The following is a 48,206-nucleotide window of genomic DNA, read 5'->3' on the forward strand; positions in this document are numbered from 1 at the left end:
GGGACTGGGGACTGGGGACTGGGGACTGGGGACTGGGGACTGGGGACTAGGAATTCATAATTATTTATTCTTCCCCTGCTCCCCCTGCTTTCTTACTCCTTCATCTCCCTCATCTCCCTCATCTCCCTCATCTCCCCCTGCTCCCCGCCTCCTACTGTCCTACATAACGACTAGCCATCTGCATAGCATCAGCAATATCAACATCGCCATCACCGTCAGCATCCAAGAAGGAACTGAGTACCGGATTCCCCCCTGCTTGGAGATTTTCAGCACTTGCGCCTGATTGTAAGAAATTTAGCACTATAGGCACAGCTAGAGGTAATATTTGCTGAATCACCCCGGCATCTAACCCAGTGCGTTGAGCTGCTGTCTGGGCTACTTGCTGTTGTATATCAGGAGAAAACAAGGAATTAACGGCTTCTGGATTAGGAGAAGTGCCAGCAAATTGATTTACTACTGCTTGCGCTTCTTCATTACCATTTGTAGCTTGTTTATCTCGTAAAGAAGCACGTACATAGTTACCCACAACGCCTAAAACAGATTGTATCGTTGAAGGGTCTGTACCAGTACTGTTACTCAATTGGTTGACAGTGTTGACGATGCTTCCTAGTTGACCTAAACTGCCTTGCTGATTGGGGTTGGCTACAGCACCTAAAATTTGGTCAAAAATTCCCATAAGTTTGTTCTCTGTTGGTTCTACTTCAATGACTTTTTGATAACTCAGTTTCTACTTTAAAGTTTTATGGTGAATAATTATCAATGCGATCGCATGTCTTACAAGAATTAGCGGTGTTAGGGGTAGGATGTCGGGTGTGGGTGAAAGAAAAATTCCTTAATTGGGTGGGTTTGAAATGCACCAACAAAAAAGGATTAGGCCATGTTTTAAAACTGAAAAACTCGGTTGGGTTAAGAGTAGCGCAACCCAACCTACTAGTACGGCGAGGCAACTTTATGGGGTTAAAATTCTCCGCGTCCCCCCATCCCCACGTCTTTGTGTCAGCCTCAACCCAATATTTTAAAGCTTAATTTAGAGAATTGATATTGATTAGGCCGATCCCCGTATAATACTATCCAGTATGGGATCACCTGACTGTCTGTGTTTTAAGGATCTCAACCGTACACCCTCAATATCTTTGCTGATCTTGAGTCTAAAGATTGTCAAGTAAGTAAAACTGCCAAATTCACACAGATTAATTATTACTTTTACTACTAAGTTTCTGCAAAATACTAGTATATGAATATTTAAAAGCTGAAATATTTTATTTTTATAGTTATTTGTTATTAATATTTAATTTATTTATCTAAGCCATTTAGTAGCAATATGATAAACATCTATCGACTGTATTTTAGAAAAATCTTTAGCACTTAAATACCAATTGATTGCCCAAAAAAACTGCTCCACACTTAGGCATATATAAAATACATCTATCTAAAGTATGGTTACACCTCTATCTAAAGATGGATAGACTTAACTGTTATTAATTTGTAACCTTTCATTAGCAAAGTTTAGCGCGTTAAAGAGAAATTAAGAGGAAGTAAAAGTTTATTTAAAAGCATTGAATCTCTTAACCTTTAAAGAAAGCTTTACTTAAAGCAATCAGGTAGAACCTTACCCATTATCTGATGTCCATTTACTAATATTTACAGTGTCTTTACGTCCGAACCTCGTTCATTAAGGCGAAGGAGCTATATTACTATGCCTTAGAGTTAAGCCATACGGCCTAGTGAAAGGCAGTGAGTATATTGCTGTAAACAATGTATAGTAAGGATTCATACCATGAGTGAGCGGTCTAGGCATTTAGCAGATAGTAATTACTATTGCTCAGATTTTGTTGAACTACTAAGTTATAGAGCGCAAAACCAACCTGAGCAGAAAGCATTTACTTTCTTGAAAAATGGAGACACACAAGCAGAAGAATTAACATACAAGGAGCTACATTTACGGGCACAAGCGATCGCCACCTCTTTACAATCTCTAAATGCTTGCGGTGAACGTGCCCTACTACTGTATCAACCAGGTTTAGATTTTATTGCAGCCTTTTTTGGATGTTTATATGCTGGGGTTATTGCCGTTCCTGCATATCCACCTAGAAAAAATCAAAATCTAATCAGATTGCAAGCGATCGCAGCCGACGCTCAAGCCAAAATAGTACTCACTTCAACATCATTACAAAACCTCCAAGCTAGCTTCAATCAAGAAAGTTTAGACGTTTCCAAACTGCAATGGTTAGCTACCGATAATGTAGATAGTAATTTGTCATCAGACTGGCAAAAACAAATCATCAAAGGCGATTCCCTAGCTTTTATCCAGTACACCTCTGGTTCTACGGGAACGCCCAAAGGAGTGATGGTCAGCCACGACAACTTGATGTACAACGAGAAAATGATTAAAGCGGCTTTCGGCCATACAGAAAAAACTGTTGTAGTCGGTTGGTTGCCTGTGTTTCATGATATGGGACTGATCGGAAACGTCCTACAGCCTCCATATTTGGGAGTACCATGCTTTCTGATGTCTCCTGTAGATTTTCTTCAAAAACCTCTGCGCTGGTTGCAGGCTGTTTCTCACTACAAAGCAACAACAAGTGGAGGCCCAAATTTTGCCTATGATCTTTGCATTCGTAAGGCAACTCCCGAACAATTGGCTGAACTAGATCTCAGCAATTGGGAGGTTGCGTTTACAGGTGCTGAACCTGTCCGTGCCGAGACATTAGAACAGTTTGCCTCTACCTTTGCCCCTTGTGGCTTCCGCAAAGAAGCATTTTACCCTTGCTATGGTATGGCAGAAACTACTCTCATCGTGTCTGGGGGTGAGAAAACTGCATTGCCAATCACATGTAATGTCGAAGGAGTAGCACTAGAACAAAATCGAATTGTCAAAGTTAACGATACACAACAAACTGCTTGGACATTTATCGGTTGCGGGCAAAGTCTTCTAGAACAGAAAGTCGTTATTGTTAACCCCGAAACCTTAACTTTGTGTACCTCAGAGCAAGTCGGAGAAATCTGGGTAGCAGGCCCGAATGTTGCACAAGGATATTGGAATCAAGATGAAGAGACAGAAAAAACTTTCCATGCATATATTGCAGATACAGAACTTAGCACAACGGTAGCGACGTCAGGAGCGTCAGGCCCATTTCTTCGCACCGGAGACTTGGGATTTTTGCAAGATGGCGAGTTATTCATCACTGGGCGACTCAAAGATGTAATTATCATTCGCGGGCAAAATCACTATCCCCAAGACATTGAACTGACTGTTGAGAAAAGCCATCCGGCCCTCAGACCTGCTTGCGGAGCAGCATTTACTATCGATTTCAAAGGTTCTGAGCGACTAGTTATTGTTCAGGAGGTAGAGCGGAGTTACTTACGAAAGTTAAACGTTCAAGAAATTGTCAAAGATGTTAGACAAGCAGTAATTGCAGAGCATGGTCTGGATATATTCGCCACCGTACTCATCAAGACTGGAAGTATTCCCAAAACCTCCAGTGGCAAAATTCGCCGTCAAGCTTGTCGAACTGCATTTTTTGCTGGCACCTTAGATGTTCTCGAAGATTGGAGTGAGAATCCTGAGAACAAAGCTAAGTTTAAGCATCTAGAAGCAGAGGTTGATTCTGTTCTTAAACAGTTAACCCCTACCAAGCAGCTATGAACAGGAATGTGATCATCTATAAAAAGAATCATACCAATCCAAACTAGATATAGGACTCATATTTGATTGGTGAATCTTGTGGGGTGGGCCGAACAGCCCTCCAGAAAATACCAAGGACGGGCAAAACGCCCATCCCTCAACAATGCCACACCCAACTCTCGAGTGAAACGGTATGAGTTGGAGTGTTAGCAAATAGCTCCAGAGAATGGGAGCATCTATGCTTAGGAATACGAATACTCCTAAGACAGGCATGATTGCAGCTAAAAAATTGGACAGTACTAAAAATCAACACATTTGATTGTTGAAACATAGACTAGGTAAGGACTTTAACCATGACAGTACAAAATATTGAAGAAGTGAATACCACACCTACAGTTGCACCCAAGCAGATCCCAACAGCGGCAGAAATTCAAGCATGGATAGTTTCTTATGTAGCTGACTTGCTGGAAGTAGATTCAGAGGAAATCGAAATCACAATACCTTTTGACCGCTATGGTCTAGACTCTTCAGTAGCAGTTGGTTTAACAGGTGACTTAGAAGATTGGCTAGGATGTGAACTCGATCCAACTCTACTGTATGATTACCCAACTGTTGAAACTTTAGTTAAGCATTTAGTTTCAGAGTTAAAAGCTGAAAATTAATCTCAACTCTCTTCATATTTAGCCTTAACAATAGTGGAAATTATCAGTGCCCGATCGCAACCTTTTAGGAGAAAATTATGGTGACTCTAAATAAAACTCTCGATCCGTTAGAAGCTCAGGAGCCAAAGCACTTCCAACGCATTGAAAAAACTTACCAAAATAATCAAGACTCAGACTATACAGAGAAACTAAAAGACTTAGGTAACGAATTTAATTATGCCAAAAACAGCAATTATTATTGGAGCCATCCCGATCTTTCGCTGTTGTATGGGACTCCTCTTTATAATGCTGCTTCTGATACCCAAAAACTAGCCTTAAATCATCTTTATTGGGTTGGAAACTATAACCATACTGCTGTTAGCGAAGCCAGTACAAGTATTTACAACATGGTCACGGCTGGTGTTTTTCGTGCAGTTGGCGGTTATGAAACCCTTTGTGATGAACTAGAGTTTGAAACCGATCAGGAAAGCTACCACATTCGTACCTTTCAAAAGATTGGTTACAAAACGAAAATGGCTATTGTCGGTAAAACCATATTGGGTAACTCCCTCTATGGCAAATCAGAAAAAGACAACAATAGCTGGCTGAGTCTTTTAATCCCTCAGCCTGTACGGGAGTATTTCACCTCTAATCAAGGAACTTCTCGCTTTTCGGTACACCGAGACAATACCTTAAGCGCGATCGCCAAAACAATGTTGAGCGATAAAAAGCAATACTATTCACAGTATTTGAGAAACTTAGAGCAAAAAGGTGAGCCGCTTCCCGCACCAGCAGATGGATTAGCAGGGCGCATCGCATCCCGCTACTGGTTACGATTTTTTACTGTTCATTGGGGTATGTCGCCATTTATGGCATGTCAGTACTATTCGTTGCGCTACACGGCTAATGCGATCCTCAAGAACCAAGAATATCCTTACGTCAGGTATTACCGAGAGTTAGAGCAAAAAGGCGAATATATTCCGGCTCCAACAGCTGTCTCTTACTATCACTTATTAGACGAAGCTTTCCATACAACGATTTCTCAAACCATTGCCAGAGATATGTATAAGGATTTCCCAAAGCCAACCGCTTATGAGAAATTTATCTCTGGTTTGATAGTCTATCAAATCCAACGCAACCTATTGAGCGGGCTTTCAGGAGTATTACCCGGTCGTTGTGTTTACGATGACCCCATGTTAATGCTCTTTTACTACAAGCTCTTAAAGTCTCCTCTATTTAACATGGAAACCAAAGAAGCACTCGATTGGATGGAAAAGTGCTTCTGTCAGGAACACGAAGGTTATCAAGTAGGGGTCAAATATCATCACAGCCTATTGGAGTTAATGCGGAGATTGTTTAATCGCTTAGACTACCAATGGTCAGTTAACCGCGACATGAAGATTATGGCAGCTGGAGGCTCAATCAACAAAGCAATTCAAAACAATATTCCCATCTTTAAAGAGTTCTCCAAATCGGTTCTGGCTCAAGACAGCTAACAGAAGTACGTATTGACTAATCAATCTGCAATCTCAAGGAGTAACAACCGAGCAAAACTAGCCAGGCATTACTGGCGCTCTTGTCTTGCACCCCTTTCTACTCACAAATCAATTTGGTAAATAAGATGGAACCCGTAGCGATTATTGGCATTGGTTGCCGTTTTCCCAAAGCTAAAAATCCTGAGTCCTTCTGGCATCTATTGCGTAATGGAGTAGATGCGATCGCGGAAGTACCAAAAGATCGATGGGATGTAGATGCTTTTTACGAGTCCAAGCCAGGTACACCAGGAAAAATGAACTCCCGCTGGGGTGGTTTTTTAGAGCAGGTAGATCTATTTGATCCCAGCTTTTTTGAAATTTCTGCCCGCGAGGCAGAACATATGGATCCCCAGCAAAGATTGGTGTTGGAAGTAGCTTGGGAGGCTTTAGAAAATACTGGAATCGTGCCCCAAACTTTACTAGGCAGCCAAACTGGGGTGTTCATCGGTCTTACCAATGCTGATTACCACAAAATTATCTACAAAGACTCTTCCCAAATCGGTGCATACAGTGCCACAGGTACTACCCCTTGCATTGCCGCCAATCGTCTATCATACTTGCTGAATCTGCGCGGCCCCAGTATTGCCATAGATACCGCTTGTTCTTCGTCATTAGTGGCAGTTCATTTAGCTTGCCAGAGTTTGCAAAATGGTGAGTCTCATCTCTGCATAGCTGGTGGAGTTAACCTGATGTTGGCTCCAGAGCCTGCAATCTCTTGCTCCCAGGCTCAGATGATGGCGGCTGACGGTCGCTGTAAGACCTTTGATGCTAGTGCTGATGGCTACACCAGAGGAGAAGGCTGTGGCGTAATTATACTGAAGCGCCTAGAAGATGCCCTCCACGATGGAGACAACATTTTGGCGATTATCAGAGGTTCGGCAGTCAACCAAGATGGTACAAGCAATGGACTGACAGCCCCGAATGGGCCTTCTCAGCAAGCAGTCATTCGCCAAGCTCTAGAACAGGCTGGCGTGGCTCCAGCGCAAATTAGCTATGTAGAAGCTCACGGCACTGGCACTTCTTTAGGAGACCCCATTGAGGTTAAATCCCTCAAAGCTGTACTGATGGCAGGTCGTTCCCCAGACCAACCTTGTTGGATTGGGTCAGTCAAAACCAACATTGGTCATTTAGAAGGCGCTGCCGGCATGGCTGGCCTGATCAAGGTGGTCTTACAGATGCAACAGCGGGAGATTGCGCCTCATCTGCATCTGGTGCAGCTCAATCCTTATATTTCTCTGGAAGGGACACCCCTTAGCATTCCTATTGAGCGCCAGCCTTGGTCTTACCCTGGAACTCGCTTGGCAGGGGTCAGCGCTTTTAGCTTTGGTGGCACTAATTGTCACATAATTTTGTCAGAAGCCCCTGAAGAGGACGCGGGGACGCGGGGAGGGAAAGACGCGGGGAAATCATTTGCTGAGCGTCCTTTACATCTGCTGACTCTATCAGCGAAAACTGCTCCGGCTCTGGTGGAACTAACACAGCAGTATGCAGATTTCTTAGCATCTCACGAAGAATTATCGTTAGCGGATATATGCTTCAGTGCGAATACGGGGCGATCGCATTTTGAGCATCGTCTTGCTGTTGTTAGTGAGTCTGTGGTGCAGTTGCGCGAGCAATTAAGGGCTTTTGCCGCTGGTGAAGACACTTCCGGTCTCAGGAGTCAGCAAGTAACTAAAAAGAAGCCGCCGAAGCTAGCATTTTTATTCACCGGTCAGGGTTCGCAATATGTCGGTATGGGTCGCCAACTCTACGAAACCCAACCAATTTTTCGCCAAGCTATTGACCAGTGCGCGGCTATTCTGCACCCCGATATCAACCAGCCTTTACTTGAAATTCTCTATCCCGAAGCGGGCAAATCTTCACCTTTAGATGAAACTGCCTACACTCAACCAGCTTTGTTTGCTCTGGAATATGCTCTGTTTCGCTTATGGGAATCCTGGGGAATTAAGCCAGATGCAGTCATGGGGCACAGCGTTGGCGAATACGCAGCTGCTTGTGTGGCGGGGATATTTAGTTTAGAAGATGGTTTGAAACTGATTGCCGCACGCGCTCGGTTAATGCAGGCATTGACCCAAGATGGTGAGATGGTGGCGGTGTTGGCGTCGGAAGCTTTAGTCAGCTCAATTATTAAACCTGATACTCAGGTGGCAATCGCTGCCATTAATGGCCCTAAAAGTGTGGTGATTTCTGGCGATCGCCAAGCTATAGAGATAGTATGCAACACCCTGCGCGCAGAGGGAATCACAACGAAAAAGTTGCAAGTTTCTCATGCCTTCCACTCTCCGTTAATGGAACCAATGCTAGGGGAGTTTGAGCAATTAGCTAAAAATATTACCTATTCATCACCTAAAATTAGCCTAATTTCTAATCTTACCGGTCAACCAATTACAGATGAAATCGCTACCCCTAAATATTGGTGCAATCATGTGCGGCAGCCAGTACGATTCGCAGCCGGTATGGAAGCGCTATATCAGAGGGGCTACAAGGTGTTTATCGAAATCGGCCCCAAACCGATACTAATCGGAATGGGTCGTTACTGCCTACCGGAAGGAGAAGGAGTTTGGCTGTCTAGCCTGCGTTCTGGGCGTGAAGATTGGCAACAAATCCTTGACAGTTTGGGAGCCTTGTACGTCAGTGGGGCAGCAATAGACTGGACTAACTTTGACCAAAATTATACCCGTCATCGAATAGTATTACCGAACTATCCATTTCAACGCCAGCGCTATTGGTTTGAACCAGTTAATAATGGGCATTTAAAAGCAGAGCCTGTATTCCAAGAGCGTATCCAAACTAAAATCTTCAATCTCTTGCATCAAGGGGACACTCAACAACTAGCCAAATACTTAGAAACTACAACAGAACTCTCACCAGAAGAAGTCAAAGTACTGCCTAAACTCCTAGAAATATTAGTCAAGCAACATCAACAACAATTAACAATAGCATCCTACAAAGATTGGCTCTACGAAGTCAGTTGGCAGCCTCGGCCGCGTCAGTTGACACAAATCACCGCTCACGAACCTGGTAGCTGGCTGATTTTGGCTGACAGCTGGGGTGTTGGACAAGCCTTAGCCCATCTTTTACAACAGCGGGGTCAGAGTTGTTCTCTAGTCTACGCTGGGAACAGCTATCAAGTTAAAGAGCCTGGAACTTGGAGTATTAACCCATCGAACCCAGCGGATTTCGAGCGGTTGTTGCAAGAGGTAGTAGGAACTAGCAAGCTACCGTTAAAGGGAGTTGTTCACCTGTGGAGTTTAGAAGTAAGATTAAATTCAGAATTGACCATCCCTTTGCTAGAAAAGATTCAGGTTCTTGGTTGTGGCAGTACGCTGCATCTAGTGCAAGCCCTTGCCAATAGCCAAGCCTCGCCTCGTTTATGGTTAGTAACCAGAAAAGCAGTACCAGCAGTTTCCCCATTACTAGCGCCAGCTCAAGCTTGTTTATGGGGATTGGGTAAAGTCATTGCTTTGGAGCATCCTAAGTTGTGGGGAGGACTAATAGATTTGGCTGCCGATGCTCCCACAGATGAAGCAGTAAATCTGTTGGCAGAGATTTGGGATTCTCAAGGAGAAGACCAAATCGCTTTCCGAGAAGGACAGCGTTATGTAGCTCGCCTCATCCGCAGCGAAGTACCAGAGGTTCGCTCAGTATCCCTACAATCAGACAGCACATATCTAGTTACTGGAGGGTTGGGAGCGTTAGGTATAAAATTAGCCCAATGGATGGTAGAGCAGGGAGCGCGGCACTTGGTACTGACTGGACGTAAGCAGGCATCTGCTGAAGTACTCCAAGCGATCGCTCAGATGGAAAATCTGGGAGCTAAGATAGCGATCGCCACCGCTGATGTCGCCCAATGGAGCGATATGGTCAGAGTATTCGAGGATATTAAAACTTCAATGCCGCCTCTAGGAGGAATTTTGCACGCTGCTGGGATGCTTGAAGATGGCATCCTCCTACAACAGGACTGGAAATCTTTTGAGCAAGTTATGGCAGCCAAGGTCAAAGGGACTTGGATTCTGCACACTTTGAGCGAGCAGTTACCATTAGATTTCTTTGTCACATTTTCCTCCGCCGCCGCCTTACTAGGTTCGCCAGGTCAAGGAAATTATGCAGCAGCTAATGCTTTCATGGATGCCTTAGCCTACTATCGCCGAGGGTTGGGGCTAAGACTGCCAGGATTGAGCATCAACTGGGGACTTTGGAAAGATGCTGGCATGGCTACAAGTCTGGGAAACCGCGACCAAGCGAGATTAACTGCCCAAGGTATGGAGTCTATACCACTAGAGCAGGGATTGCAGATATTAGGAAATTTGCTAGGACAAGATACAAGCCAGGTAGGAGTATTGCCGGTTAACTGGTCTCAATTTCCTCAAGGTGTGGCTTCACCATTTCTGGAATCTTTCATTGCCGATCAAGAACCATCATCACAGCGAACAAAATTTTTACAACAGTTAGACGCGGCCCCTGTAAAGGAGCGACAAACTCTTTTAATTGCTCATATCCGAACTGAAGTTGCTCAACTTTTGGGAATTGACTTCTCACAGATAGAACAGCAACAAGGTTTTCTCGATCTCGGCATGGATTCTCTGATGACCGTCGAGTTGAAGAATCGTTTAGAAAGCACTCTCAGTTGTTCTCTACCCACAACTTTAGTTTTTGACTATCCCACAATAGAGGCGCTTGTTGATTATCTACTTCAATCTGATGAATCTGCTATGGAATCACCAACAACCAACCATGAGGAGCAAGCTGAAACTGAGTCATATTTAGACGATTTATCAGACAGCGAAGCCGAAGCACTGCTGCTTGGTAAATTAGACAGCATGAGGTACTGAAGAGATGTCAGAACAAGAAAAGTCTGTATCACCCATCAAGCGGGCACTTCGGGCTATTGAAAACCTGCAAGCCAAGGTTACCGAACTGGAGTCCGCCAAACGAGAACCAATTGCCATCATTGGCATGGGTTGCCGATTTCCAGGTGCTGATCATCCAGAAGCATTCTGGCAACTGTTACGCAACGGAGTTGATGCTATTACCGATGTCCCTGCCGACCGTTGGGATATCGCAAAATTCTATGACCCAGATCCGGATGCTCCTGGTAAGGTATGCACTCCCAAAGGGGGTTTCTTAGCTCAGGTAGATGCTTTTAACCCAGAATTTTTTGGAATTTCTGCACGGGAAGCAGCAAGTATAGATCCCCAACAACGGCTGTTGTTAGAAGTTGGCTGGGAGGCTCTCGAAAATGCCACTCTAGCACCAGAGTATTTGTATAACACTGCTTGTGGAGTGTTTATTGGTATTTACCTCAACGACTACAGTAAGGTCATGTCGGCAGTAGGAGACCCAGCTCAAATTGACGCTTTTAGCGCCATTGGCAACTCCTTGAGCGTAGCAGCTGGGCGCTTGTCGTATATTCTAGGGCTAAAAGGCCCCAGCATGGCGATCGATACTTCCTGTTCTTCTTCATTGGTATCAGTACATTTGGCTTGTCAAAGTTTACGCCTGGGAGAGTGCAATCTCGCCCTAGCTGGTGGAGTTGGTTTAAATCTCGTGCCAGACACCAGCATTGCGCTTTCCAAATCGCGAATGCTAAATCCTAATGGTCGCTGCCAAACCTTCGATGCTGCTGCTAATGGCTTTGTCAAAGGAGAAGGGTGTGGTGTCGTCGTCCTCAAGCGCCTCAAAGATGCTTTAGCTGATGGGGACAACATCTTAGCCTTGATTCGGGGTTCGGCGGTAAACCACAATGGTCGCAGTAGTAGCTTGATTGCTCCTAATGGATTATCTCAGCAAGCTACGATTCACCAAGCCTTGGAAAATAGTGGCGTAGACTCAGCCCAAATTGATTATGTAGAGGTTCAGGGTACGGGGACAGCTGTAGGAGAACCCATTGAGGTAGCAGCTTTGGGGGCAGTATTTGGTAAGAATCGTCCTCAAGACAAACCTTTGGTTATTGGTTCGGTAAAAACTAACATTGGTCATTTAGAACCAGCTTCTGGTATCGCCAGTCTCATTAAGGTGGTGCTGGCTCTGCAACATGGAGAGATCCCACCCCACCTGCACTTTCAGCAGCCTAATCCTCACATCAAGTGGGATGAATACAGTCTGAAAGTTCCGACTGAGCGGATACCTTGGCCTGTAGGAGCAAAGCGGCGACTGGCGGGAGTCAATACCTTTGGCTTTAGCGGCACTAACGCCCATGTGATCCTAGAACAGGCTCCGATTTCAGAACCAGTACAAAGGCCAATCGATCGCCCCCTGCATCTACTAGCATTATCAGCTAAGACAGACGAAGCACTTGTGCAGTTAGCCGAACGGTATGAGAAGCATTTAGCTGCTAACCCAGACTTAGCTTTAGGAGATATTTGCTTTAGTGCCAATAGCGGGCGATCGCACTTTCAGCATCGTTTGAGTGTGGTAGCGTCTTCATCTACCGAACTTGATGAAAAGCTAGCTGCCTTCAGCGCTGGGCAAGATGTAGCAGGGTTATTTAAAGGCAAGGTGGCAGGTTCTCCTAAAATAGCCTTCATTTTCCAAGGCTTGAGCTTTGAGCATCTAGGAATGGGTCGTCAACTCTACGAAACTCAACCTACATTCCGTGCTGTCTTCGACCGTTGCGAGGAAATCCTGCGTCCTTACTTAGAGCAACCACTGCTAGAAACGCTTTTTTCTCCTGCCTCACCCGCTCCCCCTGCCCTCTTCGCCCTAGAGTACGCTCTTTGCCAGTTATGGAAATCCTGGGGTATAGAACCCACCGCAGTTATCGGTTACGATGTCGGGGAATATGTTGCTGCCTGTGTAGCTGGAGTTTTCAGCTTAGAAGATGGCTTGAAGTTGGTTGCCAAATCCTCAGTCAATGAAGTCAGCTACTCCCAACCACGAATCCCTGTAGTGTCTCATCTGGCGGGTGAAATAGCTACCCCCCAATATTGGAGTCAGCAACGACAATCTGTGAATGCTGCCAGCGTGAATACTCTAGCTCAACAGGGATACGAAATATTTGTGGAAATAGGAGTAGGAAGCGATCGCTTCTCTAAGACTCTACATCCAGAAAAAGCAGATTGGCAAAAAATCCTAGAAACTTTGGGGGTTTTATATGTACATGGAGCAAAAGTCAACTGGTTAGCTTTTGACCGGGACTACTCGCGTCAACGCTTGCAACTACCAACTTACCCTTGGCAGCGCAAGCGCCACTGGTTTGAGGCTCATAATGGGCAAGCGAAAAATAAATCTCTCAATCAAGCTGATTTCAAACAACTACTCAAGCAGTTAGAAATGACCACAGAACTCTCACAAGCAGAGCTGAATTTATTACCTAGACTGTTTGAGCTATTAGAGAAGCAATATCACAAGACAGAAACTGAGGAGGAAACTAACACAACATTGCAGCAGCTAAATCTCAAGTCTTTAACAGCAGAAGATATCCAAGCTTGGCTAGTTAATCAAATTGCTCAAGAACTGGGAGTCAAACCCGATGAAATAGATATCCGGCTACCTTTTGACAGCTATGGTTTAGATTCCGTGCTGGCGATCGGCATTGCTAGTGCTGGCAAACAATTTCTCGGACTTGATGTGTCTCCACTTCTATTAGTTCACTATCCCACTATTGAGTTGCTTTCACAGCACTTAGCCAAAGAATTAGAAACTTCTGAATCAGAAATCTTTGAAATTTAAAAAATTACATAATAACAAAGATGGTGAATCTATGAATGTATCAGATCTGGTGGAAAACCTAAATCATCAAGGCGTTCATTTGTGGGCTGATAATGATAAACTCAAGATTAATTCTCCCAAAGGATTATTGACACCAGAAATCCGCACAGAACTAGCTGAACGCAAAACAGAAATTCTGGCGTTTCTGCAAAAAAATAACGATCCCGTTATTGATAGTTCTACAGCTAAAAATCAAGACCTGAGTTTACAGACAATTGGACGACTGATTGGAGGATACTGCCGTAAAATTACAGGTTTTATCCCTCCTGTCATCGATCCAAAAATGATGGCAAATAAGCTAAAGGTTACTTTTAGACCTTTGCCTAATAGCTACAAAGAAGAAACAGTTTTAACGTTTAGAGAAGAGTTAGAACATAAACTAAAAGAAAACGAAGTTCAGATTTTATCTTGGGAAGAGGCAACTAAAGAGTTTAACTACGAAATTACTATTCCTTTTATTAATTGGAAAAAAAATATCACAACCAGGGTGATTAAATCGGGTGTTAATGCTGTTGTAGATGTTGAAAAACGTCCGTCTTTATTTGGAAAAGCCAAGATATTTATAGCAGAATTGCTATATCGATTATATTCTCATTTTGTTTTCAACAATAGTCCGATATCTGCTGCTAAAATTATGCAATTTATCAGTTGGGCTGAAGAGAGCGTCCAACCACTTGAAGACCCGACAAATACTCAAGCGATCGTTTTAACAAAACTAAATCAAAAGCTGGTCGATCCCAAAATACCTTATCAACAAAAAATTCCTATTGGTGTTAATACTCTCATTAAGAACTTTTCTGAAATTGTGATTGGGGTTGATAAAACTAATATTTCTATCTTAAATATGAACCTCTCAGACTCGGTATTTGCTAAAGAGTCATTAGATGAGTTCATTTCTAAGTCTTTAATCCCTAAAATTTTTGTACCAATTCAACCATTACCTTTAAGTCGATTTGAGATTGGTGAATATGACTCTAAAACATCTGCCTATGCTACTCAATTAGTCGAATTAGGTCAAGAATTAGCATCAACAGAGTTACTACCTTCTGGGTTTAAAATTAACGATGTCATGAAAAGAAAGTCCCACCGAGATATTGTGGACTGGATGATAAATGGCAGAACAGGTGTTTCTTATGGTTTTGTTGCCTATGCCGAACCGCCACAATATGTAGGTGCTGTAGAAATATCCGAGAGTGAGTGGGAAAGCTTATCAACAATCGCAGGATTTAGCCGTGATGAACTGCGTCAAAACGAAATTGGCAGAAGGTATATCAAAACCAAGATTGGAGAAAAACACATATTTAAACAGATACCAGATATCTGGCTTGCTAGTTCCCGTTCAGGCTCAAATAAAACAAACCTGAATTTAGAAACAGACGTGTTTAGGATTGGATTACAAGACAGGTTGTTACTTCAATTACCAACAGGTCTTGATTCTGTAGCGGGAGATATCAAACCCTCTTATGATATCTATGTCATGGTGGCGATCGCACTGGCTACTGCTTTATACGCACCAAAGTTAATTGAAAATGGGATGCCAATGGTTCATTTCCACGGATATCCCTCAAAAGATTGGTTACAACGCCATGAATACTGCACTGGAGTTCAAAATCCCTCAGTTCCTTGTGGAACCTATGAATCAGGAGTTTTCAATTTCTTAGGTATATACAATCTAGTAAATAAGTATGGCGACAATATTGCCCTAGCCAGTCTGATCGAGCCAGATCATGGCACAAATATCATCGCCTCCGACAGTGAATATTTACTCGCCAGAATCAAAACTGGAGTTGAACGCGAACAAATTGAACTGGGAGGTAAGCATTTCCCTTCCCTCAAACAAAGCATTGCTACTTGCTGAAGGATGTTAAGCAATCATGACAATCATTGCAGATCAAACAGTACTTTTGACAGGAGCCTCACGCGGCATAGGAGTTTATATTGCTCGTGCTTTGGCAAAAGAAAAAGCAACTATAGTAGGTGTTTCGCGATCGCAAGATGGACTAGATCAAGTATCTGCCGAAGTTAAAGCTTTAGGAGGTCATTGGTTAGGCATTAAATACGACCTCAGCCAGCTAGAAGAACTGCCAGACCTCGTTGAGAAAATTAATCAGCTTGCAGGCCCAATTGGCATTTTAATCAACAACGCAGGTATAGAGATATACAAGAAATTTCAAGATTATTCCACTGCGGAGTTGCATTCAATATTAACAATTAACTTACTGTCAGCGATGGAATTAAGTCGTTTGGTACTGCCAACGATGTTAAATCAAAGAAAAGGTCATATTGTGAATATTGCTTCCCTAGCGGGTAAAAAAGGAAATCCTTACAACAGTGTTTATTCTGCCAGCAAAGCTGGTTTGCTGATGTGGACTGATGCACTCAGACAAGAGTTAGCTGATACTAACGTGGAAATTTCTGCAATCTGTCCAGGGTATGTTTCTGGTCAGGGAATGATTGCCGATACTGGCGTACCCATACCCAAGTTAGCAGGCACATCTAAACCAGATGATGTAGCAAAAGCAGTAATCCAGGCTATTGAGAAAAATCAAGCAGAAGTGATTGTCAATCAAGATCCGATCACAGCAAATATATCAAAGCTGCTAATAGCGCTATGGCAAATTTCTCCACAATTTGGAGACACAGTTTACCACTGGATGGGGGTAAGTAAGCTCAACAAACTCCGTATCAAGAATCAAAAGCGCGTGGCGTTGAAACTTAGCATGTAAAAGTTTTGGAGTGTGAATATGAAAACCATAGGAGTTAAAACAGTTGTTTTGAATGGTGCGCCCGGTGGCATTGAAAAAATGAATGCATATAACCAACTTTTTTGTCTAGTTATTTACAACAAATATTTCCAACTAGTCTGACTACGAGATTGGCGATCGCACCCCATAAGCTAGTCATAGAGATATTTGTACAGTTTTCGGATATGTTTAAAGGATTTGAACCACAATGAATGAAAAATTTGCAATCTCATTATTGACACCTACCAGTGATCTAGTTACAGGAGGGGGTACAAATGCTTCTGAACTGCTTTTTGCTCGCTCAGGAAACGATACCATTTATCCTGATAATCCGATTGCAAGCGCCACTCAAGCAACAAATGTAGATTATTTATTCGGCGATATATTTGACAACTCTGCTGAAGAGTATGAGATTATTTTGAATATTCAGAATAATCAGCAAGGTGGTAATCCATTACTCATCCTAGACAGAAATATCCCATCTGTAGGGTCAGACAGATTTGTTCTTGGTGATACAACTCAGCCCTACTACACTACCTCTAAACCAGATACCCTACTAACTACAAACTTCCTTGGTTTGAACGAGTTTGCTGTCATTTATGATTTCGGCATAGATAATGATGTCATCCAACTAAATGGAAAACCGCAAGACTATCGAATCGTAAAAGTTAATGGATTACAGGTTGAAGGAGTTGCACAACCTTTTTCTGGAGCAGCTATATTTTCACTGCAACAGGGAGCGCCTGACCTCGTCACTTTTGTGCTTGCAAAGCCTGAAGTCAATTTAGATTTGAAATCGAAGAATTTCCGGTTTGTCGGTAACAAACCACCAAAAAAACCAGTACAAAACCAGAAGATTCAGCAATTGGGGACTACTGGTAACGACCTCAGTTTTGGTGCAGGTAAAGATGCTGCTGGTAATGTCTATCTAACAGGAACTACCACCGGGCCATTGTTTGGAACCAATCAAGGTTTTTCAGATGTGTGGATAGCCAAATATGACAAAAATGGCAACCAGGTCTGGGGTAAACAGTTTGGTTCTTCTGGTGATGAAGGTAGCTTAGCGATCGCCACAGATAGTAGTGGTAACTCCTACATAGCGGGTAACACGTCGGGTAGCTTGTTTTCATCCAAGCAATCAGAAGGGGATGTTTGGGTAGCTAAGTATGACACCAATGGCAATCAGGTATGGGGTAAGCAGTTTAGTGCTGGTGGTTTTTCTAATTCAGCCTTTGGGCTTGACCTAGATGCAGCAGGCAATGTCTATGTATCAGGATTAGCAATTAAGGAAAATCAAAGAACAGACATTTTCAATTTTAGTATTCAAGATGATTCTTGGGTAACTAAGTTAGACAGCAATGGCAACCAACAATGGATTACTCCGATTAAGAATCCTTCAGCGACTTTCCCGTTTGACATCACTCCCTTTTTTGACGAATGTTACGACATTGCCGTTGATAATCTTGGTAACAGCTACGCAGTAGGCTGGACTCAGGGCTTAGTCCAAGAGTCAGACCCATCACGACAACTTTTGAAGTACGATGCTTGGGTGACGAAGACGGACACCTCAGGAAAGATAGAGTGGATTCAACAGCTGGGAAGTACAAATCAGGGTCTTGATTTTGCCTGGGGTGTTGACACTGACAGCAAGGGCAATATTTACGTTACAGGATGGACTACAGGGAATATTGGAACGGGGGATGATGTACAAATCAGCGATCGCGATATTTGGCTTACCAAACTAGCCCCAGATGGATCTCAAGTGTGGGCTAAACAGTTTGGTTCTCCAGATGATGATGGGATGCTCTTCTCCGACATGGAGATCGATGAACAAGACAATGTCTTTATGATCGGACATTCTAACGGTAAGTTAGGCAAAGGTCAAAAAGACAAATCTTATAATGCCTGGGTGGCGAGGTTCGACACTGATGGCAATAACAAGTGGATTCAACAATTTGGCAGCAGAAATAATCTTGACTACCCTACAGGTATTACTACTGACGGCACTGGTAAGCTTTACGTGACTGGATTTACTGATGGCTTGTTAGGAAACACTAATGGCGTTAATACCTCTGCTGTAGATAGTTGGGTGGCTCAGCTTGATGTCAACAAAGGAAAACTGCAAAAATTTATCGGCAATTCAAATGATGTCATCAGCATCACCGATCCTGGTTCAATTCCCACCATTGATATCACTAATGATCTTGTGACTAAGGAAAAGTTACCTAAAGGCGATAACCGGATTAACCCTACTGAGGGGATTAACCCTACTCTAGGGATAAGTACTAGCAACAGAAGTATTAGAAGTACTACTAGCAGTGGATTCAACTATGGAGAGATCGTTTCTAGTCTTGGCAGCTTATTCGACCCTCAGTCTCAAGGTTCTTTTCCTTCAGCTTTGGCTGGGGCAGTTAATAATGGTTCTGTAGTGATATGAACTTTTTCTAACTGAAAATCGGGCAAAAAAATAAATGACCAAAAACTAGGGTATGGGGTGTAGGGGGAAAACGAAGAACATTTTTTGTGGAACACCCTACCCCAAAAACCAAATACTAAGCTGTTACGCAAATAAACATTGCACATCAACTGGTGAGGTTGTCTTTTGTCATTTGTCCTCTGTCCTTGGTAAATACAAATAACTTTAGCGTAGCGGTAGCGAGTCCGCGAGCGTCATGACTAATGACCAATGACGGTCTACACGGAAAAAAGATTTTTCTTAACCCAAATACCAACCGAATCGCCAAAGCCATGAAAAAAGTATATTTGATGATTTATGATTTAGGCGCAGGTCATCGCAGCACAGCCAATGCTTTGCAAAAAGTGATCGAGAAGCGGCAATTACCTTGGGAAATTCATATAGTCGATGCTTTCAAAGAAATCATTGGTACGACTGCTCCACACTACGTTTACAATCATCTGATACTCAAAAAAAACTGGGCAAAAATTATTAATGACCCTTTCTTAGTTCCTTCATTCAAATTACAAATACGCCTTTCTCATTTTGCTTGGTTAGGACGTTTTAAAAAATATTGGCAGCAGCATCAACCTGATATGGTGGTTTCATTACTGCCCTATATCAATGGGCTGATTAATCAAAGCTTGCAGGCAGTATCATCCCATGTGCCTTTTGCAACCGTAATGACCGATCATGCCGATTGCCCACCCCACTTCTGGATTGATCCACAAGCACAATTCTTAATTTGTCCGACTCAAAGAGCAGTTGAACAAGCTAAAAGCTTAGGTTATACGCAAGAGCGAATCTTCAGCACATCAGGAGTGGTAATTCATCCTCGATTCTCTGAATCCATAAATAGCGATCGCCAAATTGAAAAAGAACGCTTAGGTTTAAATCCAGATTTACCTACAGGTTTAATCACTTTTGGTAGTCAGGGATCAAAAGCAATGCTAGAAATTGCCGATTGTCTAGAGAAATCGTCACTGAATCTACAACTCATTTTTATCTGCGGACGCAATGAAGAAATAGCAAACACTTTGCGCCGTCAACAGAGTCGTTTACCAAGGTACATTGAAACCTTTACTAGTGAAATTCCTTACTATATGCATCTATCGGATTTCTTTATTGGTAAATCCGGCTCTGTGGGTGTTAGCGAGGCTGTGGCAATGAACTTGCCAGTAATTACAGATTGTAATGCCTTAAGCATGTTTCAAGAACGACCCTCGGCTGAGTGGATTGCAGAAAATGAGATTGGTATTGTAGTCCGCAATTTTCGGGATATTAACCAAGCTGTAGCAAAGCTAATCCAGCCAGAAACTCTAGCTCGCTATCGTGCCAACGCCGCCGCGATCAACAATCAAGCAGTATTTGAAGTAGTTGATATTTTGGAACAAATGCTTGAAAACTCCTTTTCGGTTGCGCCTTCTCCAAGGAATAAGCAGTTATCCTCAACCGTTTAATCTATGTATAAAAAATTACTATATATAAAAATTTTGGAGGGTGAATGTGAAAACAATAGCAGGTAAAACAGCAGTTTTGACAGGTGCTTCAGGTGGCATCGGAGTATTTATTGCTCGTGCTTTAGCAAAAGAGCAAGTAACTGTAGTTACCATTTCTCGTTCTCAAGAAGGTCTAGAGCAAATATGTACTGAGATTGAGACTGAGGGTGGTAAAGCGATAAGTATTCCTTTTGACATCAGACAATTGGAAGAATTACCCTCCCTAGTGCAGAAGATTGAGCAACTTGCCGGCCCCATTGATATTTTGATTAACAATGCTGCAATTGAGAAATTTCGGCCTTTTCAAAACTACGCCTTAGAAGATATCCAATCGATATTGACGCTCAACCTCCATGCACCAATGGAATTGACCCGTTTACTACTACCAAGCATGATAGAGCGCAAGAGTGGTCATATTGTTAACATTTCCTCTGGCGCTGGCAAAAAGGCAGCACCTTTTAACAGCATTTATTCAGCCAGTAAAGCAGGTTTGATTATGTGGTCGGAGGCAATACGGCAGGAATTAGCGAATACTAATGTCGGTGTTTCAGTCATTTGTCCTGGGTGTACCAATGCCGGAATGTTCCTCGCTCTAGATATATCAGTACCTAAGGGAGCAAGCATTGCTGAACCAACACAAGTAGCAGATGTGGTGATTCAAGCAATTAAGCAAAACCAAAAAGAAGTAATACTCGATGGTCTAGCAATCAAAGTCTTTTATGCACTTTCACAACTATCTCCAGAATTTGGAGACTCAATGATTCAAAAAGCTGGTGTGATAGAGACGAATTTTAATTGTGCCCAAAAGCAGATGCAAGCTGAGAATATCGTCTGCAATTAAGGTTTACCCAGCCATATTGAAACTAGCTTAAAAAGGAAAAAAATGAATAACGACCATTACGATGTCATCATTATTGGTACGGGTGCAGGTGGTGGAACTCTAGCAAATAAGCTAGCACCAAGCGGCAAGAAGATTTTGATTTTAGAGCGAGGAAATTTTCTACCCAAAGAAAAGGCTAATTGGGATTCTCAAGAAGTCTATGGTAAAGACCGCTATCGAACTACCGAAATGTGGTATGACAAGGACGGCAACCCATTTAATCCGTTTACACACTATTACGTTGGTGGTAACACGAAGTTTTACGGTAGCGCGTTGTATCGATTTCGGGAGCGGGACTTTGAAGAAGTCATTCACAAAGGTGGTGTTTCTCCAGAGTGGCCATTAAAGTATCAGGATTTTGCACCTTACTACACTCAAGCCGAAAAACTCTACGACGTACACGGAAAGCAAGGTCTTGACCCGACCGAACCCCCAAGAGATCAAGACTATCCTTTTCCACCAATCAGCCACGAACCCTACATTGAACAAATCAACTATGCTCTTAAGGATAGAGGCTTTCATCCCTGTTATCAGCCCCTTGGTATCAAGCTAAATGAAGTCAATCGTTTTATAAGTACTTGTGTTCGTTGCAATACCTGCGATGGTTTCCCCTGCTTGGTCAATGCCAAAGCTGATGGTGATGTTAACGGTGTACGTCCAGCAATGGTCTATTCTAATGTAACTTTGATGACCGAAGCGAAAGTATTGCGTTTGCATACCAGTGCTTCAGGTCGTGAGGTTACGGCTGTGGAAGCAGAAATCGCAGGCGATCGCCACTTTTTCTTTGGAGATATAGTTGTTGTTGCTTGTGGTGCGATCAACTCCGCCACTTTGTTACTGCGATCGGCTAATGATCAACATCCAAATGGATTAGCAAATAGTTCCGATCTGGTGGGACGCAATTATATGCGGCATAAAATTAGCGCGATCGTAGCTGTGACTACAAAACTCAATCCTACGGTTTACCCTAAAACACTCGCCGTGAATGATTTTTATTGGGGAGAGGCAGATTTTCCTTACCCGATGGGACATGTGCAAACCCTCGGCAATATTACTGAGGATAGAGCTGCTGCTAATAACCCATCTTTTATTCCTAGCAAACTGATTCCCAGAGCAGTATTTAAGGCGTTCACAGATAGAACTACTCCCTGGTTTCTCATGGCGGAAGACTTACCAGATCCGGACAATCGCGTGCGTGTCGAAGGCGAGAAAATGTTTCTCGAATATACTAACAACAACGATGAAGCATTGAATCGCCTAGTTAAGCGTTGGCAAGAAGTATTAAAGTCTATCGAGCCATTCTCAATCTTTTTTACCACAGGGATGTCTTTAAAAGATGTTGGGCATCAGTGCGGTACTTGTCGTTTTGGGGAAGACCCTAAAACCTCTGTACTCGATCTCAATTGTCGCACCCATGATGTTGATAATCTTTACGTTGTCGATGGTGCTTTTTTCCCTTCGAGTGCTGCTTTGAATCCAACGCTGACGATTATTGCCAATGCTATCAGAGTCGCAGAGCATTTGCTCTTAAGATTTGAGATGACTGCTGTCAATCAGTCAACTGCGATGAACTACCCTGTCAGCATTCAATAGGCGATCGCCTTTGAGAAATTGTCCAATCTGAAACTTTCAGATCACCATATTTAAAACCATCAAGATGTCCGCGCTGTTCAAACAATTATTGGAGTCAGATCAATGATATTTGATTGGTTGATCATAGGGGCAGGATACTCAGCTTGTGTCATGGCTGAACGGATTGCAACCGAGCTAAGACAAAGAGTGCTAATTGTTGAACAGCGAGACCACATTGGCGGCAACGCCTACGATTACTATAACGAGCATGGGATATTAGTTCATAAATACGGGCCTCATATCTTTCACACCAAATCTAAAAAAGTTTGGGATTACCTCTCCCAATTTACAGAATGGAGACATTACTACCATCATGTGTTGGGAGTAGTAGAAGGTAAAAAAGTTCCTATTCCTTTTAATTTAAATTCACTCTATGCTCTTTTTCCTCCAAATTATGCAGAAAAATTGGAGAATTTACTTTTAGAAAACTTTGGATTTGGTGTAAAAGTACCTATCCTAAAACTGCGTGAAAGTACCAGTGGAGATTTAAGCTTTCTCGCTGATTATATCTATGAAAATGTTTTTCTCCGTTACACCATGAAGCAATGGGGTGTGAAACCGGAGGAACTAGATCGGGCCGTAACGGGGCGTGTACCAGTTTACATCAGTCGGGATAACCGTTATTTTCAAGACCCTTATCAAGCGATGCCAAAGGTTGGCTACACCGAAATGTTCCGCAAAATGTTGGCTCATCCTAATATCAAGGTGTTACTGAATACCGATTACCGCGAGATTATTAACGACGTTAAATTTAACCGGATTATTTGCACAGGCCCAATTGATACTTTCTTCGACTATATGTATGGGGAATTGCCCTATCGGAGTTTGCGCTTTCAATTTGAGACTTTAAATCAAGAACAATATCAAGAAGTTGGTACAGTAAATTACCCCAACGACTACGATATTACACGCATTACCGAGCAGAAGTATTTATCAGGACAAGCTTCTCCTAAAACTACCTTGGTGATGGAATATCCCCAAGCTTATGTTCCGGGAAAAAATGACCCTTATTATCCCATCTTGAATGAAGATAACCGCGATCGCCTCAACCTTTATCTCAAAGAAGTAGAAAATCTCAACGGTACAGTGTTGTTTGCTGGGAGACTTGCAGATTACAAGTATTATGACATGGATCACGCAGTGGTTCGGGCGCTGGGTTTGTTTGAGAAAGAAGTAGTAAATTCCAAGTAGGAATGACAAATAAGATAGTCGAGCTTTTAAAGGAAAACTCTCATGCAAGAAACACAGGTTATCTCAAGCAAGCAACGCCTTGTATGTTCTGTTTGTAATTATCGAGTTAATCCAAATCATAAATCTGCATTTTATACCTTTCCTTGTAGTATCAGATCCTTAATGGACGAAAAGTTTAAGGTTTGGCGATGTCCTGATTGCCAAACGATTCATTGTTTGGATGTTGTGGATCTTGACTATTACTACTCCAAATATCCTTTTTCTGAAGCTAAATTAGTTTGGCCGCTACGAATTTTTTATGACAATCTTCTTTGTCAGTTAACTAAACATGGATTTTCTAAACAACATTCATTTCTCGATTATGGCTGTGGAATTCATGGTCTGTTTGTAAAATATCTGCAACAACGGGGCTTTATTAATTCTTATGGATACGACCTCTACGCACCTGTGGATGGATTAGGCGATCGCGCATTTATCGAAAGTAGAAAATTTGATTATATTTCTACCCAGGATGTGATCGAACACGTTGAAGATCCCAATGCTTTCTTAAGTTATATAGACAACTTAGTAGCTCCTGGTGGTTATATTCTGATCGGTACACCTAACGCCGCTAATATCGATCTCAACCAACCAGATATAGCAGACCACTATAACTCTGTACATGTCCCTTACCACCTTCATATATACACGCGAGAAATCATCGAATCCTTGGGGAAAGCGCAGGGATGGAAACCTGTAGACTTCTTTGATCGCAAATATGACGATACACCTTGGTTCTGTTTGAACAACCGAGCTGTAAACGCCTACATGAGTGTCTTTGACGGTTCTATGGACGTTCTTGCTGAACCACTTAGATTAGGAAAAGCATTCACCTCTTATCAATTCCTTTTCTGGGCAATTTTTGGCTATTGGTTCAGTCTCCATGCTGGCATGAGCATCATGTTCCGCAAAAGCGTTTAATCCGAGTATTTTTTAGAAAATTTATTTATGAAAACAATGCAATCATCCTCATATCCAAAAGAAAAATTTGTGATTAACGTGATCGTTGGCAAAGGCGGTGGTGGACATTACGCTACCTATCATGCCATCCGTGCTGTTGCCGAACAGCAACAACTGCCTTGGCATTTCCAAGTCACTGACATGGACAACATTGCAACAGATTTAGCGCAACAAAATAAGGTCAAGAACGCTTATGAAATGCTGGGCTTTTCTGGACATGAATTGTACAATCGAATGCAGAAAAGTGGCTGGACGTGGCTTTGGCCATTGAAGATGCGCCTCAATAAATTCTTGGTAAAACTAAATTATGATGCTGGGGTAAAATTTTTTGAGGAATACTGGCAAAAGCAGCAGCCAGACTTAGTGGTTTCTGTCATGCCGTTGTTTAACAAAGCACTATCAGAAAGCTTACAAAGGGTAAAACCAGGGACTCCATACGTAACTGTTCTGATAGATTTTGCCGATTATCCGCCTGCATTTTGGCTTGAACCCCAAACAGAGAATTACACAGTCTGCGGAAATGAGAAAGCTGTCGAGCAAGGGCGTGCTTTGGGTGTGAAAGAAGATCGGATCATCCAAACATCTGGTATGGTGATTCATCCGCGTTTTTATGAATCTTTAGAGGGCAATGCCTGCGGCGGGCTACGCCTACGCGCTACTGAAAGACAAAAATTGGGTTTAAATCCAGACTGTCTGACTGGAGTTGTCATGTTTGGTGGTAATGGTTCCAAAGCCATGCTGGAAATCGCCAAACGTTTGGAGTGTTTTGGAGAAAAACTACAACTGATCTTTCTGTGCGGACGCAATCAAGAATTAGCAGAAAGTCTACGCAACAACCAAGGTATCCAAAAAAGGTTTGTCACCACCTTTACCGAAGACGTTCCTTATTACATGCATCTTGCCGACTTTTTTATTGGTAAACCAGGCCCTGGCAGCCTCAGCGAAGCGTTGACAATGCAGCTACCAGTGATCGTAGAACGGAATTTTTCCACACTTATCCACGAACGCTACAACACTAATTGGGTTGAACAAAAGCAAGTAGGTTTAGTGCTACGCAATTTTCGGGATATTCAAAAAGCAGTTGAGCAGTTTTTAGAGCCGAAAACTTTTGCTCACTACGTCGCCAATGTTGCTGCTTTAAACAATCGTGCCGTGTTTGAAGTTGCTGAAATTTTGCAGAAAATTCTTGCTACTAAGCTGTTCCACATATAACTTGCATAATTAGGGCGGGCAAGATGCCCACCCCACAAGAGTTTTATTTAATTTGATTATGTAATTTAGATGTTTTTTAGCTTAGCGACAAGACAATAGTTAAATAATTCGTAATGACGCTCCTTCGTCGCTACCGCTGCGCTAACGTAATTCGTAATTAAAGAAACAATTGAATTGAGTTTGTGATAGCGATGAGTTGAGTCAAATCAAATGGACTCACCGCGTCCCCGCGTCTTAAGAGCGGTTTGAACTATGCAAATTAAAAGCGCAACAGCTTAGAACAAATTATATCTACGAGAAAGCCAGTGTGGCTGGAATAAAAATATGGTTATTGAACCCAAGTTTAAAAAAGAGTTTGTGATTAATGTTGTCACCGGAAAAGGTGGTGGTGGACATTACGCCACCTATCATGCCATCCGTGATGTTGCCGAACAACAGCAACTACCTTGGCGTTTCCAAGTTACCGATATGGACGACATCATGGCGAGCATGACAGAACAAAAAAAGGTGGTAAATGTTTACAAGCTATTTGGATTTTCTGTACATGAATTGTACAACCTGATGCTGAAAAGCGGTTGGACATGGCTTTGGCCGTTACAGATGCGCCTTAATAAACTTCTTGTCAAACTCAATTACGATGCTGGTGTCAGGTTTTTTGAACAATATTGGGATCAGCAACAGCCGGATATGGTGGTTTCCATAGTAACGATGTGTAACAAGGTGTTATGGGAAAGCTTGCAGAGAGTCAAACCAGGCACTCCATATGTAACTCTGCCGATAGATTTTGCCGATTATCCACCCGGATTTTGGATAGAACCCCAAACAGATAATTATACGGTTTGTGGTACTGAAAAAGCTCTGGAGCAAGCGCATAGTTTGGGTGTGAAAGAGGAGCGGATTATTCAAACATCCGGCATGGTGATTCATCCGCGCTTTTACGAACCCATGAAGTGCGATCGCGCTACTGAAAGACAAAAATTGGGTTTAGATCCAGATTGTTTAACTGGAGTTGTCATGTTTGGTGGTAATGGCTCCCAAGCCATGATAGAAATTGCCAAGCGTTTAGAGTGTTTTGGAGAAAAACTACAATTCATTTTTCTGTGCGGACGCAATCAAGAACTTGCCGAGACTTTACGCAACAACCAAGGTATCCAGAAAAGGTTTGTCACCACCTTTACCGAAAACGTTCCTTATTACATGCATCTTGCCGACTTTTTTATTGGCAAACCAGGCCCCGGTAGCCTCAGCGAAGCTTTAGCGATGCAGCTACCAGTAATTGTGGAACGCAATGCTGCCACGCTTATCCACGAACGCTACAACACTGATTGGATTGAACAAAAGCAGGTGGGTTTGGTTCTTCGCAGTTTTCGAGATATCCACAAAGCTGTTGAACAGTTTCTAGAGCCGGAAAATTTTGCTCTTTACCATGCCAATGTCGCTGCTGTGAAAAATCTCGCTGTGTTTGAAGTCGCTGAGGTTTTGCAGAAGATTCTTGTTACTAGCGATAAGACAACAGTTACAGAGCTGGCTTGAAAAATCCGTTATGGTTAGGCAGTTAATGAGGGCTACTTAAGCAGATTTTGTCATGGCAATGAATTGAGTTGATTCAACATCCAAAGAAGTATGTATGGAATTAATCAAAAATAAATTACCAGTAAATCACATCCAATCATTAACACCTTTGCGAGGTATCGGAGCGCTGTGCATCGTTGCTTGCCATTATCTTAATTTATTCGCATTGGCTGAGCCAAAATATAACCTTCAGCCACAATTTTTGGCACAACTGATGGAGAAAGGCTATCTATGGGTAGATTTTTTCTTCATATTGAGTGGCTTTGTGATTTTTCATGTCTATCATACAAGATTTAGCGAAGGGCTAAACAAGCATAACTATAAACAATTCCTGGTAGCGCGTTTTGCAAAAATTTATCCACTTCATTTGTTCACGCTGCTCTGTTTGGTGGCATTACAGTTGCCAATATACCTTGTAGAGCCAAAATATGCCTTTTCAGAGGAACATTTTCCTTTGATTGGACTATTGACTAATCTTACCTTACTAGGTGCTGTCGGGAACCTTCCATACGGCTGGAATTCCGTTTCTTGGGCAGTAGGGGCAGAGTGGTACACTTACATAATTTTTCCTTTTTTGCTGCCTCTGTTTTTGCGGAACTCTTCACAGAGAATTTTGCTAAATTGTTCAGTTCCAATAGTTTTATTACTTGGATTATCAAGGCTGTCTATACAGATGCCTGGGACTTTGCTTTTACAGCTTGATTATGGTCTTTTCCGTTGTTTACTTGACTTTACATTAGGTATAGGAGTCTACCAGATTTATCAAAAGGGTTGGTTGCGTCTTTTTTTTATAAGTGATTATAGCTTCTTACTAGCTTGGATTTGGATAATAACAGTTATATTAGCTAGGGGTCATGATGTCTGGACAATACCCGGTTTTGCTCTTCTTTTAATTTCAGGAGCATTGAATAAAGGAAAAGCAGCGAAAATATTAAATGTAAGAGTATTGATATTTATAGGCGAAATTTCCTACTCAATTTATTTAGTTCATGGTGTAATTAGAATTTTAATTGTCCTTTTTAGTTATGCTTTTTGTGGGGAACTTTTTTGTTCAGGTTTCACACAAATACAGCTCTATTGGGGATTGTTTTGGTTTACTACTATCACAATCATTTTTTCCAGCCTTGCGTACTATGCAGTTGAAGTTAAGTCTAGAAAATATTTACTTAAAAAGTTGCAGTAACTACTCAAAACTTTTCTGAAAACTCAAAAATATTCTTTACTAAAGGTTGCTGATTTCTTGCAGCAGATTCTCGCTACTAGCAACAAAAAACATTTACAGAAAAACTTGCATAGAGGTACTGAAGGTAATGGATCGAAGTCGGATTAAAGCTATCACACTGACGGCAATGTGTTTCGCCCTGTTCATAGCTATTATTGACGATACTGTATTAAATGTAGCTCTTCCCCAAATTCAGACAAGCTTGGGTTCTAATGTATCAGGGTTGCAGTGGATTCTCAATGCCTACACTCTGCCTGCGGCTAGTTTAGTACTCACGAGTGGAACATTAGGAGATATCTATGGGCGCAAGCGGGTGTTTTTGACGGGACTGCTTATCTTCATGATCGCTTCTATAGTCTGTGGTCTTGCCCCCAATCTCAGTATTTTGCTGACTGGAAGAGTTCTTCAGGGCATCGGTGCTGCTGCCTTAATCCCGACTTCTCTATCTATCATTACTGATACTTTCCCTGAACCGAGGGAGAAAACAAACGCGATCGCCATTTGGTCTGCGGTATCAGGACTTGCTCTCATTGCTGGCCCCGTTCTTGGTGGACTACTTGTAGATGTCTTCGGGTGGCAGAGTACGTTTTTTGTGAATATACCGTTTGGGGTGATTGCCTTTGCAATTACTTCTCGTTTTGTTAAGGAAGTCAAAAATCTGAAGAGGCAGAATATAGATCTGCCAGGTTTAGTGCTGAGTATAATTTTTTTGGCTTCGCTTACCTACGCATTAATTGAGTCTAATACTGGGGTGTGGCGATCGCCACTTATTTTCTGGTCGCTGACAATTGCCGGACTTAGCTTTTTAGCATTTTTGCTTGTTGAGTCCCACAGCAGCCAACCGATGCTACCACTAAGGTTGTTTAAAAACCCAACTTTTGCTGTAGTCAATGTCGTTAATGTTTTGGTGTTATTCACTTTCGTTAGTTTGCTTTTTATTTTCAGCCTATTTTTGCAGCAAGTGCAGGGATACTCTGCGGTAGCGGCTGGTGTGCGCTTTTTACCGATGAATGGGTCTTTTGTAATCGCATTGCTCGTTTCTGGATGGCTTGCTAATAAGCTAGGGTGGCGCTTCACAATTGCGGCAGGATTGATCCTAGCGTGTGTGGCTACGTTATCATTTATCCACATCAGTGCTGATACTGAATATGGAGCATTTTTGTGGAAACTTGTTCTTTCTGGCTTCGGCGCTGGTTTGGTCGTGCCTCCCTTAGGAGCAGCAGCTATGAGTTCTGCACCCTCGACTCAATCGGGAATTGCCTCAGCAGTACTCAATACCAGTAGTCGTCTCGGTGGTGTTTTAGGAATTGCCCTCCAAGGAACAATTCTCACCCAAAGACTGGCTTCAGATTTGAAGCGATCGCTCTCTGCTTGGGGCCTACCCTCAAATCTGCAAGATCGACTCATCACTGATGCTTTGCACGGTGGAATTAAAGTTCCCAGTGACTTGCCAATCAACATATCAACCCAAGCTATGCATCAGGCAATTAGCAATGCATTTGTATCGGGTCTACACACAACTGTGGTTGTAGGTAGTATTGCCCTGTTAGGTGGAGCATTGTTAATTCTGGCGTTTGTTAAACCAACTTTTAGCCAAATTAGTAAAAATTCCGTTACATAAGACTTAGACAAAATTTGACAACCTATACTTTGCTTCTTTGAATTTGTCCTACCAAATTTGCAGTAGATTCATTTGGTACACAATTCAGAGCCATTGCAGGTATTTCATCTGCAATTTCTGTATAAAGTAACGCTAGCACTGTCAGGCGATCGTCTGGATTCAAACTCTGAAATTTGGATACACTAGTTTCTAAGAAGTTGAGATTTGTAGAAGTCATAAACACCTCAGATTAATTAACTAAAAATCAGCTAAAGTCACATATTTAAAGGCGAATTGCAATTATAGAGGTAAGTAATATTTACTAAACCTGATATTCTTTGCAATGTTTATTTTCAATAAATCACAAAATTTCAGTATTGAGTGAGAAATGTAGTTTATATTTAAAACTGGCATAAATGTAATTAAATCTACAAGCTTGTAAATGCAAACGATATTAATGACACATCTGATATTTTTGCACTTTAAGTTTTAAATAAAACACTATGAAAAGACAGAATATTAATATTGCATAATCAACTAAAAGATAGATGATTTAAATAGCGTTTTAAGCTAATATTTTTATTAAGTAAACAAAGGGCGTTGTGACTTTAAGGTGCAACTATCCTCAAGATCAACATAATACACAATCACAGAGTAGAAAACAAACTTTTACTCTGTGATTATTTATGATGGGGTTAAATCCCCATTACAAAACTTAATTACGAATTACGAATTATTTAAGAGACATTGCTCTTATTAGACAATTATTCTGTTGTTCTCCGAAATCTTACTGAAAATTTATTCTAATTTTATAGAGGCGAGGAGCGATCGCATTTCTGGTTTCTGTTTTTGAAACGTATTCACCCAATTTAGACTGATTTTCTCTTGAATACTGGCAATATTTTAGATTATTTTATTCGACGTGATGGCGATCGCCAATAATTCTGATTTTGCAATATTAAGTATGACAAGTATAATATGTGCCGCATGATCGCCAATAATTCTGATTTTCTTATTTTGCGCGATCGCAACGCACAATTGTGAATTCTTCGGTCATAAGCAAGATGACTCTCGCACCACAGACTAGTAAGATTGCATACTGATGAATTCATCAGAATCTTTTTGTAAGGGAGTTTGACATGACTTTGGCCAGTCTTCCGCAAACAAAGCCTTTAACAGATGAAGAATTGCAGAAAATCAATGCCTACTGGCGTGCAGCTAACTATCTTTCAGTCGGACAGATATATTTACTCAACAATCCTCTGCTGAGAGAACCGCTGAAGATAGAACACGTCAAACCTCGATTATTAGGTCATTGGGGTACAACACCTGGATTAAACTTTATCTATGTTCACCTGAATCGAGTTATCAAAAAGTACGACTTAAATACAATTTACATTGCTGGGCCCGGTCATGGTGGCCCTGGATTGGTAGCCAATACTTACTTAGAAGGAACATACAGCGAGTACTACCCTAATATTTCCCAAGATGTTGAGGGAATGCAGAAACTCTTCAAACAGTTCTCTTTCCCCGGTGGCATTCCCAGCCACGCCGCACCGGAAACCCCTGGTTCCATACACGAGGGTGGCGAACTTGGTTATGCCCTCGTTCATGCTTATGGTGCAGCCTTTGATAACCCTGACTTAATTGTTGCTGCTGTTGTTGGTGATGGTGAAGCAGAAACAGGTGCTTTAGCAACGAGTTGGCATTCCAACAAGTTTATTAATCCGGTGCATGATGGTGCAGTCCTCCCCATTCTGCATTTAAATGGGTATAAAATTGCTAACCCAACTTTATTAGCACGTTTAAGTCATGCAGAATTGGAGAGTTTATTTGTTGGTTATGGTTATAAACCATACTTTGTAGAAGGTGCAGATCCTACAGATGTACACCAGCAAATGGCAGCAACTCTCGATACGGTAATTACTGAAATTCAAGGTATCCAAAGAGAGGTGCGAATACACGGTTTTACTCAGCGTCCTCAATGGCCGATGATTATTCTCAGAACTCCTAAAGGTTGGACAGGCCCAAAAGATGTAGATGGGAAAAAGACTGAAGATTATTGGCGATCGCATCAAGTCCCCTTCGGTGAAATTGCCAAAAATCCAGAACATCTCAAACTTTTAGAAGAATGGATGAAGAGTTACAAACCCGAAGAACTCTTTGACGCCAACGGCAGGCTAATCCCACAACTAGCAGAACTAGCCCCTCAAGGACATCGGCGTATGGGTGATAATCCTCACGCTAATGGCGGTACCTTGCTGCGGGATTTAAAAATGCCTGATTTTAAAGACTATACCATAGATGTTCCTGAACCAGGAGAAATTGAAGCTGAAGCGACCAAGATAACAGCAAAATTCCTCCGGGATGTGATGAAACTCAACCTAGAAAGCCGTAACTTCCGTATCTTCGGCCCCGATGAAACCCAATCCAATCGTCTAGATGCAGTATTTGAAGTCACAGATAGGACTTGGACTGCTCAAATCCTGCCAGAAGACGAACATCTATCCCCCAACGGTCGGGTGATGGAAATTCTCAGTGAAACTAGTTGTCAAGGTTGGTTAGAAGGCTACTTACTTACAGGTCGTCATGGGTTCTTCTCCTGTTATGAAGCCTTTATCCACATCATTGACTCTATGCTTAACCAGCACGCCAAGTGGTTGAAAACTACCCGCCACATTTCTTGGCGTAGACCAATTGCCTCGCTCAATTACTTACTTACCTCCCACGTTTGGCGACAAGACCATAATGGTTTCTCCCACCAAGACCCTGGTTTTATCGATCATGTACTCAACAAAAAAGCCGAAATTATTCGCGTATATCTTCCCCCTGACGCCAACACCTTGCTATCGGTAACTGACCATTGCCTCAAGAGTCGTAACTACGTCAACGTCATTATTGCTGGTAAGCAACCAGCACTACAATACCTCGATATCGATGCAGCTATTAAACATTGCACCAAAGGCATTGGTATATGGGAATGGGCAAGTAACGACCAAGGTAGCGAACCAGATGTAGTCATGGCTTGCGCTGGAGATGTACCTACTCTAGAAACCTTAGCTGCTGTGGATATTCTGCGTCAGCATTTCCCTGACTTAAAAGTGCGAGTAGTTAACATAGTCGATTTGATGACACTACAGCCAAAAAGCGAACATCCCCACGGTTTGAGTACCAAAGACTTTGACACAATTTTTACCACCGACAAACCGATCATTTTCGCTTTTCATGGTTATCCTTGGTTGATACATCGCCTAACTTATCGCCACACCAACCACAAGAACTTGCATGTACGTGGTTACAAAGAAGAAGGAACCACCACTACTCCTTTTGACATGGTAGTTCTCAATGACCTCGATCGCTTCCATCTCGTAATGGACGTAATTGATCGAGTACCCAAACTAGGTTGCAAAGCAGCCTACGTTAAACAGCAACTCCAAGACAAGCTAATTGAACACAAACACTACATCACCGAGTACGGCGAAGATATGCCAGAAATTCGTAACTGGAAATGGCCGTATTAGGGGGACGCGGGGACGCGGGGACGCGGAGAATAATCAATGACGTTTAATGTGAATTAGAAGCTGAAACCCTGTTTCTTGGTGTAGAGACTCGCCATGGCGCGTCTCTACAAAGCGCAAAATCCCTGATGTAGCATTGATTTTTATATTTCACATCAGGCGTCAATGACAAATGACAATTCCCAATTCCCAATTCCCGTTTAATGTGAATTAAGTTGGGAAAAATTGGTCTTGCTGATGTCATAAATCTTTGCCCTCACCCTAAATCCCTCTCCCAGTTTGGGAGAGGGACTTTGAAATTGCTCCTCTTCTCCCACACTTGGGAGAAGAGGTTGGGAGATGAGGGCTATTGTTGCATTCATCAACGGTATTCTAATTCACATCAGACGTAATTCCCAATCCCCAATCAATCATAAGAATTGAGAATCTTTATATATAATCTTATTTAATTTGTATTATGTGCTTTTTTATACTTGTATTCTGTAATAAAAAGGCTGAATCTCCTAATTTGCAAAGCAAATTACTAAAACAGGAGTCAGCCCAATAGGAGCAGAAGGTGTGTTACTACTTTGCAAGTAACTTAAGCCTATCATAAACTTATTGATAATAGATGGCAATCTTATCGAGATTTTTATCTACGCCATAAATAATATTAAGAGTCGATATGGCTCAAATCTAGCTTTTTCAGCAAATTATTCAGTATTATATTTAAACTTTATAAAAGTTTACTTTTTGTAAGCGATAAATACTTGCAATAAGTCTGGTAGGATATTCCAAAGATTATTGAGATAGATATGCATTAATTTGATTGGATATCTCAGCTAATCTTAAACTTTCTCAAGAGGCTACACCATGACAAGCATGGCTGTTCAAACTCCAGAGTCGATTCCCTGGTGGGCAGGGAACGCTCGGTTAACAAACCTTTCAGGACGACTTTTAGGCGCTCATGTTGCTCATGCAGGATTAATTGTGTTGTGGGCAGGAGCAACAACTCTGTTTGAGCTGGCTCACTTCAACACCTCAAAACCGATGTATGAGCAAGGCTTAATTCTTTTGCCCCACCTGGCAACTCTTGGCTGGGGTGTGGGCAATGGTGGACAAATTATTGATACCTATCCCTATTTTGCAATTGGAGTCATACATTTAATTAGCTCTGGGTTTCTGGGTTTTGGTGGTATTTTTCATGCCCTGCGCGGCCCTGCCATTTTAGAAGAGAGATTTTCTTTCTTTGGCTATCGCTGGCAAGATGCGGATAAAATGACGACTATTTTGGGTATTCACTTGATATTGCTAGGTTTGGGGGCTGGTTTGCTGGTTGCCAAAGCCATGTTTTTTGGGGGTTTGTATGATTCTAATATCGGTGAAGTACGAGTAATTTCTCATCCTACTTGGAATAGTGCGATCGCTTTTGGTTATCTTGTTGGTAATGGTGGTCAGCACTGGATAGCTGGAGTCAACAATTTAGAAGACTTAGTTGGCGGTCACATTTGGGTGAGTATTCTTTGTCTTGCGGGCGGTGTCTGGCACATTACTACTCAACCTTTTGCTTGGACGAAACAGCTATTTATCTGGTCTGGAGAAGCTTATCTTTCTTACAGCTTGGGTGCTTTAGCTCTCATGGGTTTTATTGCTGCCTATTTTGTCAGTGTCAACACATTAGCTTACCCAGTTGAATTTTACGGGCTAGCCTTAAATATTGGGTTTGACCGCTTTCCTTACTTCCAAAGTAGAAATTTACTTTCCTCACGCGTTTGGCTAGCAAATGCTCACTTCTGGCTAGCCTTCTTCTTTCTTCAGGGACATCTCTGGCACGCCTTACGCGCTGCTGGATTTGACTTTCGACTGGGTAAAGTTATGCGTGCAACTCGTGGGGAGACAATGTAATCATGACAACTACGGTAAATACAGCACCACAGGAATTTGGTTGGTGGGCAGGTAATGCCCGATTTATTAATTTGTCGGGTAAACTTCTGGGCGCTCACGTTGCCCATGCGGGGTTAATTGTCCTTTGGGCGGGTGCAATGACCCTATTTGAAATTACCAAATATGACCCCTCTCAACCAATGTATGCACAGGGATTAATTCTACTACCCCATCTCGCAACTCTTGGATTTGGTGTTGGTGAAGGTGGACAAATTATTGATACCTATCCCTATTTTGTAATTGGCGTTTTACATTTGGTGAGTTCCGCAGTCTTGGGTGCTGGTGGTATTTACCATGCTCTTTTGGGGCCGGAAGTGTTACCAGAAGAAAAAATGACATTTCCTGGTTCTTTTGGCTACGACTGGCAAGATGAAGACAAAATGACCACCATCATCGGCATTCATCTGCTGTTGTTGGGCTTGGGAGCTTGGTTACTGGTAGCAAAGGCGCTGTTTTGGGGTGGTCTTTACGACCCGGCAGTAGAATATGTACGGGTAATTACTGACCCAACACTCAATCCTGGTCGCATCTTTGGCTATCTCTTCGGTTCGTTTGGCACTCAAGGCATGGCAGCTGTTAATAACCTAGAGGATGTTGTTGGTGGTCACATCTGGGTGGGATTACTTTGTATTGCCGGGGGATTTTGGCACATCTTCTCTAAACCCTTTGCTTGGGCTAAGCAAGTACTGTATTGGTCTGGTGAGGCTTACCTATCCTACAGTTTGGGTGCTTTAGCATATATGGGTTTTTTAGCAGCCTACTTTGTGACTGTCAATGATACTGTTTATCCCACAGTTTTCTATGGGCCATTGGGGTTGAGTACTACCGCTGCGGGAGTAATTACCAGTCGTACTTGGCTCGCAACTACTCACTTTGCTTTGGCAGTTGTATTTCTCTCTGGTCACATCTGGCACGCCTTGAGAGTTCGTGTGATTGCTGCTGGACTGAATTTTCAGCAGGGGGTTGTTAATGCTGCGGGGATGCCAGAAATCGGGAATTTTGATACCCCAGTCAATGCTTCTGATATTACGCTGAGGTTTTTAAGTAATCTTCCTATTTATCGCCAGGGGTTGTCTCCTTTCTCACGCGGGTTGGAGATTGGTATGGCACATGGCTACTTTCTGCTTGGGCCATTCGTCAAATTGGGCCCGTTGCGGAATACAGAGATGGCGAATCAAGCAGGGTTATTGGCTACTATCGGTTTGCTGTTGATTTTATCGATTTGTCTGTGGCTATATGGCAATGCATCTTTTAAACAAGGTCAAACTCCTCAAGGAGAACTACCGGAAAACATGAAAACAGTTAAGTCTTGGAGCGAGTTTAACGCTGGTTGGACAGTCGGTAGTTGTGGCGGAGCTTTGTTTGCCTTTTTGTTGGTAAGCAATAGCAGTTTATTTTTCTGAATTGTACAGCACTCTAGAACTGGAGTATTCAAGAACTGGCGTTGCATAATTGCAGCGAACTTACAGGAGATTGCGGGTAAATGAGGTACAAGTTTTAAGAAAAAAGTCATGTAAAAAAAGACTTTTAACTCTGTCCTCTGCGATGCCTGTATTTATCTCTTAAAATCATCAAAACTAAATCTCAGGTGTTAATATGTCCACAAAAATTGGTTTGTTTTACGGTACTCAAACTGGCAGAACTGAATCTGTTGCGGAAATGATTCGAGATGAATTTGGTAGTGATGTTGTGACATTACACGATATTTCTCAAGCAGATGCTGCGGATTTTGAGGAGTATCAAAATATCATTATTGGCTGTCCTACTTGGAATATTGGTGAACTTCAAAGCGATTGGGATGGCTTTTTCCCTGACCTTGACGAAATTAATTTTAGTAGTAAAGCTCTAGCCTATTTTGGTGCTGGAGATCAGGCTGGTTATGCTGACAATTTCCAAGATGCAATTGGAATTTTGGAAGAAAAGATTTCACAATTGGGTGGTAAAACTGTGGGGTATTGGTCAACCGAAGGTTATGATTTCAATGAGTCTAAAGCTATTAGAAATGGTAAGTTCTGTGGACTAGCAATTGATGATGATAATCAATCTGACTTAACAGATGGGCGAGTCAAGGCGTGGGTGGCTCAGTTGAAAAAAGAATTTGGTTTGTAGAGATTTTTTAATAGCAAAGATTAGGGGTTAGGGGCTAGAGTATACCTGATAATGACTTCTCCCCCTGCTCCCTGCCCCCTCTTATGGGTAGGTTTTTTAGATTTCGCGTTTTGGTTGACGCGCTTACGCGGGGACACAGGGACGCGGAGAAAGATTTCGGAACAAAAAAATAGGTTTTTTCAGACTGAATATGAAAAACCTACCCTTGAAAGCTCCCTGCCCTTCTGCCTTAAAAGCGATGGGATATTTATTTACTTGGAAGTCCCTTATGTCTGATTCGTTCGATGTTCTGTGGTTGAATGCTAGTCCTATTTTGAAGCGTTTTGATCGCCCTTTACTTCAATATTTAGCTGGGTATATGCAGATTGCCCAATGGGAATATCACCAAACCAAAGATGAAGCTAGTTCTATAGAGCAATCTGTCGCGCTGTTGCATGAATTTTTAGAATCATACCCCAATCCAATACATTTGGCAGGTCATGGTTTAGGTGGAACGATCGCTTTAACTTTTGCCCGTCGATTTCCTAAAAAAGTGCGATCGCTAACTCTACTAGCTGTAGCATCTCAGCCTGCAAACACTTGGCATGCCCACTATTACTTTCAACGACAGCTTTTTACCATCAGCCGTGAGCAAGTTTTAGCTAACACTGTCCGCAGTTTATTTGGCAATCAATCCTCTCATACAACTAAGAAGTTAGTCTCCGTTTTGGATAGAGATTTAGAACAATCTCCCTCACAACACTCTCTATTCAAGTTGTTTGAGCTACCTAAAGGTGGAGTTGCTATGCCTATGATGGTGTGTGGTTGTGTAGATGATCCAATAGTTAGTTCTACTGCATTGCATGACTGGATGAATTGGTTAAAGCCAGAGGATTATCTCTGGGAATGCTCACAAGGACATCACTTTTTCCATTATTTTTATCCCCAACAGGTTGGCGAACAAATAATCAGTTTTTGGCAACGCCATCATCCCCAATCATTGGCAACATCTGCATTGTCAGCACTTTCTAATTAAAAACTGTAGTAAATGTACCGCTCAGCATCCTTACTTTATCATAGGATTTTTCTGTGGGACGAGATGCCATTTTTTATCGGATTTTCCAGCTTTATCCCAAGTTGCTCTTTGATTTAATAGAACAACCACCAGCTACTGCGGAAAGTTATCGATTTGAATCGGTGGAAGTTAAAGAACCAACATTTCGCATTGATGGCGTATTTTTACCACCACCTGAAACCTCACCCAGGATTATCTTTTTTGCCGAGGTGCAATTTCAAAAAGACGAACTTTTGTACTATCGCTTTTTTTCAGAATCGCTGCTTTATCTGTATCGCAATCCATCACTCTATGATGATTGGTACGGAATTATTATTTTTCCGTCTCGCAGCTTGGAACCAGAAAATATCACTATTCATAGATCACTACTAGGCGGTTCACAAGTACAACGGATTTATCTAGATGAGTTAGGTAGCTTTGATGAGCAAAAAGTAAGTATCAGTTTGATGCAGCTAACTGTTGCCTCAGAAGTTCAAATAGTTGAACAGGCGAAACGATTAATTACACGTGTGCAACAACAAGATATCAGCGTCTCACAGAAGGATGACATAATAGATTTAATAACAACAATCGCTGTTTATAAATTTGCTAACCTAAGCCGTGAAGAGGTAGAAGCGATGTTAGGAGTTAAGTTAGAAGAAACTAGAGTTTATCAACAAGCTAAAGCTGAAGGACGCGAACAAGGACGCGAACAAGGACGCGAACAACTAAAACTCGAACTCATACCTCGGATGCTAGAGCGTGGTATGACAATGGAGGATATTGCTCAATTACTGGGTTTAAGCTTGGAACAAGTGAGACTTGCAATTCAGCAAGAATCCTCAGAATAAATCTGATAACTATCATAATTTTAATGGCGATCGCCCTCGCAATTAAGTCTCATACTGACTACAATACCGCGATCGCTTGATACTAAAACTTGACACCATAAAGCGATCGCTGTTACCAGTTGATGGCTATTTTTTGCTGAGTTGCGATCGCAGTTTATTTAATTATTACTTTTTGTAAATTACGGCTCTATTTAAGAAATATTTTCAATAAAGTAATTTGTAAGTTCAATAATTAGTAATTATTATCAACAGATTAAGAGTGTAAAAGATTTGCCAAAGTTTGATCGATTGCTCTCTAATATCAGACTTTTCAGGTTGATAGACATACAAAAAGCCTGCTGGCGATTTCTCTTACAACATTTATCTGCTGAAATTAAGTACCAATTATTTAACTATTTTTAGCAACAACTTTAACCGTGAAGTAATGCAGACATACGACAATCCCAACGTTGAATATGATTGGTGGAATGGCAACGCCCGTTTCGCCAACCTCTCTGGTCTATTTATTGGCGCTCATGTAGCACAAGCGGCACTAACAACTCTGTGGGCAGGGGCGTTTACATGGTTTGAACTCTCTCGCTACAACCCCAACATACCCATGGGAGAACAAGGGTTGATTTTATTACCCCACTTAGCCACCTTGGGCTTTGGTGTGGGTGCAGGTGGTCAGGTAGTGGATACTTATCCCTATTTCGTGATTGGAGCTTTGCATTTAATCTCTTCGGCTGTACTGGGTGCAGGTGCGCTGTTTCATACCTTCAAAGCTCCAAAAAACTTGAAAGATGCTACCGGCAACGCTCGGAAATTTCACTTTGAATGGAACAACCCCAAACAACTCGGTTTGATTTTAGGACACCACTTATTGTTTTTGGGTGCAGCAGCTTTACTGTTAGTGGGAAAAGCTATGTTCTGGGGTGGACTGTATGATTCCACAATTCATGATGTCCGGCTTGTTACTAGTCCAACCCTCAACCCCTTCGTGATTTATGGCTATCAAACGCACTTTGCCAGCGTCAATAACTTAGAAGATTTGGTTGGTGGTCACATCTATGTGGGCATCTTGCTAATTGCTGGTGGAATATGGCACATTATCCAAGAGCCTTTACCTTGGGCGAAAAAGCTCTTAATCTTCTCTGGTGAAGCGATTCTTTCTTATTCTTTGGGTGGTATTGCCCTAGCCGGGTTCGTTGCAGCTTACTTCTGTGCAGTGAATACCCTAGCTTACCCTGTGGAATTTTATGGAGCGCCCCTAGAAGTAAAACTTGGTGTGAGTCCCTATTTTGCTGACACCGTGAAATTAGCCAATGGTGGTTATAGTGCCAGAGCATGGTTAGCAAATGCTCATTTCTTCCTGGCTTTCTTCTTCTTGCAAGGGCATCTGTGGCACGCGCTACGAGCTATTGGCGTTGACTTCAGACAAGTTGAAAAGTCCTTAAATGCCATGACTAGCGAGTCTTAATCAGTGAGGCTGCAAGATCCCCGACTTTTACCCTTTGGGAAGCCACTCTTTGAATGTCTACAAAAAGTCGGGGATTTGACCATTGCTCAGGACTCAGTACTTTGAAGGATATGCAATTATGACAATTTCTACTGAAAAAACCTTTGCAGCAAACACAGATTTATCGTGGTTAGTTGGGAATGCTCGTTTAATTGATTTGTCTGGTCAATTATTAGGCGCTCACATAGCTCACGCAGGCTTGATTATGTTTTGGGCAGGGGCAATTACAATCTCTGAAGTGACGCGCTTTGTCCCTGGTGTACCAATGTATGAGCAAGGGTTGACTTTGTTACCCCACTTAGCAACTTTAGGCTGGGGTGTAGGCGCTGGGGGGGAAGTGGTAGATACTTATCCCTATTTTGTCATTGGGATTTTGCATTTAGTTGCTTCTGCTGTATTGGGTGCAGGTGGGCTTTTTCATGTTTTTCGCACTCCTCCTATTTTGTACAACAGTGGTGGACAAGCAGCGAAATTTCACTATGAATGGAATGACCCCAAACAATTAAGTTTAATCTTGGGTCATCACTTGATTATTCTGGGTTTTGGGGCATTTTTCCTAGTGCTAAAAGCTATGTTTTTTGGCGGAATTTATGATACTCATCTAGGAGATATTCGCCTAATTAGCAATCCTAATTTAAACCCAACAACAATATTTGGCTATTTATTTGGTCTCAAAGATGGTAGCTGGAATATTTTAGGTATGGCAAGTGTGGACAATTTAGAAGATGTGATTGGTGGTCATATTTGGATTGGTTTAATTTTGATTATTGGTGGTGTGTGGCATATTCTTGTACAACCTTTTGGTTGGGTAAGGCGAATTTTACCAATAGAAAATGGTGAGGAAATTCTTTCTTACAGCTTGTTGGGATTAGCTCTGATGGCTTGGATTTCTGCGGTTTTTGTGGGTTATAACACAACAGTTTTCCCACCAGAATTTTATGGCTTGGAGCGCTTAGGATTGGCAAATATTCAGTTTTTTCTGGGGATTTTGGCATTTGGAGGTTACGTTTGGCATTCGTGGCGATCGCGTCAAACAAACACTTAATTCGGTTTCCCTCAACTCAAGCTAAATAGTACTTGATGCCTGCGGTTACAAGTAGTTGGCTGCGGGCAGTTTTTTGAAATTTGTCTGAGGATTAAGTCATGTTAGCGATGATTTTTTGCGCTTGCTGTAGTTGGACGTTGATGATTTTATTGGCTGGAAGTTTTTGGTTAACTTTGAAAAAGGGGGCAAATCATCTCAAAAGATTGCATCAAATCCCCTGTCATGCTTGTGAATATTTTACTAACGACTACCGCCTCAAATGTACAGTACATCCCAAAAAAGCTTGTTCTGAGCAAGCGATCGGTTGTATCGATTTTGAGCCGAGAACTTCTGCCTGTAATGCTTGCCAACAAAGTCGGCGAAAGCTATTTATCAAATAAATCTTAATTTTGTAGTTTGAAAAGTTTTGGGCGAATATAATTCGCTACTACACAAGCGAAGTCCACCTCCGTGGACTAACAGAAAATCAAGGTCTTCAAACCCACTTGCGTGGGTTTTGTTTGTGTAGCCAAGCCAGTGCGTTGGGGAAACACTGCGTTGCGCGGGTTCCCAAGGCACTCCGTTGGGCGGCTTTGCCGACTTGAAGGAAGTGCCGTTGCGTTGAAGCAAGTGTTGTCGGCTTTGCCGACTTGTAGACGCCCGGAGGGCGGCTTCCCACAGGGTAGCAACTGGCGCACGATTTCTAATCGCCGGGGCTAGTTTGTAGCGCTCCATGTTTTGAAATCTTTCCCCGCGTCCCCACGTCGATCAAAACCTTAAAAGATGCCAAGTAAATATGCGTTAGCCAACTAAGACTGTCAGGATCATAAAGGAAAGACTAAAAGACAATTCTTGTGACTTTCTCCTTTTGTTCCACCTACCACAACAGGAGGCTTGAGCTTGACTAAGTTAAAAGTTGGTATTAATGGATTTGGTCGTATCGGACGGCTAGTGCTTCGTGCTGGTATCAGCAACCCAGATATCGAATTTGTGGGAATTAATGATCTAGTACCACCAGATAACCTTGCTTACTTATTGAAATACGACTCAACCCACGGTAAATTGAAAAGCAAGATTGAAGCAAAGGACGATGGCATTGTCATTGATGGGCACTTCATTCCTTGCGTCTCTGTGAGAAATCCCGCAGAATTACCTTGGGGAAAATTAGGTGCCGATTATGTTGTTGAGTCTACAGGACTTTTCACCACTCATGAAGGAGCAGCAAACCATCTCCAGGCAGGTGCAAAGCGGGTAGTGATTTCTGCTCCCACTAAAGACCCCGACAAGGTTCCGACTTTACTTATGGGTGTCAATCATGACTTATTTAACCCTAGTAAAGATCTGATTGTTTCTAATGCTAGCTGTACCACAAACTGTCTAGCTCCGATCGCTAAAGTCATCAATGACAACTTTGGTTTAACTGAAGGCTTGATGACCACAGTCCACGCCATGACTGCCACTCAACCTACTGTAGATGGCCCCAGTAAAAAAGACTGGCGGGGTGGTCGGGGTGCAGCCCAAAATATCATTCCTTCCTCTACAGGCGCAGCGAAAGCAGTGGCATTGGTTTTACCAGAGTTGAAAGGCAAATTAACTGGTATGGCTTTTCGTGTTCCCACCCCAGATGTTTCTGTAGTTGATTTAACCTTCAAGACTGCTAAAGCTACCAGCTACAAGGAAATTTGTGCAGCCATGAAGCAAGCTGCTGAAGGGGCGCTAGTAGGTATTTTAGGCTACACAGATGAAGAAGTAGTTTCCACTGATTTTCAAGGTGATACCCACTCCAGTATTTTTGATGCAGGTGCAGGTATTGAATTGAATTCCAACTTCTTTAAAGTAGTTGCTTGGTATGACAACGAGTGGGGCTACTCCAATCGTGTAGTTGACCTCATGTTATCGATGGCACACAAAGAACAACTTGCTGCGGCAGGAGTTACGGTTTGATCTGAAATTGGTCATCCCTTCTCCTGGCAAAGACGCTACGCGTAAGCTAATCCCGCAGAGTAAGACTTCGCTCAGAGCAAGTGGTCATCGGTCATTGGTTGCGAACTGTTGACCGTTGACTTTTGGGATTTGGGTTAAATGGTACATACCTAATGGGACTTAATCAAAAGGACTTTTACATGTAGCAGTCTGAAATGATTTGTGAAATATTTTTCATTTGGCTGTCATTTGTCTTTTGTTAATGACAAATAATCAAGGACGGCCATAACGAGAATTTTCACAACTAAAAGACGATTGCCATAGCACCGAAGTGATATGAAACCCATGTGAATTTGGACACCTACATATCAGATTAAAACCTGGAAATCCGGCTAAAATCTGACTTTCTTAAATTACGAATTACGAATTACGAATTAATTAGGTGTTCACATCGCAAGTGATATGAAACCCATGTGAATTTGGACACCTACATATCAGATTAAAACCTGGAAATCCGGCTAAAATCTGACTTTCTTAAATTACGAATTACGAATTACGAATTAATTAGGTGTTCACATCGCAGGTTATAAGGCTAAAACCCAAGCTGTTCCTTAACCCCTAATCCCCTATGCGTCGAACCAAAATCATTTGTACTGTCGGCCCGGCTACGTCTGCCCCTGAAAAGTTGCAAGGACTAGTAGAAGCTGGAATGAATGTGGCACGGTTGAACTTTTCTCACGGTGCTTATGAATTCCACGCCCAAACTGCTCAATATCTCAGGCAGATTAGCGCTGAACAACATAGGCCGATCGCAATTATGCAAGATCTGTGTGGCCCCAAAATTCGCTTGGGTACTTTGCCGCCAGAGGGGCTAATGGTCGAGGCTGGGAGTGAAGTTACTTTTGTCTTGCAAGAAAAGGGTAGTAGTGTTGATGAACTACCCTTACCGTTGCCGACCTTATTCGCAATGGTCAGACCGGGTGAACCGATTTTGATTAATGATGGTCGCGTCAAGTTGATCGTTACTCACCGCGACGCCGATCGCATCCGGGCAATGGTCAAAATCGGTGGGTTGATTTCCACTCACAAAGGAGTCAACTTGCCTGAAACACCTTTGCCCGTCAGTTCCATCACCGAAAAAGACTTGATGGATTTGCGCTTTGGGATTCAGTTAGGCGTAGATTGGGTAGCGGTTTCCTTTGTGCGATCGCCACAAGATTTAGAACCCGCTCAACGGATGATTGAAGCAGCAGGCGCGTCAATTCGCTTAATTGCCAAAATCGAAAGAGCTGAGGCTGTAGAACAGTTTGACTCTATCCTCAAAGTTGCCAACGGCATTATGATTGCCCGTGGCGATTTAGGGGTGGAAATGCCAATTCACGAAGTCCCTTTGATTCAAAAAGAGATTATTCGTCGTTGTAATCAAGCAGGCAAACCAGTGATTACAGCAACACAAATGCTGGAGTCGATGATTAGCGCCCCCGACCCCACCCGCGCCGAAGCCACCGATGTTGCCAATTCCATTTTGGATGGTACGGATGCAGTCATGCTCTCTGGTGAAACTGCCGTGGGGCAATATCCCATTGCCGCGGTTCAGATGATGCACAACATTGCCGTGCGAACAGAACAGTCTTTGCATGAAGGTAGCAATCATTCTTGGTGTCATGAAGCAGGTAGCCTCAGCGTCACTGAATCTGTAGCCCAGGCGGTATGTCGCATCGCCTATGAAACAGGTGCTAGGGCAATTCTTTGTAATACCACCTCTGGCAGTACGGCACAATTAGTATCTAAGTACCGTCCAACTACGCCCATTATCGCCCTCACACCCGATGAAACCGCTTACCGCCAGTTAGCGCTTTCTTGGGGTGTAGAACCTTTACTCATTCCCCCAGTTCACAACGCGGAAAGCATGTTTATGAACGTAGTAGACACAGTTGTAGAGATGGGTTTGGCAAGTAAAGGCGATAAGGTAGTAATTACCTCTGGCGTCCCAATTGGTAAATCAGGAACAACTAGCTTAATTAAAGTGCATTCCGTTGGACAGCCAATTCTAGCTTAGTGGTATGAGAATGGGGAGTGGGGAATGGGGAATTGGGCTTGTAGTTTTATTTTTCAAAGGTGCAACTTTCAGGTTCAAAGGCTCAACTGTCAGGCTCAAAAACTTTTCATCTCCCGGTTGCTGAGTTTCGGCTACAATCAACTACCGCGTACCCCTACGCTTAGCATCTCCGACAGGAGAAATCAAACCACATCCCTCATAAATGTAGTTTTTCCACATTCAATCCAAAAAGTCTATTTTGCCGTTTTGAAATCTTTCCCCGCGTCCCCCTTCGGGTGACGCTCGCAAGCTCGCTAACGCTGCGCTAACGCAGTCGCCTGCGGAGGGAAACCCTCCTGCAGCGCTGTCTCACCGCGTCTCCCCATCCCCGCGTCCTCCTCACCCCCACTAGGCAATGGTTAAAAAAAACTGCCAGAATCAGAATTGTAGGGGAAAAGAATGAGTTTAAAGAAAAGGGAATTAAGTAAATCCTAAACAAACACTACGGAGTATTTTATGTCTAAAAACTTACTGGAACAATTGCGAGCAGTAACCGTTGTGGTTGCAGACACAGGAGATATCCAAGCAATTGAAAAGTTCAAACCTCAAGATGCCACTACCAATCCCTCACTAATTACTGCTGCGGCACAGATGCCGGAATATCAAGAGATTGTTGACCAGACTTTACTCCAAGCCAAAAAGGATGCCGGAGCTACAGCCACCCAAGCACAGGTGGTTTCTTTGGCTTTTGACCGCTTAGCAGTGGCTTTTGGATTAAAGATTTTGCAAATCATTCCCGGTCGCGTGTCTACAGAAGTTGATGCTCGTTTATCCTACAACACAGAAGCTACCGTTACTAAAGCACGGGAGTTGATTGCTCAATACAAAGCTGCTGGAGTTGACCGCGATCGCGTGTTGATCAAAATTGCTACCACTTGGGAAGGAATTCGCGCTGCGGAAATTCTGGAGAAAGAAGGTATTCATTGTAACTTAACATTATTGTTCGGTCTGCATCAGGCGATCGCTTGTGCCGAAGCTGGTGTCACCCTCATTTCTCCCTTTGTAGGACGGATTCTTGACTGGTACAAAAAAGACACTGGACGGGATAGCTACCCCTCCGCTGAAGACCCAGGTGTATTATCAGTCACCACAATCTACAACTATTACAAGAAATTTGGTCATAAAACCGAAGTTATGGGAGCTAGCTTCCGCAACATTGGCGAGATTACCGAACTTGCCGGCTGTGACTTGCTAACCATTTCTCCATCGCTGTTAGGAGAATTGCAAGCCACAATTGGCGAACTACCCCGCAAACTCGACCCCGCCAAGGTAGCAAATCTGGAAATTGAAAAGATATCCATCGACAAAGCTACCTTTGATCAGATGCACACCGCTGATCGTATGGCATCCGACAAACTAGCAGAAGGAATCAAAGGTTTTACCAAAGCATTAGAAGACCTGGAGAAACTGCTAGCAGAAAGACTAACTCGTCTTGAAGGAGAAGTAGTGGCTAGCCATTAAAATTTGGCTAGCTACTTCGATAATTAGCTTAGTAGGGTGCGCTATAGCGAAGCGAAACACACCGCCAATGAAACCAACAGGGTGCGTTACTTCGTTAACGCACCCTACTAATATTAATTTGAGCGTTTATTAACGAGTTCCGTGGGTATAAGTCCCCTGGTTCCATAACCGACAAGTTTTGTAATGGGGATTTAACCCCCATTACAAAACTTAATTACGCACTTCGTAGCGTAAAGCCTGCGGCATAGCTT

At 42.5% G+C, this 48,206-nt stretch carries 33 protein-coding genes; 29 read left to right on the plus strand and 4 right to left on the minus strand.

Features of this window, described 5'->3' with window-relative positions; all coding sequences use genetic code 11:
- Nucleotides 1-151 precede the first annotated feature (151 nt).
- Entirely contained in the window at nt 152-676 is a 525-nt protein-coding gene (locus AC5JMF_RS07725; RefSeq protein ID WP_495795119.1) for a DUF937 domain-containing protein, read from the minus strand.
- A gap of 1,101 nt (nt 677-1,777) precedes the next feature.
- Here AC5JMF_RS07725 and AC5JMF_RS07730 point away from each other — a divergent pair.
- The 17 genes from AC5JMF_RS07730 (at nt 1,778) to AC5JMF_RS07810 (ending at nt 30,538) form a co-directional block, all read left to right on the plus strand.
- Nucleotides 1,778-3,646: a fatty acyl-AMP ligase gene (locus AC5JMF_RS07730; RefSeq protein WP_495795120.1), complete on the plus strand. Its 1,869-nt coding sequence runs from the start codon at nt 1,778-1,780 to the stop codon at nt 3,644-3,646.
- Nucleotides 3,647-3,978: 332 nt separating this feature from the next.
- Complete coding sequence (locus AC5JMF_RS07735; RefSeq protein ID WP_495795121.1) at nt 3,979-4,287, plus strand: acyl carrier protein; 309 nt, start codon at nt 3,979-3,981, stop codon at nt 4,285-4,287.
- Between the two features lie 77 nt (nt 4,288-4,364).
- Nucleotides 4,365-5,762, plus strand: coding sequence for a hypothetical protein (locus tag AC5JMF_RS07740; protein WP_495795122.1), 1,398 nt, complete (start codon nt 4,365-4,367; stop codon nt 5,760-5,762).
- Nucleotides 5,763-5,887: 125 nt separating this feature from the next.
- The gene (locus AC5JMF_RS07745) at nt 5,888-10,633 is read left to right on the plus strand and encodes a type I polyketide synthase (RefSeq protein ID WP_495795123.1); all 4,746 of its coding nucleotides are present in this window, start codon (nt 5,888-5,890) and stop codon (nt 10,631-10,633) included.
- Between the two features lie 4 nt (nt 10,634-10,637).
- Nucleotides 10,638-13,472, plus strand: a complete 2,835-nt coding sequence (locus AC5JMF_RS07750; protein ID WP_495795124.1) for a type I polyketide synthase — start codon at nt 10,638-10,640, stop codon at nt 13,470-13,472.
- A gap of 31 nt (nt 13,473-13,503) precedes the next feature.
- Nucleotides 13,504-15,369, plus strand: coding sequence for a TubC N-terminal docking domain-related protein (locus AC5JMF_RS07755; protein WP_495795125.1), 1,866 nt, complete (start codon nt 13,504-13,506; stop codon nt 15,367-15,369).
- 16 nt (nt 15,370-15,385) lie between these two features.
- Entirely contained in the window at nt 15,386-16,237 is an 852-nt protein-coding gene (locus AC5JMF_RS07760) for an SDR family NAD(P)-dependent oxidoreductase (RefSeq protein ID WP_495795126.1), read from the plus strand.
- A gap of 226 nt (nt 16,238-16,463) precedes the next feature.
- Nucleotides 16,464-18,692: an SBBP repeat-containing protein gene (locus AC5JMF_RS07765; protein WP_495795127.1), complete on the plus strand. Its 2,229-nt coding sequence runs from the start codon at nt 16,464-16,466 to the stop codon at nt 18,690-18,692.
- 242 nt (nt 18,693-18,934) lie between these two features.
- Nucleotides 18,935-20,170 carry an MGDG synthase family glycosyltransferase gene (locus AC5JMF_RS07770; RefSeq protein ID WP_495795128.1) on the plus strand — a complete coding sequence of 412 codons (1,236 nt, stop codon included), beginning with the start codon at nt 18,935-18,937 and terminating at the stop codon, nt 20,168-20,170.
- 46 nt (nt 20,171-20,216) lie between these two features.
- Nucleotides 20,217-21,050 carry an SDR family NAD(P)-dependent oxidoreductase gene (locus AC5JMF_RS07775; RefSeq protein WP_495795129.1) on the plus strand — a complete coding sequence of 278 codons (834 nt, stop codon included), beginning with the start codon at nt 20,217-20,219 and terminating at the stop codon, nt 21,048-21,050.
- Between the two features lie 42 nt (nt 21,051-21,092).
- Nucleotides 21,093-22,682, plus strand: coding sequence for a GMC oxidoreductase (locus tag AC5JMF_RS07780; protein ID WP_495795130.1), 1,590 nt, complete (start codon nt 21,093-21,095; stop codon nt 22,680-22,682).
- A gap of 102 nt (nt 22,683-22,784) precedes the next feature.
- Nucleotides 22,785-23,912, plus strand: coding sequence for a UDP-galactopyranose mutase (gene glf / locus AC5JMF_RS07785; RefSeq protein ID WP_495795131.1), 1,128 nt, complete (start codon nt 22,785-22,787; stop codon nt 23,910-23,912).
- A gap of 42 nt (nt 23,913-23,954) precedes the next feature.
- Nucleotides 23,955-24,872, plus strand: coding sequence for a class I SAM-dependent methyltransferase (locus AC5JMF_RS07790; RefSeq protein WP_495795132.1), 918 nt, complete (start codon nt 23,955-23,957; stop codon nt 24,870-24,872).
- Between the two features lie 27 nt (nt 24,873-24,899).
- Nucleotides 24,900-26,123, plus strand: a complete 1,224-nt coding sequence (locus tag AC5JMF_RS07795) for an MGDG synthase family glycosyltransferase (RefSeq protein ID WP_495795133.1) — start codon at nt 24,900-24,902, stop codon at nt 26,121-26,123.
- Nucleotides 26,124-26,447: 324 nt separating this feature from the next.
- Nucleotides 26,448-27,656: a glycosyltransferase gene (locus AC5JMF_RS07800; RefSeq protein WP_495795134.1), complete on the plus strand. Its 1,209-nt coding sequence runs from the start codon at nt 26,448-26,450 to the stop codon at nt 27,654-27,656.
- A 94-nt stretch (nt 27,657-27,750) separates the two neighbouring features.
- Nucleotides 27,751-28,878, plus strand: a complete 1,128-nt coding sequence (locus tag AC5JMF_RS07805; protein WP_495795135.1) for an acyltransferase family protein — start codon at nt 27,751-27,753, stop codon at nt 28,876-28,878.
- Between the two features lie 127 nt (nt 28,879-29,005).
- Nucleotides 29,006-30,538 (plus strand): MFS transporter, encoded by a 1,533-nt coding sequence (locus tag AC5JMF_RS07810; protein ID WP_495795136.1) that lies wholly within the window; start codon nt 29,006-29,008, stop codon nt 30,536-30,538.
- A gap of 22 nt (nt 30,539-30,560) precedes the next feature.
- Here the strand turns inward: AC5JMF_RS07810 and AC5JMF_RS07815 are convergent, their stop codons facing one another.
- Nucleotides 30,561-30,755, minus strand: coding sequence for a hypothetical protein (locus tag AC5JMF_RS07815; RefSeq protein ID WP_495795137.1), 195 nt, complete (start codon nt 30,753-30,755; stop codon nt 30,561-30,563).
- A 670-nt stretch (nt 30,756-31,425) separates the two neighbouring features.
- Entirely contained in the window at nt 31,426-31,629 is a 204-nt protein-coding gene (locus AC5JMF_RS07820; protein WP_495795138.1) for a hypothetical protein, read from the minus strand.
- Between the two features lie 27 nt (nt 31,630-31,656).
- On the opposite strand from AC5JMF_RS07820, the gene AC5JMF_RS07825 reads away from it, so the two are divergent.
- The 9 genes from AC5JMF_RS07825 to AC5JMF_RS07865 all read left to right on the plus strand — a co-directional run bounded on the left by AC5JMF_RS07825 (nt 31,657) and on the right by AC5JMF_RS07865 (nt 42,874).
- Nucleotides 31,657-34,038, plus strand: coding sequence for a phosphoketolase family protein (locus AC5JMF_RS07825; protein WP_495795139.1), 2,382 nt, complete (start codon nt 31,657-31,659; stop codon nt 34,036-34,038).
- An 858-nt stretch (nt 34,039-34,896) separates the two neighbouring features.
- Entirely contained in the window at nt 34,897-35,919 is a 1,023-nt protein-coding gene (locus AC5JMF_RS07830) for a chlorophyll a/b binding light-harvesting protein (RefSeq protein WP_495795151.1), read from the plus strand.
- Between the two features lie 2 nt (nt 35,920-35,921).
- The gene (locus tag AC5JMF_RS07835; protein WP_495795140.1) at nt 35,922-37,361 is read left to right on the plus strand and encodes a chlorophyll a/b binding light-harvesting protein; all 1,440 of its coding nucleotides are present in this window, start codon (nt 35,922-35,924) and stop codon (nt 37,359-37,361) included.
- A 193-nt stretch (nt 37,362-37,554) separates the two neighbouring features.
- The gene (gene fldA / locus AC5JMF_RS07840; protein ID WP_495795141.1) at nt 37,555-38,067 is read left to right on the plus strand and encodes a flavodoxin FldA; all 513 of its coding nucleotides are present in this window, start codon (nt 37,555-37,557) and stop codon (nt 38,065-38,067) included.
- Between the two features lie 268 nt (nt 38,068-38,335).
- A complete protein-coding gene (locus AC5JMF_RS07845; RefSeq protein ID WP_495795142.1) occupies nt 38,336-39,082 on the plus strand; it encodes an alpha/beta fold hydrolase in 747 nt (248 codons plus the stop codon).
- A 53-nt stretch (nt 39,083-39,135) separates the two neighbouring features.
- Complete coding sequence (locus tag AC5JMF_RS07850; RefSeq protein ID WP_495795143.1) at nt 39,136-39,951, plus strand: Rpn family recombination-promoting nuclease/putative transposase; 816 nt, start codon at nt 39,136-39,138, stop codon at nt 39,949-39,951.
- 424 nt (nt 39,952-40,375) lie between these two features.
- The gene (locus tag AC5JMF_RS07855) at nt 40,376-41,410 is read left to right on the plus strand and encodes a chlorophyll a/b binding light-harvesting protein (RefSeq protein ID WP_495795144.1); all 1,035 of its coding nucleotides are present in this window, start codon (nt 40,376-40,378) and stop codon (nt 41,408-41,410) included.
- Nucleotides 41,411-41,528: 118 nt separating this feature from the next.
- Nucleotides 41,529-42,494 (plus strand): chlorophyll a/b binding light-harvesting protein, encoded by a 966-nt coding sequence (locus tag AC5JMF_RS07860; protein ID WP_495795145.1) that lies wholly within the window; start codon nt 41,529-41,531, stop codon nt 42,492-42,494.
- 98 nt (nt 42,495-42,592) lie between these two features.
- Nucleotides 42,593-42,874, plus strand: a complete 282-nt coding sequence (locus AC5JMF_RS07865; RefSeq protein WP_495795146.1) for a hypothetical protein — start codon at nt 42,593-42,595, stop codon at nt 42,872-42,874.
- Here the strand turns inward: AC5JMF_RS07865 and AC5JMF_RS07870 are convergent.
- Entirely contained in the window at nt 42,867-43,208 is a 342-nt protein-coding gene (locus tag AC5JMF_RS07870) for a hypothetical protein (protein ID WP_495795147.1), read from the minus strand. The two genes, AC5JMF_RS07865 and AC5JMF_RS07870, sit on opposite strands and share 8 nt — an antisense overlap.
- Nucleotides 43,209-43,373: 165 nt before the next feature.
- Between AC5JMF_RS07870 and gap the strand changes: the two genes are divergently transcribed.
- From gap to AC5JMF_RS07885, 3 genes are all read left to right on the plus strand, one after another.
- Nucleotides 43,374-44,417 (plus strand): type I glyceraldehyde-3-phosphate dehydrogenase, encoded by a 1,044-nt coding sequence (gene gap / locus AC5JMF_RS07875; protein WP_495795148.1) that lies wholly within the window; start codon nt 43,374-43,376, stop codon nt 44,415-44,417.
- A gap of 607 nt (nt 44,418-45,024) precedes the next feature.
- Nucleotides 45,025-46,455, plus strand: coding sequence for a pyruvate kinase (gene pyk, locus AC5JMF_RS07880; RefSeq protein ID WP_495795149.1), 1,431 nt, complete (start codon nt 45,025-45,027; stop codon nt 46,453-46,455).
- Nucleotides 46,456-46,950: 495 nt separating this feature from the next.
- A complete protein-coding gene (locus AC5JMF_RS07885; protein ID WP_495795150.1) occupies nt 46,951-47,955 on the plus strand; it encodes a transaldolase in 1,005 nt (334 codons plus the stop codon).
- Nucleotides 47,956-48,206 lie beyond the last annotated feature (251 nt).

Source organism: Desmonostoc vinosum (assembly GCF_059505385.1).

Bases quoted from the DNA above. Each gene is read 5' to 3' on its own strand.
- AC5JMF_RS07725 (WP_495795119.1), bottom strand. From the start codon at position 676: ATGGGAATTTTTGACCAAATTTTAGGTGCTGTAGCCAACCCCAATCAG.
- AC5JMF_RS07730 (WP_495795120.1), top strand. From the start codon at position 1,778: ATGAGTGAGCGGTCTAGGCATTTAGCAGATAGTAATTACTATTGCTCA.
- AC5JMF_RS07735 (WP_495795121.1), top strand. From the start codon at position 3,979: ATGACAGTACAAAATATTGAAGAAGTGAATACCACACCTACAGTTGCA.
- AC5JMF_RS07740 (WP_495795122.1), top strand. From the start codon at position 4,365: ATGGTGACTCTAAATAAAACTCTCGATCCGTTAGAAGCTCAGGAGCCA.
- AC5JMF_RS07745 (WP_495795123.1), top strand. From the start codon at position 5,888: ATGGAACCCGTAGCGATTATTGGCATTGGTTGCCGTTTTCCCAAAGCT.
- AC5JMF_RS07750 (WP_495795124.1), top strand. From the start codon at position 10,638: ATGTCAGAACAAGAAAAGTCTGTATCACCCATCAAGCGGGCACTTCGG.
- AC5JMF_RS07755 (WP_495795125.1), top strand. From the start codon at position 13,504: ATGAATGTATCAGATCTGGTGGAAAACCTAAATCATCAAGGCGTTCAT.
- AC5JMF_RS07760 (WP_495795126.1), top strand. From the start codon at position 15,386: ATGACAATCATTGCAGATCAAACAGTACTTTTGACAGGAGCCTCACGC.
- AC5JMF_RS07765 (WP_495795127.1), top strand. From the start codon at position 16,464: ATGAATGAAAAATTTGCAATCTCATTATTGACACCTACCAGTGATCTA.
- AC5JMF_RS07770 (WP_495795128.1), top strand. From the start codon at position 18,935: ATGACCAATGACGGTCTACACGGAAAAAAGATTTTTCTTAACCCAAAT.
- AC5JMF_RS07780 (WP_495795130.1), top strand. From the start codon at position 21,093: ATGAATAACGACCATTACGATGTCATCATTATTGGTACGGGTGCAGGT.
- glf (WP_495795131.1), top strand. From the start codon at position 22,785: ATGATATTTGATTGGTTGATCATAGGGGCAGGATACTCAGCTTGTGTC.
- AC5JMF_RS07790 (WP_495795132.1), top strand. From the start codon at position 23,955: ATGCAAGAAACACAGGTTATCTCAAGCAAGCAACGCCTTGTATGTTCT.
- AC5JMF_RS07795 (WP_495795133.1), top strand. From the start codon at position 24,900: ATGAAAACAATGCAATCATCCTCATATCCAAAAGAAAAATTTGTGATT.
- AC5JMF_RS07800 (WP_495795134.1), top strand. From the start codon at position 26,448: ATGGTTATTGAACCCAAGTTTAAAAAAGAGTTTGTGATTAATGTTGTC.
- AC5JMF_RS07805 (WP_495795135.1), top strand. From the start codon at position 27,751: ATGGAATTAATCAAAAATAAATTACCAGTAAATCACATCCAATCATTA.
- AC5JMF_RS07810 (WP_495795136.1), top strand. From the start codon at position 29,006: ATGGATCGAAGTCGGATTAAAGCTATCACACTGACGGCAATGTGTTTC.
- AC5JMF_RS07815 (WP_495795137.1), bottom strand. From the start codon at position 30,755: ATGACTTCTACAAATCTCAACTTCTTAGAAACTAGTGTATCCAAATTT.
- AC5JMF_RS07820 (WP_495795138.1), bottom strand. From the start codon at position 31,629: ATGAATTCATCAGTATGCAATCTTACTAGTCTGTGGTGCGAGAGTCAT.
- AC5JMF_RS07825 (WP_495795139.1), top strand. From the start codon at position 31,657: ATGACTTTGGCCAGTCTTCCGCAAACAAAGCCTTTAACAGATGAAGAA.
- AC5JMF_RS07830 (WP_495795151.1), top strand. From the start codon at position 34,897: ATGGCTGTTCAAACTCCAGAGTCGATTCCCTGGTGGGCAGGGAACGCT.
- AC5JMF_RS07835 (WP_495795140.1), top strand. From the start codon at position 35,922: ATGACAACTACGGTAAATACAGCACCACAGGAATTTGGTTGGTGGGCA.
- fldA (WP_495795141.1), top strand. From the start codon at position 37,555: ATGTCCACAAAAATTGGTTTGTTTTACGGTACTCAAACTGGCAGAACT.
- AC5JMF_RS07845 (WP_495795142.1), top strand. From the start codon at position 38,336: ATGTCTGATTCGTTCGATGTTCTGTGGTTGAATGCTAGTCCTATTTTG.
- AC5JMF_RS07855 (WP_495795144.1), top strand. From the start codon at position 40,376: ATGCAGACATACGACAATCCCAACGTTGAATATGATTGGTGGAATGGC.
- AC5JMF_RS07860 (WP_495795145.1), top strand. From the start codon at position 41,529: ATGACAATTTCTACTGAAAAAACCTTTGCAGCAAACACAGATTTATCG.
- AC5JMF_RS07865 (WP_495795146.1), top strand. From the start codon at position 42,593: ATGTTAGCGATGATTTTTTGCGCTTGCTGTAGTTGGACGTTGATGATT.
- AC5JMF_RS07870 (WP_495795147.1), bottom strand. From the start codon at position 43,208: ATGGAGCGCTACAAACTAGCCCCGGCGATTAGAAATCGTGCGCCAGTT.
- pyk (WP_495795149.1), top strand. From the start codon at position 45,025: ATGCGTCGAACCAAAATCATTTGTACTGTCGGCCCGGCTACGTCTGCC.
- AC5JMF_RS07885 (WP_495795150.1), top strand. From the start codon at position 46,951: ATGTCTAAAAACTTACTGGAACAATTGCGAGCAGTAACCGTTGTGGTT.